The sequence below is a fragment of the Methylobacterium sp. EM32 genome, assembly GCF_040593685.1.
In the GTDB taxonomy this organism is placed as follows: domain Bacteria; phylum Pseudomonadota; class Alphaproteobacteria; order Rhizobiales; family Beijerinckiaceae; genus Methylobacterium.
In genome coordinates this window covers 1-57,671 of record NZ_JBEXZS010000001.1, presented here as the reverse complement: position 1 = coordinate 57,671, position 57,671 = coordinate 1, and the positions used below count along the sequence as shown (strand labels likewise).

General features: G+C 70.9%; 37 protein-coding genes, 1 pseudogene and 2 riboswitches (1 of these 40 running past the window's edge). Of the genes and pseudogenes, 20 read left to right on the top strand and 18 right to left on the bottom strand.

Annotated features, from left to right (window positions below; all coding sequences use genetic code 11):
* From ABZT49_RS00190 to ABZT49_RS00145, 10 genes are all read right to left on the bottom strand, one after another.
* Nucleotides 1-1,867, bottom strand: the 5' portion of a protein-coding gene (locus tag ABZT49_RS00190; protein ID WP_355281439.1) for a hypothetical protein. It extends 8 nt beyond the left edge of the window; 1,867 of the gene's 1,875 nt are visible here — the first part of the coding sequence; its start codon is at nucleotides 1,865-1,867; its stop codon lies off the left edge, out of view.
* Complete coding sequence (locus ABZT49_RS00185; protein ID WP_355281436.1) at nucleotides 1,855-9,339, bottom strand: hypothetical protein; 7,485 nt, start codon at nucleotides 9,337-9,339, stop codon at nucleotides 1,855-1,857. The genes ABZT49_RS00190 and ABZT49_RS00185 overlap by 13 nt, the downstream gene beginning before the upstream one ends.
* Nucleotides 9,340-10,104: 765 nt before the next feature.
* Entirely contained in the window at nucleotides 10,105-11,034 is a 930-nt protein-coding gene (locus ABZT49_RS00180; protein ID WP_355281433.1) for an SDR family NAD(P)-dependent oxidoreductase, read from the bottom strand.
* Nucleotides 11,035-11,161: 127 nt separating this feature from the next.
* Nucleotides 11,162-12,334: a Gfo/Idh/MocA family oxidoreductase gene (locus tag ABZT49_RS00175; RefSeq protein WP_355281431.1), complete on the bottom strand. Its 1,173-nt coding sequence runs from the start codon at nucleotides 12,332-12,334 to the stop codon at nucleotides 11,162-11,164.
* 13 nt (nucleotides 12,335-12,347) lie between these two features.
* The gene (locus tag ABZT49_RS00170) at nucleotides 12,348-13,400 is read right to left on the bottom strand and encodes a sugar phosphate isomerase/epimerase (RefSeq protein WP_355281429.1); all 1,053 of its coding nucleotides are present in this window, start codon (nucleotides 13,398-13,400) and stop codon (nucleotides 12,348-12,350) included.
* A 343-nt stretch (nucleotides 13,401-13,743) separates the two neighbouring features.
* Nucleotides 13,744-14,718 carry a substrate-binding domain-containing protein gene (locus ABZT49_RS00165; RefSeq protein WP_355281426.1) on the bottom strand — a complete coding sequence of 325 codons (975 nt, stop codon included), beginning with the start codon at nucleotides 14,716-14,718 and terminating at the stop codon, nucleotides 13,744-13,746.
* 81 nt (nucleotides 14,719-14,799) lie between these two features.
* Nucleotides 14,800-15,822, bottom strand: a complete 1,023-nt coding sequence (locus ABZT49_RS00160) for an ABC transporter permease (RefSeq protein ID WP_355281424.1) — start codon at nucleotides 15,820-15,822, stop codon at nucleotides 14,800-14,802.
* Nucleotides 15,819-17,354 carry a sugar ABC transporter ATP-binding protein gene (locus ABZT49_RS00155; protein ID WP_355281421.1) on the bottom strand — a complete coding sequence of 512 codons (1,536 nt, stop codon included), beginning with the start codon at nucleotides 17,352-17,354 and terminating at the stop codon, nucleotides 15,819-15,821. Before ABZT49_RS00155 ends, ABZT49_RS00160 begins: the two co-directional genes overlap by 4 nt.
* 788 nt (nucleotides 17,355-18,142) lie before the next feature.
* Nucleotides 18,143-18,982 (bottom strand): SDR family oxidoreductase, encoded by an 840-nt coding sequence (locus ABZT49_RS00150; RefSeq protein WP_355281419.1) that lies wholly within the window; start codon nucleotides 18,980-18,982, stop codon nucleotides 18,143-18,145.
* Nucleotides 18,983-19,138: 156 nt separating this feature from the next.
* The gene (locus ABZT49_RS00145) at nucleotides 19,139-20,203 is read right to left on the bottom strand and encodes a LacI family DNA-binding transcriptional regulator (RefSeq protein WP_355281417.1); all 1,065 of its coding nucleotides are present in this window, start codon (nucleotides 20,201-20,203) and stop codon (nucleotides 19,139-19,141) included.
* A 221-nt stretch (nucleotides 20,204-20,424) separates the two neighbouring features.
* On the opposite strand from ABZT49_RS00145, the gene ABZT49_RS00140 reads away from it, so the two are divergent.
* Entirely contained in the window at nucleotides 20,425-20,574 is a 150-nt protein-coding gene (locus tag ABZT49_RS00140) for a hypothetical protein (protein WP_355281413.1), read from the top strand.
* A gap of 5 nt (nucleotides 20,575-20,579) precedes the next feature.
* Here the strand turns inward: ABZT49_RS00140 and ABZT49_RS00135 are convergent, their stop codons facing one another.
* The 6 genes from ABZT49_RS00135 to ABZT49_RS00110 form a co-directional block, all read right to left on the bottom strand.
* Nucleotides 20,580-21,677: a GSU2403 family nucleotidyltransferase fold protein gene (locus ABZT49_RS00135; protein ID WP_355281410.1), complete on the bottom strand. Its 1,098-nt coding sequence runs from the start codon at nucleotides 21,675-21,677 to the stop codon at nucleotides 20,580-20,582.
* 132 nt (nucleotides 21,678-21,809) lie between these two features.
* Nucleotides 21,810-22,997 carry a 3-hydroxy-D-aspartate aldolase BhcC gene (gene bhcC, locus ABZT49_RS00130; RefSeq protein ID WP_355281407.1) on the bottom strand — a complete coding sequence of 396 codons (1,188 nt, stop codon included), beginning with the start codon at nucleotides 22,995-22,997 and terminating at the stop codon, nucleotides 21,810-21,812.
* A 106-nt stretch (nucleotides 22,998-23,103) separates the two neighbouring features.
* Nucleotides 23,104-24,432, bottom strand: coding sequence for an MFS transporter (locus ABZT49_RS00125; RefSeq protein ID WP_355281404.1), 1,329 nt, complete (start codon nucleotides 24,430-24,432; stop codon nucleotides 23,104-23,106).
* Between the two features lie 492 nt (nucleotides 24,433-24,924).
* On the bottom strand, nucleotides 24,925-26,196 hold the full coding sequence (locus ABZT49_RS00120; RefSeq protein WP_355281401.1) for a D-amino acid dehydrogenase: 1,272 nt from the start codon (nucleotides 26,194-26,196) through the stop codon (nucleotides 24,925-24,927).
* A 59-nt stretch (nucleotides 26,197-26,255) separates the two neighbouring features.
* Nucleotides 26,256-26,348: riboswitch (glycine riboswitch) on the bottom strand.
* A 3-nt stretch (nucleotides 26,349-26,351) separates the two neighbouring features.
* Nucleotides 26,352-26,449: riboswitch (glycine riboswitch) on the bottom strand.
* A 322-nt stretch (nucleotides 26,450-26,771) separates the two neighbouring features.
* Nucleotides 26,772-28,334 (bottom strand): hydantoinase/oxoprolinase family protein, encoded by a 1,563-nt coding sequence (locus tag ABZT49_RS00115; protein ID WP_355281398.1) that lies wholly within the window; start codon nucleotides 28,332-28,334, stop codon nucleotides 26,772-26,774.
* On the bottom strand, nucleotides 28,331-29,410 hold the full coding sequence (locus ABZT49_RS00110) for a DUF917 domain-containing protein (protein WP_355281396.1): 1,080 nt from the start codon (nucleotides 29,408-29,410) through the stop codon (nucleotides 28,331-28,333). Before ABZT49_RS00110 ends, ABZT49_RS00115 begins: the two co-directional genes overlap by 4 nt.
* A gap of 98 nt (nucleotides 29,411-29,508) precedes the next feature.
* On the opposite strand from ABZT49_RS00110, the gene ABZT49_RS00105 reads away from it, so the two are divergent.
* A complete protein-coding gene (locus tag ABZT49_RS00105; RefSeq protein WP_355281393.1) occupies nucleotides 29,509-30,435 on the top strand; it encodes an AroM family protein in 927 nt (308 codons plus the stop codon).
* A gap of 495 nt (nucleotides 30,436-30,930) precedes the next feature.
* Here ABZT49_RS00105 and ABZT49_RS00100 read toward each other — a convergent pair whose 3' ends face one another.
* Nucleotides 30,931-32,421, bottom strand: coding sequence for a PepSY-associated TM helix domain-containing protein (locus ABZT49_RS00100; RefSeq protein WP_355281391.1), 1,491 nt, complete (start codon nucleotides 32,419-32,421; stop codon nucleotides 30,931-30,933).
* A gap of 352 nt (nucleotides 32,422-32,773) precedes the next feature.
* Between ABZT49_RS00100 and ABZT49_RS00095 the strand changes: the two genes are divergently transcribed.
* The 9 genes from ABZT49_RS00095 (at nucleotide 32,774) to ABZT49_RS00055 (ending at nucleotide 44,225) form a co-directional block, all read left to right on the top strand.
* Nucleotides 32,774-34,942: a TonB-dependent siderophore receptor gene (locus ABZT49_RS00095; RefSeq protein ID WP_355281388.1), complete on the top strand. Its 2,169-nt coding sequence runs from the start codon at nucleotides 32,774-32,776 to the stop codon at nucleotides 34,940-34,942.
* A gap of 232 nt (nucleotides 34,943-35,174) precedes the next feature.
* Nucleotides 35,175-35,840: an AroM family protein gene (locus ABZT49_RS00090; protein WP_355281385.1), complete on the top strand. Its 666-nt coding sequence runs from the start codon at nucleotides 35,175-35,177 to the stop codon at nucleotides 35,838-35,840.
* Nucleotides 35,841-35,856: 16 nt separating this feature from the next.
* A complete protein-coding gene (locus tag ABZT49_RS00085; RefSeq protein ID WP_355281382.1) occupies nucleotides 35,857-37,440 on the top strand; it encodes an ABC transporter substrate-binding protein in 1,584 nt (527 codons plus the stop codon).
* Between the two features lie 17 nt (nucleotides 37,441-37,457).
* Entirely contained in the window at nucleotides 37,458-38,465 is a 1,008-nt protein-coding gene (locus ABZT49_RS00080; RefSeq protein ID WP_355281379.1) for an ABC transporter permease, read from the top strand.
* Nucleotides 38,465-39,391 (top strand): ABC transporter permease, encoded by a 927-nt coding sequence (locus tag ABZT49_RS00075; protein ID WP_355281377.1) that lies wholly within the window; start codon nucleotides 38,465-38,467, stop codon nucleotides 39,389-39,391. Before ABZT49_RS00080 ends, ABZT49_RS00075 begins: the two co-directional genes overlap by 1 nt.
* The gene (locus ABZT49_RS00070) at nucleotides 39,388-40,374 is read left to right on the top strand and encodes an ABC transporter ATP-binding protein (protein WP_355281374.1); all 987 of its coding nucleotides are present in this window, start codon (nucleotides 39,388-39,390) and stop codon (nucleotides 40,372-40,374) included. Before ABZT49_RS00075 ends, ABZT49_RS00070 begins: the two co-directional genes overlap by 4 nt.
* Nucleotides 40,358-41,167 (top strand): ATP-binding cassette domain-containing protein, encoded by an 810-nt coding sequence (locus tag ABZT49_RS00065; protein WP_355281371.1) that lies wholly within the window; start codon nucleotides 40,358-40,360, stop codon nucleotides 41,165-41,167. Before ABZT49_RS00070 ends, ABZT49_RS00065 begins: the two co-directional genes overlap by 17 nt.
* 537 nt (nucleotides 41,168-41,704) lie before the next feature.
* Nucleotides 41,705-42,880 carry an MFS transporter gene (locus ABZT49_RS00060; RefSeq protein ID WP_355281369.1) on the top strand — a complete coding sequence of 392 codons (1,176 nt, stop codon included), beginning with the start codon at nucleotides 41,705-41,707 and terminating at the stop codon, nucleotides 42,878-42,880.
* A 157-nt stretch (nucleotides 42,881-43,037) separates the two neighbouring features.
* The gene (locus tag ABZT49_RS00055; RefSeq protein WP_355281366.1) at nucleotides 43,038-44,225 is read left to right on the top strand and encodes an MFS transporter; all 1,188 of its coding nucleotides are present in this window, start codon (nucleotides 43,038-43,040) and stop codon (nucleotides 44,223-44,225) included.
* 40 nt (nucleotides 44,226-44,265) lie between these two features.
* On the opposite strand, the gene ABZT49_RS00050 is transcribed toward ABZT49_RS00055, so the two are convergent.
* Complete coding sequence (locus ABZT49_RS00050; protein ID WP_355281363.1) at nucleotides 44,266-44,961, bottom strand: GntR family transcriptional regulator; 696 nt, start codon at nucleotides 44,959-44,961, stop codon at nucleotides 44,266-44,268.
* 205 nt (nucleotides 44,962-45,166) lie between these two features.
* Here ABZT49_RS00050 and ABZT49_RS00045 point away from each other — a divergent pair, with 205 nt between their 5' ends.
* The 9 genes and pseudogenes from ABZT49_RS00045 to ABZT49_RS00005 form a co-directional block, all read left to right on the top strand.
* Nucleotides 45,167-48,529 carry a molybdopterin-dependent oxidoreductase gene (locus ABZT49_RS00045; protein ID WP_355281360.1) on the top strand — a complete coding sequence of 1,121 codons (3,363 nt, stop codon included), beginning with the start codon at nucleotides 45,167-45,169 and terminating at the stop codon, nucleotides 48,527-48,529.
* A gap of 20 nt (nucleotides 48,530-48,549) precedes the next feature.
* On the top strand, nucleotides 48,550-50,001 hold the full coding sequence (locus ABZT49_RS00040; RefSeq protein ID WP_355281357.1) for a TIGR00366 family protein: 1,452 nt from the start codon (nucleotides 48,550-48,552) through the stop codon (nucleotides 49,999-50,001).
* A 525-nt stretch (nucleotides 50,002-50,526) separates the two neighbouring features.
* The gene (locus ABZT49_RS00035) at nucleotides 50,527-51,549 is read left to right on the top strand and encodes a TRAP transporter substrate-binding protein (protein WP_355281542.1); all 1,023 of its coding nucleotides are present in this window, start codon (nucleotides 50,527-50,529) and stop codon (nucleotides 51,547-51,549) included.
* A gap of 126 nt (nucleotides 51,550-51,675) precedes the next feature.
* Nucleotides 51,676-52,347 carry a GntR family transcriptional regulator gene (locus tag ABZT49_RS00030; protein ID WP_355281354.1) on the top strand — a complete coding sequence of 224 codons (672 nt, stop codon included), beginning with the start codon at nucleotides 51,676-51,678 and terminating at the stop codon, nucleotides 52,345-52,347.
* The gene (locus ABZT49_RS00025; RefSeq protein WP_355281351.1) at nucleotides 52,344-53,552 is read left to right on the top strand and encodes a CoA transferase; all 1,209 of its coding nucleotides are present in this window, start codon (nucleotides 52,344-52,346) and stop codon (nucleotides 53,550-53,552) included. The genes ABZT49_RS00030 and ABZT49_RS00025 overlap by 4 nt, the downstream gene beginning before the upstream one ends.
* Before the next feature lie 48 nt (nucleotides 53,553-53,600).
* Nucleotides 53,601-54,764, top strand: coding sequence for an iron-containing alcohol dehydrogenase (locus tag ABZT49_RS00020; RefSeq protein ID WP_355281349.1), 1,164 nt, complete (start codon nucleotides 53,601-53,603; stop codon nucleotides 54,762-54,764).
* A 2-nt stretch (nucleotides 54,765-54,766) separates the two neighbouring features.
* On the top strand, nucleotides 54,767-55,693 hold the full coding sequence (locus tag ABZT49_RS00015; RefSeq protein WP_355281346.1) for a hydroxymethylglutaryl-CoA lyase: 927 nt from the start codon (nucleotides 54,767-54,769) through the stop codon (nucleotides 55,691-55,693).
* A gap of 37 nt (nucleotides 55,694-55,730) precedes the next feature.
* Nucleotides 55,731-57,224 carry an aldehyde dehydrogenase gene (locus ABZT49_RS00010; RefSeq protein ID WP_355281343.1) on the top strand — a complete coding sequence of 498 codons (1,494 nt, stop codon included), beginning with the start codon at nucleotides 55,731-55,733 and terminating at the stop codon, nucleotides 57,222-57,224.
* A gap of 242 nt (nucleotides 57,225-57,466) precedes the next feature.
* A pseudogene (locus tag ABZT49_RS00005) lies at nucleotides 57,467-57,671 on the top strand (ABC transporter permease); the annotation flags it as partial.

Genomic DNA, 57,671 nt, shown 5'->3' with positions numbered 1-57,671 from the left:
GTGCCTCGCTCGCGGGCGGGTGGCGCAGGTCGACGGTGGCCGGGCGCGCCCCCACCCCGCGCCCGTCGCCGGCGGTGAGCGCGTAGAGCGTCCGGCGCGACCGGAAGGCGGCGGTCCGTAAGCTGCCGTCGCCGGCCGGGGCGGCCGCGACGATCACGACGCCGCCGCCATCCAGGGCGGCGAGGCGCAGGCGGGTCGGCGCCGCGACCGGCCAGTTGTGCAGGCGGATTGCCAGCACGGTCGCGTCCGGGTCGTGGGCCAGGATCTCCGCCGACAGGGCCGGCGGGGGCGGCGGCTCCGGGGCCGCCGCGACCGGCAGCGGCAGGCAGGCGCCGGTGCCGCCGATGCCGGTGGTGGCGACGAGGTCCCAGGCGCCGCCGGAGGGCAGGCGGGCGGTGCTCTCGAAGGTGCCCGGCCCGTGCCGGACGAAGGAGCGCGGGAAGGCCGCGAGCGCCGCGGGCGGCGCGCCCTTGAGCTCCAGCGCCTGCTTGGGCGACGACGTCAGGCCGCCGCCCGCCAGCACCGTGTGCAGCATGGCGCCCCCCGGCCGCACGACGGCGACGGCGGAGAGCGGTTCGAGGGGGACCATCATCGGGCCGAAGCGCGGCCCTGCCCCGGGCCGGCGCGTCTCGTCGAGCCGGACGTCGCGGGTGGCGGCATCGCCGGTGGCGAGGGCCGCGAGATCGATCACCGTGACGACCGGGCGCGTCGGCCAGGTCAGGAACGCGGCCGAGGCGGTGACCAGCACCTCGTCGAAGGCCTCCGGCGCCGCAAAGCCGTGCACGCGCCGCCCGAACGGCAGGTCGATCACGCCCAGCTCGACCCCGCCGGCCGGGGAGCGGGCGGCGGCGACCGCCCAGCGCCCGCTTCCGTCGACCGCGAGCCCGATGACGGGACCCGGCAGGCCGAGATCCTCCGGGCGGTCCGGGGCGTCGGCGTACAGGCGAACGAGGCGGCCGCCGCGCTCGGTGAGCAGCGCGTCGGCCGTCGCCGCCGCGACCGGCCCGACGCTGCCCGGCGGCAGGCGCAGGAGCGTCTCGCCGGTGCCGCGGTCGAGGAGCGCCGCCGACCCGTCGCCGCCGAGCGCCGCGATCCGGGCCGGACCGGCCTCGAGCAGGCGGACCGGCCCCGATCCCTCCGCGCCGGCGAAATCCGCGGTGGCGGCGACGCGCCCGGCCCGGTCGAGGAGCACGGCCCGGCCCGCCTCGGCGATCCAGGCGCCGCCGCGAGGCGCGGCCAGGATCGCGCCGGGCCGCCGCAGGCCCTGCGCCAGGGTCGCGGGCCGCCCCCAGGGCAGCGGCACCGCCACGACGTCGCCTTGCGCCGGGCGCGAGACCAGCATGTCGCCCCGGCCGCGATGGATCAGCAGCCCGCCCGGCCGCTCGCCGAGGGGGACGATGCCCGCGACGATGCGCGCGGCGGCGGGCCGGTGGGGATCGACGATCGCGATCCGGCCCTCGGCGTCGACGGTCGCCACCGACAGGCCCTCCAGCGCCACCGCGTCGGCCGGCGGGCGGTCCGTCGACCAGCGGGAGCGGGTCGCGTCCCGGCAGGAGCCGGTGCCCGGCCCGCGCGGGCTCAGCCACGCCGTTGGGGGCGCGGCCAGGGCCGCCTCGCCGCCCGCGGGATCGGTGAAGGCGATCCGGATGCGGAACGGCGCGTCAACCGGCACGACGTCGATGTCGCGGCCGTCGAGGTCGAGGAGCGTGGCGGACACCGCGAGGCCGGCGGTGTCGAGGGCGATGCGCGGGCCCGCCTCGTCGGAGGGCGGCTCGGCGGCAAAAGGCGTCGGGACCGCCGCCGGGACCGCCAGGACGGCGCTCAAGCCGGCCGCGGCGGCCATCGCCGGAGCTGTCAGCGGGCGCATGCCTGGGCCCCCGACGGCCCGGCATCGACGGTCAGGTGGCCCCAGACCCCCGCCGCCGTGATGTGCTGCGGCCCGTCCCGCCACAGGAAGGTGCCCGGAATCCGGGAGGCGCAGAGCGAGGCGGTCACCCCCTTGCCCGGCGCGAGCAGGGGGGAATGGGCGGAGCCGAAGCCCGGCAGCAGGTCGTCGTAGGGCGCGCCGTGCGCCACGAAGGCCCGCTGGCGCGCCCGCCCGGCCGGGTGGACGACCCGGATCATCACCTCCGCTCCCGGCTTGGCCGCGAGCGCCGGGGTCGGGATCGGCCGGTACTCGGCCGACAGGAAGTTCCGCGGGAAGGGATAGGCGTTCAGGTTGGTCCGGCTGCCGGGATAGTCGGTGCGGCCGAGCCCGGCCGGGACGCCCGGCGCGCCCGCCAGCCGCAGGTCGAAGGGGGCGCTGCGGTAGCTCACCGCCTTCTCGCCGAGGTCGTAGGAATCGTCGCAGACCGGGCAGTCGGGGCGCGGGTGGCCGCTATAGCCCTGCTCCTCGGAGGGCACGGCGTCGTCCCAGGGCTTGTTCTTGGGCGAGGGCTCCTTGGGCGAGGGCGGGTCCTCGTAGCTCCACTTGACCGGCGGCGTGCCCCAGGCGCGGGTCCAGAGATTGAGGCCGTCCTGGTAGAGCAGGGTATGCTCCTGCACGGTCGTCGGGCCGATCCGCACGGGGCAGGCCTTCGGATCGAGGCAGGGGACGACCGTCGGGACGCCGATCTCGGCGCTGCGCCCACCGCTCGGCGCGGACGCGGTCTGGAAGGGGGCGCCGCGCCGCGGCCCGGTCTCCTCGTCGGCCAGGCGGTTGTCCTCGCCGGTCCGCGGCAGAGCGGTCGCCCCGTGCGTGGCGCCGTAAGGCTCGACGACGAGGGTGCCGACGAGCCCGTGCGAGGCGTGCCCGATGAGGTCGCCCGCGACCCGGATCGGCTGCGCGCCGCCGGCATAGGGCTTGGCGGCGAGGAACATCGCCTGCCGGGGACGCAGCCAGGCGGCGATCGCCTCGGCGACGCGCCGCCCCCGCTCGGCTGCGGAGAGCTGCCCGGGCCCGGGCGCGGGCGAGGGATCGGGCCCAAAGCTCAGCCGGTGACCGGCCGGGTCGGCGCAGAACAGCACGGTCAGGACCGCGAACTCGACGTGGTCGGGGGCGCAGCCGGCGGAGGGGCGCTCGAGCACCCGGATGGCGGCCACGGGCGAGGGTGTGCCGTCCTCCCCCGGCGGCGGCGACCAGGGCGGGCCCAGCGCTTCGACGAGCTTCCCCGCATCGACGCTCAGCGAGCCCGCGTAGAAGGTCTGGGTGATCCAGGAGGCGGCCGGCAGGCAGCGCCGGCCCCCGCCGCGGTGGCAGCCCTGCCGGGTGCCGCCCTCCTCCACCTCCGCCTCCGCGCGCAGCGGCGGCGCCTGGTTGACGCCGAAGGGGAAGGGGACGCCGTTGCGCGGCGAGGTCAGCGAGGCCGGCAGGGTGAACGTGACCCGGGTCGTCGACTCGATCCCGCCCCGGCCGCCGGTCTGGCCGGGGTCGGTGTTCAGGGGCACGATGTTCGGCATCAGCGCGTCCCCGGGCGCGTCGCGCACCGCGCGCGGGTTGCGGCGCGCGTTCGGGGTCAGGGCATTGATCATGAGGACGTTGACGCAGTCGCCCGCATTGACCCGCAGGACGTACGGCTCCGGTGTCGCAACCCCGAGGTGCCGGATCTGCAGGAGCCTGCGGATCGTGGCCTGATCGGGGATCAGGCCGCGCTGCAGGATCTCCGCGTTCGACAGGATCTCGGCGCCCGGCTCGATGTCCGATTTCGCCTTGGCGTCCTGCACGATCGCGGAGAGCGGCAGGGAGGCGATCATCAGGGCGTCCGGGTCGAACAGGCCGTCCGCCCGGTCGTAGGGCAGCCCCGGCGTGCGCACCGCGTTGGCATAATCCAGGATCTGCCCCGCCCGGACCGCGACCATGATGGTCTCGACCTGCTTGGCGTCGGGCGGGCAGACCAGGGGCAGGCTGGTCGCGACGGTCGGGGGCGCCGCGGCACTGGCGGGCGGTCCCGCTTCGAGGGCGGCCGCGCCGTCCGCGCCCGGCGGCGGGGCGTCGGCCGCGAGCGGGCGGAAGCGGTCGTCCACCGGCTTCCCGTCGGCGAGGCAGGCGTCGAAGCCGCCGACCGCCTCCGGGTCGAGGAGGCAGCGGGCGACGTCGGAGGCCTTCGGCCGGTCGTAGATGCGCAGGAGGCCCCAGGCGCCGTTCCAGATCGCGTCCGCCGAGCCGTAGCTGTAGAGGTAGTCGAGGGCCTCGCGGCGGTCGCGCAGGTCCCGGACCCGCAATCCGCCCACCACGTCGGCGTTGAGGAGCGGCGCCGTGCCGGTGAGGTTCTGGAGCGGGTTGGCGCTCGCGCTCGCGTCCGGGCGCGGGTCGCGCACCCGCAGCGGCGACAGGGCGTAGCTCGCCGTCGCGGCCGGCGCGGCGAAGCCTGCCGCGAGCCCCGCCACGAGGTCCGAGGTGCCCGGGCTGGTGGCGCTGAAGCGCGCGCCGACCTCGAAATGCTCCGAGAGGCCGATCTCCTGGGCGGAGGTGTAGCCCAGGAGGTTGTCGCACCCGGCCGCGAGGGCGTCGAAGGCGAGCTGGTACGCTTGGTCGGCGGCGCCGGGAGTCGTTCCCGAGACGAGCGCCCGGGGCCGGCCGTCGCGGGCGGCCGGATCGTCGTGGCAGCGCTCGGTGCGGGCGCGCGGCGCGCCGGCGAGCCGCGACAGGTGCGGGCGCGCGGTCGGATAATGCTGGTCGACGTTGCGCCGGAAGGCGAGACCCTCGATCTTGAAGGTGTGCTGCACCTCCTGCGCGCCCTGGACCATGCGCAGCAGGACCCGCTCCCGGGCGAAGGCCTCGACCACCGGCGTGCAGGGGTCGCCGTGCCCCTCGGCGGCGGCCCGCTGGGTGTTCCAGATGCTGCGGAAGACGTTGGACAGGTTGCCGAACTCGTCCTCGCGCTGGTGGCGGACGTCGCGGTGGTTCTGCCGCTCCTTCCGTCCCGCCTCGTCCTCCGCGGCCGGACCGCCGGTCGTGCAGGGGTTGCGCATGAAGGCGAGCGGCGTGCCGCCCGCATCCGTCGCACCGACGCGCAGCGGCACGGGCTCGTTGCGGTAGTTCACGACGTAGGGGTCGTGGTGCTTCTGGCTGAAGGCCTCGGGCCGCGGCGGCGGCGCGACGGGCCGGCCGTTCTCCCCCCGCCAGCGCTCGGCGTGCTCGGACAGAGCGGCGACCCGGCCGGCGAAGGCCGCGGCGGGCGCGCCGCTCTCGCGCCGGACCGCCGGGAGGTCCCTCGGCACCGCGCCGGACGCGGTCGCGCAGAGTCCCGCGCGGCGGGCCGGGACGGCCTCGCCGGGCTCGATATCCGGATCGCGTGCGTCCTCGGGCCCGGACCCGTCGACGGTGCAGGCCGCCTCGCCGACGAGGCGGGCGAGGCCCTTGAGGTGGCCGCCGGGCCGCGCGTCGGCGCCGAAGGCCGCCGCCTCCTGGCGCGCGCCGTCGTAGAGGAGCGCAAAATCCGCGACCGCGAGGGCGAATTCGCGGCTGTTGGCGTGGGCCGGCCCCGGGGAGGCCGGGTCGACCGCCCGCGCCGCGACCTGCTCGACGACGGCGCGGGCGCCGACGAGGCCGCGCGCGTCCGCGGGGGGCGCCAGCGCCGGGGCGACCGGCGCGCCGGCGGCCGGGGGTTCGGGCGGCAGCACCCGGCCCGGCATGTCGGCCCGGGCCTGGCCGGGCCCGGCGAAACGCTCGACGCCGTGGGTGCTCGGCTCGATCAGCAGGGCCGCGTAGTAGCCGTGCTGCTGGATGTTGCTCGGCCCGAAATGGTCGTGGGTAAAGACCGTGCGCAAAGTTCGGTCGGCGGCGCGGCCGTCGCCGGTATTCGAGAGGATCGGGTCGGCGAACCAGCGCTGGACCGTGGTCTGGAAGTACCGGGCCCGGTCGTCCGCGCCCTTGCGCCGCCAGAGCCGGAGCGCGCGCAAGGCCGCCTGCGCCTCGGCGATCCGTGGGCGGTCGCCGGCTTCGATCGCGCCGTCGAGCGCCGTCCGGGCCGTCTCGAGGGCCGCGCATTCCGCGGCGCGGTCCCCGACCTTCGCACCCGCCGTCGTCTCGCCGCTGACGCTGCCGCCCGCGCGCCGCGCCGCGCAGATGCGGTCGAGGATCTCGTCGGGCGCGAAGGTCGCGTCCTCGTAGTTGAAGCCGTTGCCCGAGCCGTCGGCGGAGGTGACGTCGAACTTCACCAGGTGGATGTGCTGGCCGATCGTGTCGGTGGGGACCTTGAGCTGGAAGTCGTCGAGCTCGAGGTCCTTGGGCAGCTCGTTGGTGTGCCGGAGCTCGATGCACTCGCCCGAGAAGGCGCGGAAGAAGAACGGCTCGGCCCGGGCGCTGCGCGCCTCCTTCCAGCGGTCCGCCTCCGTGGTGAGCACCGCGATCCGGGCCTGCGGGTCGTGCCAGCCCGCGCGGTTCACGGTCATGTCGAACTGCACCGCCGAGACGCCGTAGCGGCGGAACGCCAGCAGCCCGGGATCGGGCACGAAGCCGAGGCCGGCGCGGCCGCGCACGGCTTCGAGCGCCGTATCCCCGGCGACCGCCGGGTCCGGCGCGGCCGCGAGCGTGACGTCCTCGAACACGTCGCGCTGCCCCGTGGCCCGCCGCAGGCCGATGTGGCGGCGAAAATCCACGCCGGCCAGCGTCGTCGGCGCGCCGCAGGGGTCGGCATAGGGCGCGCCGGGCGCGGGCGGGGCGCCGTTGACCGCAAAGCCCGTGGGACCCGGTCGCGGCGCGCCCGCGAGCGGCGGCATCCGCATCGTCGGGTAGGCGCCGAATTGCTGCACGGCGCCGGCCCCCGTCGCGGTGCGCAGCGGCATCGGCGTGCCGTCCGGCCGTCGTCCGTCGTGGTGGAAGGCCATCGCCGCGCGTTCGAGGGCCGTGCCGGCATGCGGCAGAATCTCGACGTCGAGCCGCTGGTACTCGCTGGTGAAGTCGCCCAGCGCCAGCATCCGCGGCACCAGGGTCGGCGCGAGCGCGGCCGTCGTCCGGTCGACGTCCTTCACGAGGTCGTCGCGCTCCTGCCGCGAGAGCACGGAGGGCGCCGAGAGGCCGCCGGTCACCCGGTGCCGCGGCAGGCCGCCGTCGAGGAGCGTGCCCGCGGGCGCCCCGCCTTCCTCTCCGGTCGCCCGCGCCATGTCGAGGGGCGGCTGCGGCGCCCGGTGCCCGGGCCGGCCGGCGATGTAGTACGGGTAGCCGGGCATCGCGTCGGCCTGCGCGACGGGCGCGGCCTCCGGGATGGCGGCCGTGGGGAGAGCCTGCGCTGGATCCGGCGCGTAGAGTGGCAGCAGCGGCGCCGCCTCGCCCGGGAGCGGCACCAGCCCGGGGACCGGCGTGCCCCGGGCCTTGCCCGAGCCGAGCCAGCGGCCGGAGGCGAGGTCGACCGAGCCCTGGCGCCGCTCGGCCGGCGCGGGGTTGGGGTCGACGGAGAGGCCGGGCCGGCCCTGGCCGTCGGGCAGCACCCGGCTGCCGTCCTCGAGCACGTCGTGGACCCGCCAGAGCGCCCACATGCCCTGCGCGAAATGCGGGTAGAGGTGGCAGTGGAAGATCGCGTCGCCGACCGTGCGGTTGCGGTTGCCGGAGCCCTTGCCGTCCTCCCACCACCCTTGGGCGGCGGGCGGCGCGGCGTCGCTGCGGTGCCGGTCGTGGCCGCCGTGATAGATGCGGTAGCTGTAGCCCTGCTGCGGCGCGATGGTCTGGCTGTCGAGATAGGCGCCGCGGTTCTCGTCGTTGCCCGCGAACCACTGGTGGGTGTGCAGGTGGAAGATATGGGTCTCCTTGCCCGCGTGCAGGTTGCGGAAGACGACCTTGTCGTTGAGGTAGGAGTGGTGGACGTTCGAGGGATCGTCCGGGAAGGCCTCCAGCAGCGCCGGGTCGCCGTTCGCCCAGCTCTCCAGGAAGAATTCCTCGTAGAGGCATTCGGGGCAGGCGGCGGCCGGGCCGATCCGCTTGCGGTTGGCCAGGATCATCGGGCCGGCGCCGGAGGCGCCGTAATTGATCGCGAAGCCGTCCCGCGCCGCCGAGAGCTGCCCGAACTGCCCGAGTTCCTTGAAATTATCGGCGAAGAAGGTCTTCAGTTCGTCGTGGAAGATCACGGTGAACTCGCGGAACGGCGCGCGCGCTTCGGCGGCGAGCCGCTGGGCCGTGCGCAGGTCCTCGCCCGCGAGCCCCGGGTCGACCGGCGGCAGGGGGCGGTTCGGGTCCGGGACGACGATGGCGTTGAGGTCGCCATGGACGATCTCGGCCCGGCCGTAGGCGACGCCGTCGACCGTCTCCGTACCGGTGCAGGGCCGCGCGACGGCGAGCACCGGGATCGGCGACGGCCCGCAGGGGAACGCTCCCGGGCGCGCGTCCATGGCGACCGGCCGCGCGACGGCGGCTGCGTAATCCGCCTCGCCCGTGCGGCGGTGGGGCAGCCGGTCGTCGGGGGCCGGCCGCCACAGCGCGTCGAAGCCCGCCTGCGTCACCTGGCTGCGCAGGGCGACCGCGCCCTGCGGCTCGACGATGAGCGCCCCGAACAGCCCGTGGATGAGGGAGCCCGCATCGGCCTCGCCGCCGGCCGGCGCCGCCAGGCTCGAGAACAGGTGCGTGCCCTCGCGCTCCAGCCGGAAGCGGCAGGTGAAGGCCTCGCCCGGCCTGGCGGCGTCGAGGCCGAGGCATTTCGGGTCGATGCCTGAGCCGGATGTCGGGAGCGGTTCGAGCCCGGGCATCGCGAGCGACAGCATCCGGGTCGCGGGCCAGTCGCCCTTGCGCTCGACGGTCCCGGCCTCGCGCTCCACCTTCGCGGCCTCGCGGTCCCCGGGCGTGCCGCGCGCCTCGACCTCGGCGAGCAGCTTGCCTGCGGCCGCGGCCTCGTCGCATTGGCGGGCGAAGGCCTTGCGCGCGTCGGCCCGGGTTGGGGGCGTCCCGGCGGCGGATGGCGCGTCCTTGCACCAGGGATCGGAGATGTCGGGCTGCTCGTCCATGAGCATGTTGCTCACGGTGATCTCGACGATGTCGCCGACATTCGCCCGCAGGACGAGCGGCCGCGCGCGCCGGCAATCCTTCAGCCGGACCTTGCCCGGCTCCAGCGTCCCGGTGCCGGCCCTCGTTCCATCCTCCTTCCGGCAGATATCGGCATCCGTGACCGGGCTCTCGCTCAGGTCCGACACGTCGCGCCGGAGGGCGAAGATCATGCCGTAGGGGTTGAACGAGCCGAAGCGGTTGTAGACCAGCAGTTGATCGAGGGCGACGATGTCCGCGTGCACGATCCGCCGAGGCGCCGGCGGCAAGTGCGGCGCGTCCGCCGCCCCGGCGCCACCGGCGCAGAGCCCGGCCCCGATCAGCGCCGCACCGGCATCGCCCGCGCGCCGCAGGCACGCACGAAACAGGCTGTAAAACAGAGCAGATGCCATCGCGTCGACACCCCGTTCGGACGCTGATCATGGCCCTTCGTACAAAATTTGCAAGTCGCCCGGCGCGGAAGACAGCGCATGATCGTCGTCACGACATGGTTGCAGCGTGTTCGATCACGTAAGACATCTTGATGTAACGGCGTATAGAGGGATAAATATTGCGATTTTATTATACAGTGAAATATCATTGGTTATAATTAGATTTTATATTTTTGATTTAAGTCGTGTTATTGCTCGTTGGGTGGATTTTTCGAAGAATATTGAGATAGCATCAAAATATTGTTTCGAAATACGTCGGTGCAGAATGCCAGTCATTCAAACAGATGATAAGACCACGGTGCGGTGTCCCGCCGGGAGCCGGACGGCCTCCATCCGTCGCGGCCGCGATGCCGGACGTGCAGCCGCAACTGGCCATCGCCCGGGGTCGGTCCTGTTCCAGGACGAGGGCGAGGCCCTCGCCGGCCGGGCCGGTTCCGGACGCCTCGGAGGTCGGGCGGGCGTTCACGCGAAGAATGCGCAGAGCCGCCGGGGAAACCCGGCGGCGGCCCGCGATCGTGGTCCCGGGTGCCGAGCGAGGCCGGTCGGCCGCCGGCGGTCGAAACCGTTCACGTCACGCGTCGTACGATGTCCGGATGATCGCTCGGCGATTGCTACGCGATCGCGTTCGTGATGCGAAAAATCGGCTTCGCTCAGGTGTGTGGAGCCGGAGGCTCCACCGCGCCGGCTTGTGAGACGAAATCCGGAAGTGATCGTCCGGATTTCGTCTCACTGCGACGAGTCCGGTCCGGCGGGCACAGTCTTACCGGCGGGGCCCGACGCGGCAGCGACGTATTTTCGCGTTTGCGCGAAGGCGTCGTCCAGCGGCGACAGGTCGTCCCCTCGCGACAGCTCCGTCCAGTGCGCGGCGATGGCTTCCGGCGTGCCCGGGGCGTCGCCGAGGAAGACCGCCGGCGATTCGACGACGCGGGCGACCGCGAAGCTCCCCGCGCCGGCGCCGAGGATCGTGCGGGAGGGAGCGTCCTCGCTGACGAGGAAGAGCAGCCCCGGCGTCACCGATTCGGGCGACAGGAGCGCCGCCTCGTCCGGCGAGAACAGGCCGTCGGTCATCGCCGTCGACGCCGTCGGAGCCAGGGTGTTGACGCGGATGCCGTACTTCGCGCCCTCGAGGTGGAGGACGTTCATGAGGCCGATCATCGCCGCCTTGGCGGCACCGTAATTCGCCTGGCCGAAATTGCCGTAGAGGCCAGAGGACGACGAGGTGAAGACGATCCGTCCGTATTGCCGCTCGCGCATCCCGTCCCACACCGCCTTGGTGCAGTTGGCGGATCCGATCAGGTGGACGTCGACGACGCGCCTGAAGTCCGCCATGTCCATCTTGGCGAAGCTCCTGTCGGCCAGGATGCCGGCGTTGTTGACGAGGATGTCGACCCGGTTCCAGCGGGATTCGGCCTGCGCGACCATCGCCCGGACCTGATCGAGATCGGACACGTCGGCGCCGTTCGCGACGGCCTCGCCGCCGGCCGCCTCGATCTCCGCGACGACACGGAGCGCCCCGTCGGGCGGTTCGCCGCCGCGGCCGAAATCGTTGACGACGACGCGGGCGCCGCGGGCCGCGAGACCGAGCGCGTGCGCCCGTCCGAGCCCCCGGCCGGCGCCGGTGACGATCGCGACGCGTCCATCGAACCTGATGCTCATGCGTTCAACCATTCTTGCTCACGGTGATGCTCTCACCCGGGCGCGGCTCGGTTCGGATGGATCCGGGCCCTTGGTCGGCCGTCGGGTCCGGCTGGCGCGGCCGCACCCGACGGGAGGGGATGCGGGATCAGAGCTTGACCCAGGCCCCGTCGCGCTTCGACGACGCGACGCAGGCCTCGACGAAGGCCACGCCCTTGAGGCCGTCGTCGATCGTCGGATAGACGACCGCCGCGTCGACCGGTGCGCCGCTCTTCCGGGCGTCGATCGCCTGCGCCGCCTCGGAATAGATGTTCGCGAAGGCTTCGAGGTAGCCTTCCGGATGGCCGCACGGAATGCGCGACACGCGGGCGGCGGCGGGACCGGTTCCGGCGCCGGCCCGGGTGAGCAGCCGCTTCGGCTCGCCGAAGGGGGTGAACCAGAGGGTGTTCGGGTCGGCCTGCACCCATTCGATCCCGCCCTTGGTGCCGTAGACGCGGATCTTGAGGCCGTTCTCGTGGCCCGGCGCCACCTGGCTGCACCACAGCATGCCTTTGGCGCCGCCCTTGAAGCGCAGGAGCACGTGGGCGTTGTCGTCGAGCCGCCGGCCCTCGACGAACGAGTCGAGATCGGCCGCGAGGCTGTCGAGCGTCAATCCGGTGACGAAGCAGGCGAGGTTGTAGGCGTGCGTGCCGATATCCCCCGTCGAGCCGCCCGCGCCCGACTGGGCTGGGTCGGTGCGCCACACCGCCTGCTTGGCGCCGGTCTGCTCGATCGCCTCGGTCAGCCAGTCCTGCGGATACTCGACCTGCACGATACGGATCGTGCCGAGATCGCCCTTCGCGACCATCTCGCGCGCCTGCCGCACCATCGGATAGCCCGTGTAGTTGTGCGTCAGGATGAACAGCGCGTCGCTCTCGCCGGCGACCGTCTTGAGCTTCTCCGCGTCGGCGAGCGTGGAGGTCAGCGGCTTGTCGCAGATGACGTGGATGCCGCGCTGCAGGAATTCCTTGGCGGCGTCGTAATGCAGGTGGTTCGGCGTGACGATCGAGACCGCCTCGATCCCGTCCGCGAGGCCCGCCTCGCGGATCGCCATCTCCCGGTAATCGGCATAGGTGCGGTTTGGGTCGAGGCCGAGGTCGCGCCCTGAGGCGATCGCCTTGTCGGGCGTCGACGACAGGGCGCCGGCCACGAGCTCGAACCGGTCGTCCAGCCGCGCGGCCATGCGGTGGACCGCACCGATGAAGGCCCCTGCCCCGCCGCCGACCATGCCGAGCCGGATGCGCGGCGGCCGCGCCTGGTCCTGCTTGCCCTCGATTGCCATCGGACGCTCCCTTTCAGATCCCGAGCATGCGCCGGTTGGCCGCCTCGTCGGTGCCGCCGCTGGCGAAGTCGTCGAAGGCCTTGTCCGTCACGCGGATGATGTGGGCCTTGACGAACTCGGCCCCCTCGCGCGCGCCGTCCTCGGCGTTCTTCAGCGCGCATTCCCACTCGACCACCGCCCAGCCGTCGAAATCGTTGGCCGCCATCTTGGAGAAGACCGCCCCGAAATCGACCTGCCCGTCGCCGAGCGAGCGGAACCGGCCGGCCCGGGCGACCCAGCCCTGGTAGCCGCCATAGACGCCCTGCCGGCCCGTCGGATTGAACTCCGCGTCCTTGACGTGGAACATCCTGATCCGCTCTTTATAAATATCGATGTTGTCGAGATAATCCAGGCATTGCAGTACGTAATGCGACGGATCATAGAGCATGTTAGCGCGGGAATGGTGCTTCACCCGCTCCAGGAACATCTCGAAGGTGACGCCGTCGTGGAGGTCCTCGCCCGGATGGATCTCGTAGCAGACATCAACGCCGCATTCCTCGGCATGGTCCAGGATCGGGGTCCAGCGCCGCGCCAACTCGTCGAACGCGGTCTCGATCAGGCCGGCCGGCCGCTGCGGCCACGGATAGAGGTAGGGCCAGGCGAGCGCGCCCGAGAATGTCGCGTGGGCTCCAATTCCGAGATTTTTCGACGCGCTCAGCGCCATCCTGACCTGATCGACCGCCCATTCCTGGCGCGCCTTCGGGTTGCCGCGCACCTCCGGCGCGGCAAAGCCGTCGAAGCCCTCGTCATAGGCCGGATGCACCGCCACGAGCTGCCCCTGGAGATGGGTCGAGAGTTCCGTGACCTCGACCCCGTTCTGCCGGGCGATGCCGGCGAACTCGTCGCAGTAATCCTTGGACTCGGCGGCTCGCTTCAGGTCGATCAGCTGGCCGGCCCAGGACGGCACCTGCACGCCGACATAGCCCTTCTCCGCCGCCCATTTGGTGATCCCGGCCCAGGTGTCGAACGGCGCGGCGTCGCCAGCGAACTGGCCGAGGAAGATGGCCGGCCCCTTGATCGTCTTCATGGGGAAGTCCTCTTTCAGACATGAGAGCGTCGGTGTTCCGGATTCCTCGACGCCTGTTCAACTTGCTCGACAGTAGAGACATTCTCCGCGTCATTCCGGGGCCGCGCAGCGGAGCCCGGAATCCAGAACCGCGGAAGGTTCAGGACAGAGCGGACAGCGTACCGCTTCACACTGTGTCACCTGCGGTTCTGGATTCCGGGCTCCGCTGCGCGGCCCCGGAATGACCAGGAGGGGTGGAAGCCGATGGAGGCCAATCAAACAGGCTCCAAGCTATCTGCCGTGTCGGACGTAAGGACGAGGGCGAGTGCGACGCCCCTCGACGGACCGATGGACGCCGCACGTGTCAGAACGGCGAATCCGGAAAATAATAGGCCTTGGCGTTGTCCTTGGTCACCAGCGTGGCGTCGAGGATGTAGGTGCCGCTGACCGGGACCTGATCGTAGAAGTTGGCGGCGGTGAGCTGCATCGCGGTCGAGACCATCGCCGGCGGGTAGAGCACGTCGACCGGCACCATCCTGTCGCCGTCCATAACCCGCTTGATCATGTCCTTGGAGCCGGCGCCGCCGATGATGTACTTGATGTCGGTGCGCTTGGCCTGGGTGATCGCCTCCATCACGCCGACCGCCATGTCGTCGTCCTGGCACCACACCACGTCGATCTTGGGATACTTCGTCAGGTAATCCTGCATCACGCGAAACGCGTCGTCGCGGCTCCAGTTGCCGAACTGGCGGGCCAGAACCTTGACCTTCGAGCCGGCGATCCCCTTGTCGAAGCCGTCCTGGCGCTGCTGGTCGATCGGGATCGGCAGGCCGCGGATGACGACGACCTGGGCGTCCGGCGTGGTCTTGGCGATGTACCGGCCGGCGACCTCGCCCAGCGCCGGGTTGTTGCCGGCGACGTAGAGGTCGCGGATGGAATCGTCGTTGGTCGAGGGTGCGCGGTCCACCAGCGCGACGAAGGTGCCCTTGTCCTTGACGTCCTTGATCGCGTTGACGAGCGGGTCCGGATCGGTCGGCAGGATGACGAGCGCGTTCAGGCCCTGCACCGCCAGGTCCTGCACGGCATTGGCCTGCGAGGCCGCGTCCGGCGAGGTCTTGACGATGACCTTGAGGCCCGGATGCTCCTTCATCAGGAGCTTGGCGACGCGCTCGGCGTGGAAGACCACGCCGGCGGTCCAGCCGTGATCCGCCGCCGGAATCGACACGCCGATCGTCACCTTCCTGTCCTGCGCGAGGGCGGCGGCAGGGGCCAGGGCGACCGAGGCGGCCAAGGCGGCGACAAAGGCGGCAGCCGCGAGCCCGAATGGTCTTCTGAACATGGTCTCTCTCCCGGATCGGGTCTTATGGTCGAAGTCCGGGCGCGACCCTCTGAGCCCGGCCGTTGTCGTGATGAACTCGGATTATTTGCGCATCAGCGAGCGCTGCACCAGCATGGCGACGATGATGATGGCGCCCTGCATCGCGCCGATCAGGTATTCGCTGACGACGTTCGACAGGAGCAGGATGTTGCCGACCACCTCCAGGATGACCGCGCCGCAGACCGTGCCCCAGACCCGCCCGACGCCGCCCCGGAGCGCCGTGCCGCCGATCACCACCGCGGTGATCGCCTGCAATTCCCAGAAGCTGCCGGTCGTGGCCGAGGTCGAGCCGAGGCGCGGCACGTAGAGGATCACCGCCACGCCGACGCAGATCCCCTGGATCACGTAGGTGAGGGTGCGGACCCGGTTGATCGCAATGCCGGAATAGCGCGCGACCTCCTCGTTCGAGCCGATCGCGGTGACGTGCCGGCCGTACCGGGTGCGGTAGAGCACGAAGGCGCAGATCGCCGCCACCGCGAGGATGACGACGATCGGCACCGGCACGCCGAGGAAGCTGCCCGAGTAGACCGGCCGGTAGAGCGCCATCAGGTCCCGGTCGCGCACGGTGATCGCGCCGCCCTGGGACAGCCAGTAGGTCAGGCCGCGGAAGATCCCCATCGTGCCGAGCGTCGCGATGAAGGGCTCGATCCGCCCGACCGTGGTGATCAGGCCGTTCACCAAGCCGCAGGCCGCGCCGAGGGCCAGCGCCAGCGCCATCCCGAGCAGGAGTTCCGTCAGCGGGTCGGCGATGCCGGCGGCGTTGAAGAACAGGATCGTCAGGCTCGCCACGAAGGCGAGCATCGACCCGACCGACAGGTCCAGGCCGCCCGCGGTCATCACGTAGGTCGCCCCGAGGGCGATGACGGCGATGAAGGCGCTGCGGGTGACGACGTTGCCGAGATTGGCGAGCGACACGAAGTTCGGGCTGGCGAAGTAGCCGAGCACCAGCAGCAGGGCCAGTGCGACGAACGGGGCGATCGCCGCCATGTCCCAGTCCCGGGACGCTCTAGCCCGGACGGCGGGCGCCGCCTCATCGGGGCCGGAGGGAGCGGAGGTCACGCTCATGCCGCCTCTCCCGCCGTCACGCCCGTCGCCAGCTGGACGATCTCGTTCTCGGTCATGCGCTCCCCCGCGACCTCGCCGACGATCCGGCCGGACCGCATCACCAGGATGCGGTCGCAGATGCCGATCAGTTCCGGCATCTCCGACGAGACGACGACGATCGCGCGTCCCTCGCCGGCCAGCGCGGCGATGAAGTGATAGATCTGTTCCTTGTTGCCGATGTCGATGCCGCGGGTCGGCTCGTCGATGATGACGACCTTCGGATCGAGCAGCATCATCTTGGCGAGCAGGAGCTTCTGCTGGTTGCCGCCGGAGAGCTGGCCGGCCAGGATCGTCCGCGACCCGGTGCGGATGTCGAAATCGCGGATCGCCCGGTCGAGGGCTTCGGCCTCCTTCCGGCGATCGATCCGGAACCGGCCGCCGAACTGCTTCAGCGAGGCCAGCGTCAGGTTGACGACCAGATCCTTGGCGAGGAGCAGACCCTTGCCCTTGCGATCCTCCGACAGGTAGGCGACGCCGGCCTTGAGGCTCGCCTGGACATCGGTGAAGCGCACCGGGCGGCCGAACAGGCGGACCGATCCGCGCCCCGGCCGCAGGCCGACGAGGCCTTCCATCAGTTCCGTCCGGCCGGCGCCGACGAGGCCGGCGAAGCCGAGGATCTCGCCCTTGCCGAGCCGGAAGGACGCCTCCTGCGCGTGGCCCGGCACGGTGAAGCGGTCGACCTCCAGCACCGTCTCGCGGGCTGCGGCCGCATGCCGGTCCGGGTAGAGCTTCGCCACGTCGCGGCCCACCATCAGCCGCGCCATGTCCGCCGGCTGAAGCGCGCTCGCCGGATGGGACGCGACGAGGCTTCCGTCGCGCAACACCGTGACCCGGTCGGCGATGTCCTTCACCTCGGCCAGGCGGTGCGAGATGTAGAGCACGCCGACGCCCTTGCGGCGGATGGCGCGGATCACAGTCAGCAGCGCGTCCGTCTCGTGCGGGGTCAGCGACGCCGTCGGCTCGTCGAAGATCACGATGCGGTGGGGCACGAGCAGCACGCGGGCGATCTGCACGAGCTGGCGCTGTGCGATCGACAGCCGCGAGACGATCGTCCCAGGATCGAGGTCGCCGCCGAGGTCGCGGATCGCCCGGCGGGCGCCCTCGTTCATCCTCCGGTCGTCGAGGATCACGCCCCGGCCGATCTCCCGGCCGAGATAGATGTTCTGCGCGACCGTCAGGTCCGGCGCCAGGAGGATTTCCTGGTGGACCAGCACGATGCCGCGCCTCTCCGCATCCGCCGGCCCGGAGAACGACACGGCCTCGCCGTCGATCCGGATCTCGCCGCGCGACGGCGGCTGGTTGCCGGCCAGGATCTTCATGAGGGTGGACTTGCCGGCGCCGTTCTCGCCGATGATCGCCTGCACCTCGCCGGCGCGGACCGCGAGGTCGATCCTCTTGAGAACCTCCACCGCGCCGAACGACTTCGAGAGGCCGGAGGCTTCGAGGGCGGGGGCGTTCGGTGCGGGGCCGGGAGAGGCGTCGGCCGGGTTCATGTGCGCGCGTCACGGGCGGACGAGATCCGGAGCCGGTGGCGGGCTTCGTGCAGGCTACCCACGGCGGCATGGGCTGAGGGATCATGCCTCGACGCATCGGACATCGGCTTCCTCCTCCCTCAGGGCCGCCCGGACCCTCTGGCGTCTGCCCGGTTTCGCTTCGTCTTTGCCTGTCGGCTTGGTTCCGAGATTTGCATGGCGGTTTTGTTTCAGCAAGTATAAATTCGCATATTTCGCGAGTAATTCTGATATTTTTTCGCAAGACGATTGTATAATCCGCGAAATCCAGCAAATCGGCCTGCGATTGCCGATGCCACAGATCCGTGACCTGGAGCCGTTTGTAGATCATTCCGGAACCGCGCAGCGGAGCCGTATTCCAAAATCTCAGAGCTTAATTCGACCAGCCGATAAGATTGCTCCTTCCCACAACCTCATCCTGAGGTGTCAGTCGATTGAAGATCGACTGACCTCGAAGGAGACCTCCAGATAGCCCCGAGATTTCTGGAGGCCTCCTTCGAGGCTCACTGCGTTCGCACCTCAGGATGAGGTAGCGTGTGGAAAAAGAGTTTCTCGTGGTGCCGTCCTCGCGAGTCAAACAAGCTTCCGGGTCGTCCGGAACGGAGCGGAGAACGTTTCGCATTATCCCGGGCCATCCACGGTTCTGGATTCCGGGCTCCGCTGCGCGGCCCCGGAATGACGAGGGGGGTGTCAAATCCGTCGAGGCTTAATCGAACAGGTTCCGAAACGATCGTCCGCGGAGATCCGATGCCGTTCGCGTCTCCCTCCGCTCAACGCCAGCCCGCATCGACGAAGTAGCTGTGGCCGGTGCACATGCGCGCGTCGTCGGAGGCGAGGAACAGGACCAGGGCGGCGACGTCGGCGGGCTGGATCCGCCCGTCCAGGCACTGGGCCGCAACGATCTCGGCCGCGTCCTCCGGCCGGTACCAGCGCTCCTGCCGGGGGGTCTGGACGTTGCCCGGCACGATCGTGGCGACGCGGATGCCGTCGCGTCCTAGGTCGCGGGCGAGCGCCCGCGTCAGCCCTTCGATCCCGGCCTTGGCCATCTGGTAGAGCGGCAGGTCGCGCAGCCCGAGATGCCAGCTGACCGACCCGAAGTTGAGGATCACCCCGTTGCCGGCCCGCCGCAGGCCCGGCAGGGCGGCCTGGGCGGCGAAGAATACGTGGCGCAGGTTCACCGCCATGCGCTCGTCCCAGTAGGCCGGCGTCACGTCGGCGACCGGGTGGCGGTCGTCGTTGCCGGCATTGTTGACGAGGATGTCGAGCCCGCCGAGCGCCGCCTCGGCCTCGGCCACCATCGCGACGAGCGCGTCGAGATCGGTCAGGTCGCAATGGAGGTAGAGCGGGGGATGCGCCGCGCCGGGCGTCAGCCGCGCCACGAGGGCGGCGGCCGCCGCGTCGGCGATGTCGCAGAACAGCACCCGCGCGCCTTGCGCGACGAAGGCCTCGACCAGGGCCTCGCCGATGCCAGAGGCCCCGCCCGTGACGAGGACCCGCCGGGACCGCAGGCTCGGATAGGTCGCGCCCGCGGAGGATGAGGGGGATACGGCAGCGAATTCCGGCGCACGGCCGTCCCGCCGCGAAGGCGAAGCCTCGTCGGACATCGTCATGCCCCTCCCCTCGCCCGGCCTGAGCGACCGTCATCATGACCGAACGCCGTTTTGATAGCGCTCTCATTTGATAGCGCTACCATACCGCTGCCGGGCCGTGTCCTGTCAAGCGTCCCGGCGTGATCGACCGTGCGGATACGAGGCGGGCCGCCCCGCTCAGCGCGGCGGGCCGTCCGAGGCGCGGCGGATCAGGGCGTGGTCGAGGACGATGTGCGCGCGCTCCGGCTCCTGACCCAGGCGCCACGCCCGCGCGGCCTTCAGGAGCAGGACCATCGCGGCGTGCGACATCTCGCGGATCGGCTGGCGGATGGTGGTGAGCTCGGGCCAGATCGTCGTCGCGATGGCGGTGTCGTCGAAGCCGCACACCGTCAGGTCGTCGGGGACGGCGAGGCCGCGGCGCAGGGCGACCGCGACGGTCGCGGCGGCCATGTCGTCGTTGCTGGCGAAGATCGCGGTCGGCGGCTCAGGCCGGGTGAGAAGCTGCTCGGCCGCCTCCAGCCCCGAGCGGTAGGTGAACAGGCCGGGGGCGACGAGGTCGGGATCGACGGCGAGGCCCGCCTCCCGCATGCCGTCGCGATAGCCGAGGAAGCGGCGCTCGCTCGCGGTCTGGTCCGGGTTGCCCCGGATGAAGCCGATCCGGCGGTGCCCGAGCGCCGCGATGTGGGCGGTCATGGTCCGGGCCGCCGCGTAGCCGTCGATGCTGACGGCACCCGTCGCCGGCTCGGCATCCCAGGTGCCGACGCGCACCGCCGGCAGGCCCGCCTCGACCAGGGCCGCGAGCACGTCCTCCGAGTCGCACAGGGGCGGCGGCAGGAGGAGCCCGTCGATCCCGCCGGCGAGGACGCGCGCGGCGGTCGCGCCCTCCTGCCCGGGCTCGCAGATCTCGACCAGGAGCTGGGCCTGGGCCTCACTCGCCGCGGCGAGGCAGCCGACGAGGAACTCGTTGAGGTAGGCCGCGCTCGGGTTGCTGTAGAGCAGGCCGATGCGCATCTGGCTCATCCCGGCCAGGATCTGCGCGGAGATGTTGGGCCGGTAGTTCAGGGCAGCGATGGCGCGCTCCACCCGCTGGCGGGTGCCCGGCCGGACCTTTCCGTCGGCGTTGATGACCCGGGAGACCGTCATGGGCGAGACGCCGGCCTCGTGCGCCACGTCGCTGAGCGTCGGCGCCCCGGTCTGGCGCCGGGTCGGCGCCTTGCCGGCCTTGCTGTCCGATGCGGCCACGCCTCGTTCCCACTCCCTGGCTTCGCCCGCCGCAGCGGGGGCGTCCGTCACGCGGGGGTCATTCGACCATGGCGGCGTGCCGGGCGGAAGCCTCACGGGCTTCTCGTCCACGGCGGGGTGGGATCTCCGGTCCAACGAGATTTTTTATAACGCCATATTAAATTGCTCACAATTCGTTTACGAAGCCGTGCCGCACCGTTCTCCCCCGTTCGGCGCGGTCGGTGGGCCGGGCCTTCCCCCCGACGGTCCTGGCCCACCGTCACGCACTGACGGTGAGAGCGCCGGTCGAGGCGCTGCTGGATATCCTGAGCCGGCACATCCTGCGCTCGGCGGCGGTCTACCGGGAGGCGATCCGCGCGACCGGCAAGTGATGCGGCTACCCGCTGGAACGCCCGAGCCAGGGAATCAGGGGAGCCGGATCCTGGCCTTCGACCTGCGCCAGCTTGCGTATCCCCTCCTCCAGGGCCGCCCGCCGATCGTCGGTGAGCCGCGCGGCGCCGAGGGCGAGCAACTTGCGCCATTTCGGCCCGCGGCCCTGCGCCTCCGCCCAGGCCAGGCCGAGGTCGATCGTCATGCCGGCGAGCCGCTTGGCATCGATGATCGCGCTGCACTGAGCGATGTCCTTGGCGACCTTGGCCTGGTCGTGGCTCGCGCGCAGGCAGGTCACGATGAGCTTGTGGACGGCGAAGCGCTCCGGCGCCGGGACCATGACGGGGATCCCGGCATCGTACAGGGCCACCGACCGGACCGGATCCTTGACCAGGAATTCCAGGTATTTGAGGGCCTGGGCGCCCATATTCGCCATGACGCGGGACGGGTAGACCGGGCTCGCCCCGCCCTTGGCGGGCACCAGCAGCTCGACCTTGTAGCCCATCCGGTTGCGGAACCCGACCGGCACCGAGGCCTCGGCCGGATGGAAGACCGGCTCGAAGGTCGGGTCGACACTCTGCAGCAGCGCCGGGAGGTCGATCATATCCCGAGCGGCGGGGACGAAGAACTCGGCGAAATCCGCGTCCTGCGTCCGGTACTCGGCCTCACCGAGCAGGACGGCCAAGGGGCCGCTGTAGCTCTGATAGGCCAGCGTGCCGACGAGAACGACCCGGCTCCAGGCATCGACGCTGGCGAAAGCCTCCAGGATCCTGCCCTCGATCGGAGATGGTGCTGGCAGGCCGGAGTGGCGGAGCTTGCCGGCCAGCTCGCGACGAGTCCGGTAGAGATCCTTGTTGCGCCCGAAATTCTCGACGCGCCGTTGCACCTCCGGATCGTCGACGGGGCCGGCATAGATCAGCGTATGCTTGCCGGGCCTGTCATCCGTCGCCCGCTCGTAACCCTTGTGGTAGAAATACTCCCGAGTGCCGCGCTTCTGCCGGACGAAATTGCCGTTCGCGGGAAAGCGCCGGTCGAACTGGGCGTCGAATGCCTTCGAGCACAAGTCGGCGAAGGCGATCTGATCGAGGTGGGAGAGCGCACGCACGGGCCCACAGCCTTGTTACCAAAACGGTGATTTTGGTAACAAGCAACGTCCCTCCCGGCAAGCGTCTTGTTACCAAAATGACGATTTTGGTAACAAGGGATCCTCCCCCCTCCGCCCGGCCGACGCCCTGCCTCAATAGCCCTTGCCGCGGGCCGAGACCGGCCACAGCGTCTCGACCCGGCCGTTGCGCACGCCGACATACCAGTCGTGCAGGTTGCAGGTCGGGTCGCAATGCCCGGGCACGAGGCGGAGCTTCTCGTTGATCGCGAGCACGCCGTCCGGATCGTCAATGACGCCGTGCTCGTCGGAGCACTTGACGTAAGCGACGTCGCTCCTTCCATGGACCAGCGGCAGGCCGGAATCGACCGACTGGGCCTTCAGCCCGGCATCGCAGACCGCCTGACCGGGCTTGGCGTGGCTCATCACGCTGGTGAGGATGAACAGCGCGTTCTCCCACTCGCCCTGGTCGAGGCGCGCGCCGTCGCCGTCGCGGATCCGGCCGTAATCGGCGTCCATGAAGGCGTAGCTGCCGCATTGCAGCTCGGTGTAGACGCCCGAGCCGCTCTCGAACCGGTAGCTGCCGGTGCCGCCGCCGCTGACGATCTCAGGCGGCAGCCCCGCCGCCGTCAGGGCGTCGACCGTCTCCCGCACCTGCGCGATCACGGCGTCGAGGGCGGCGCGCCGCTCCGCGTAGGCTTCGAGGTGCTGCATCGCCCCCTGATAGGCCTGGAGGCCGGCAAAGCGCAGGTGCGGCGCGGCCGCGACCGCCCGGGCGAGCGCCACCGCCTCGGCCGCACTCCCGACGCCGCAGCGGCCCGCGCCGCAATCGATCTCGACGAAGCAATCGAGATCGGTGCCGTGCCGCCCGGCCGCCGCCGAGAGGTCGGCCACGTTGGCGGGGTCGTCGACGCAGACGGTGACCCGGACGCCGTAGCGCGGCAGCCGCGCCAGGCGGTCGATCTTGCCTAAGTCGCGCACCTCGTTCGAGACCAGGATGTCGGCGATCCCGGCGCGGGCGAACACCTCGGCCTCCGACACCTTCTGGCAGCAGACGCCGACGGCGCCGCCGAGTTCCTGCTGCAGGCGCAGCACGTCGACCGACTTGTGCATCTTGCCGTGGGCGCGGTGGCGCATGCCGTGGGCGCGGGCGTAGTCGCCCATCTTGCGGATGTTGCGCTCCAGCGCGTCGAGATCGAGGACCAGGCAGGGCGTCTGGATCTCGTCCTCGCGCATCCCGGGCAGGGCCGGGACGTCGTAGCCGACCTCGAGGCCGGCGAACGGGTCGGCGGCGAGCGGGGCGTTCCTCACGGCGGCGGTCATGGCACTCGGCTCCTTCGGCGCCGACGACTGTTCATCGCCGAAGGCAGGATGTCGAGGGCGAAGACCCCGGGGCGGGCCGGGGGCGGTCGCCACCCGGCCGCCTCACTCAAACCGCGAGCGCTTCGGCCCGCGTCTCGGGCGTGGCGAGCATCGCGGCGACGCCGACGAGGCTCGTGGCGATGACGTAGTAGGCGGGCGCCAGCGGATCGCCGGTGACGCCGATCAGCCAGGTCACCACGAGCTGCGTCGTGCCGCCGAACACCGTGACGACGAAGGCGTAGGCCACTGAGAGGCCGGCGCTGCGCACGCTGCGCGGCAGGAACTCGGGGATCGCCACCAGGCTCGCCGCGCCGCTCATCGCGCCGAGCGTCGCGATCAGGGCCGACATGCCGAGCAGGGTCGCCGGGCCGGGATGCTGCGTCATCAGCAGGAAGGCCGGGTAGGCGGCGGCGAGCAGCAGGACCCGCGGCACGATCATCACCCGGCGCCGGCCGTACCGGTCCGCGAGCACCCCCGCCAGCACCGAGAAGACGAGGACGCAGAGCCCGACCACCGCGGTCGCTGCGATCGACAGGCTCGCCGGCAGCTTCAGCGTCGTGATCGCGTAGGTGGTCATGTAGTTGCTGACATAGGTCGAGACCGTGCCGCAGAGCAGGATCGGCACCATCAGCGCCAGCTTGCCGCCGTGGTCGCGCATCAGCCGCGAGAGCACCGCGCCGGTCGTCGCCTCGGCGTGGCCCGCGCCCTCGCCGGCGGTCTCCGGCATGGCGCGGCGGATGTAGATCCCGACCGGGATGATGAGCAGGCCCAGCAGGAACGGGATCCGCCAGCCCCAGGACTGCATCTGCTCCGCCGTCAGCGCGAGCGACAGGGCGAGGCCGATCGCGCCGGCGGCGAGCGTCGCGAGGCCCTGGCTCGCCAGCTGCCAGCTCGCGTAGAGGCCGCGCTTGCCGGGCGGCGCGCTCTCGATGAGGTAAGCGGTCGAGGGGCCGACCTCGCCGCCGAGCGCGAAGCCTTGGATCAGGCGCCCGACCACGATCAGAACCGGGGCGGCCATGCCGATCGTGGCGTAGCCCGGGGTGAGGGCCAGCATCAGCATGCCGACCGCCATCAGGCCGATGGTCAGCATCATCGCGGGCTTGCGGCCGGCCCGGTCGGCATAGGCGCCGATGAACACGCCGCCGATCGGCCGGGTGACGAAGCCGACCCCGAAGGTCGCCACCGAGGCGAGCAGGCTGATCCAGGCGTCGCCGGAGGGGAAGAAGGTGCGGCCGATCGTGACAGCGAAGAAGGCGTAGGTGGTGAAGTCGTAGAATTCGAGGGTGTTGCCGATGACGGCGGCGACGACGCCGCGCCGGCGCGCGGCGTCGTCCGAGACGGGAGCCGCCGCGTCGGGCAGAGGCGTGAGCAGGGCGGCGTTCGTGGCAGTGTTCACGGGCGTTCCTCCGGCCGCGTCGCGGCGCATTTGTTGTGATTCTTGCGGTGTCGTTGTCGCGCGGATGATCCTGCCCGCGCATGATTCGCGCAGGCATGTTTCGGCTTGATGCCTGGCCCGCGTTGCGCCGTGCAGCAAGCCTCTCGTGACAGGCAGACGGCGCCCCGCACCGGGATGCCGGACGCGCCTCTCCTGGGTGCACAAGGCTGTCCGGGGAAAGAAGTGGCGCGGATATTCTCCTCTCCCCGCGGGCGGGGAGAGGGCCGAACCCTCGTTCAGGGGGTTCGGCAAGCCCGAAGGGCGGGGGTGAGGGGGTGTTTCCGGAGGAGCCTCACTCGTCGAGACCCCCTCACCCTCGCTCCGGCTTAGCCTCCGCTTGCTGCGTTCCCTGAACGGGAACACAGCCCTCTCCCCGCCCGCGGGGAGAGGAGAAGTCCCGCGCTCTTCGCTTTCCCCGGACAGCCCTGCCTGGCGTGGGGCCCGCGAGCGGGCTCAGGCGGCGAGCCGGCGTCCCTCGACCGGCAGGCCGCCCTCGACCGCGTCGGCGGCGATCTGGGCGGTGGCGGCCGACAGCGTCCAGCCGAGATGGCCGTGCCCGGTATTGTAGAAGATGCCCGGCTGCCGGCCCGGTCCGACGCGCGGCAGCATGCCGGGCATCATCGGGCGCAGGCCGGTCCAGGCCACCACCCGGTCGGTCGCCACGCGGGGGAACTGCTCGCGCGTCCAGCGCACCAGCGGCTCGATCCGGTCGTGCCGGATGTCGCGGTTGAACCCGTTGAACTCCGCCGTGCCGGCGACGCGGAACCGGTCCCGCCCGAGGCGGCTCGTCACGATCTTCGTCGCGTCGTCGAGGATGCTCACCTGCGGCGCCGCGTCCTGGCTCTCGGGCGTGTGCAACTGCACGGTGATCGAGTAGCCCTTGACCGGATAGATGTTCAGGCGGTCGCCGAGCCCGGCGGCGAGGTCCCGGCTGGCGCAGCCGGCGCAGATCACCACCCCGTCGACGTCGAGCGGCTCACCCATCGCGACCGGCGCAGCCCCCTCGTCGCGCGAGGCCGGCCGCCAGCGGATGCGCCAGCCCGCGCCCGCCGGCACGATCGCCTCGATCGCGGCATCGTACAGGAAGGCGACGCCGCGCCGGGCGCAGGCCGCGGCGAGGCCGCGGGTGAACTTGTGGATGTCGCCGGTCGAGTCGGAGGGCGTGAAGAAGCCGCCGTGATACTGGCCCTGCAGGGTCGGCTCGATCTGCCGGATCTCCTCGGGCGTGACGGGATCGCGGGCGAGCCCGCCCTTGCGCAGGAGCGCGTTGACGGCGAGCGCCTTCTCGAAGCCGGCCGCGTCCCGGTAGAAGTGCAGGATGCCGCGCTGCTCCAGGTCGAAATCGATGCGCTCCCGCTCGGCCATGGCGAGCATCTGCCGGCGGGCGGCGAGCGCCAGGCGCACGGTCTCGACCGTGTTGGCCTCGTAGTGCCGGATCTGGCCGATGAACTCGGCCATCCAGGAATACTTGTGCCAGCTCGGCTTCGGGTTGACGAGGAGCGGCGCGTCGCGCCGCATCATCCACTTGAGACCCTGGAGGATGGTGGCCGTCTTGTTCCAGACCTCGGCGTTGCTGACCGAGAGCTGGCCGCCATTGGCGAAGGAGGTCTCCATGGCGGCGTAGCGGTGACGGTCGAGGACCGTGACGTTGTAGCCGCGCTCCATGAGCGCATAGGCAGTGGTCACGCCGGTGATGCCGGCGCCGATGACGGCGATGTGGGGCATGGATCTGGATTCCGTGAATGAGCGCGAGTGGCGGCGGGCTGACCCCGCCGATGCGCCCCCTCTGTCACGGTACCTGAGAGCGTCGTCCGCCCGCTGGCGCAGGCAGACATCCCCTTCGGTGGACGGCCTGTTTCAGCCGCCTCTCTCCAGAGCGTCCTGACGATACGGTCCTTTTGCCTGAGAGTTTCCGGGGCGGTTGCTCCGTCGGCGTCGAGGCGGCCTGAAGCCCCTCGATCTCTCCCGCATCGTCGTAATGGACCTTGAAAGCCTTAGCCGTAGCCTGTCCGTTCGTCAAGTCGCTTGTCGACAGCGTCCTGATCAATGGTGGACAAATCCAGGATGTTCGCGGCCTTAGTCAGTCCTAGATCTCGATGGCCGTGCGCCTGTCTAGCGCAAATCCGTCGCCTTCTCGGCAGCCCGGACGTCGGTGGGTCGCATCGCCCGCGCGCGTCCGGCTTCCCGGTCTGGTCTTCTCCTGATCGGTCTCCTCCCGGGCGAAATCTGGCCGGCCTGCCTTCCCCTGTCAAAGACCGATCAGGAACACTATTATTCCTGGCAGGAATGATCCCGTCCCCTCAGGCGACCGCCGCGCGCTCGCGCTCGCGCTCGCGCTCGCGCACGTCGCCGACGACGCGGGCGCGGACGCGGCGGGCGCCGCCGGGCAGGTAGGCGATCGGGATGTCCTCGACCTCGATGACCTTGAGGCTGCCGGGCTCGGCCCCCGCCTCGACCGCCCGGCGCTCGGCGATGCCTTGCGCCTCGGCCAGCGCCGCATCGCGGGAGAGGTCGGAGAAGATCTGGTCGACCTCGCCCGAGATCTGCGCCATCGCGGCGCCGAGGGCGTTGGCGACGCCGGCATGGGCGACGCGCACGACCTCGCTCACGCCGGCGAGGCGGTCCGGGATCAGGAAGGCGCCGCCGCCCACCGCGACGAGGTCGGTCGCGCTGCCCGAGGTCTTCATCCGGTCGACGCCCTCCTCGACCATGCCGGCGATGCGCGCCAGCATCGCGGCGACGAAGGCGGGATCGAGGTGGCGCACGCGGTCCCGGTCGCCGATCTCGACCCGGCCCGCCGCGACCGCGATGTCGGTCGCCGTCAGCGTGTCGCCGCCGAAGACCAGCGCCTTCTCGGTGATGCGGTAGCCGACGGAGCGCGGTCCGATCGTGCCGGTGGCGGGATCGATGATGGTGCCGCCGCCGAGCGCCATCGGCAAAAGGTCGGGCATGCGGAACAGCGTGCGCACGCCCCCGATCGCCACGACGTTGTTGGCCTCGCGCGGGAAGCCGTGGACGAGCGAGCCGACGTCGCTCGTCGTTCCGCCGACATCCACCACCATCGCGCCGTCGCGGCCCGACAGGAAGGCGGCGCCGCGCATCGAGTTGGTGGGGCCCGAGGCGAAGGAGTGGACGGGGTTGGCCGCTGCCACCTCGGCGAGCACGACGGTGCCGTCGTTCTGGGTCAGGAAGAACGGCGCCGCGATGCCGGAGGCGGCGAGCGCCTCCTCGAAGGCGGCGACCGTCCGGACTCCCAAGGATTGCAGCGCGGCGTTGAGCAGCGTAACGTTCTCGCGCTCCAAGAGCCCGATCCGGCCGAGGGTGTGCGAGAGCGTGATCCGCGCCCCCGGGATCACGTCGCGGACGATGTCCGCCGCCTCTTCCTCGCAAGATGCCGTCAGCGGCGAGAACAGGGCGGTGATGCCGACCGAGGTGATGCCCGCGTCGCGGATGCGGGACGCCGCGTCCCGGATCGCCGCGCGGTCGAGGGGGACGAGCTCGCGCCCGTCATATTCGTGGCCGCCCGCCACCATGACCGACAGCGGATCGACCGCTTCGCGAAGATCGTCCGGCCAGTCCACCGTCGGCGGCAGGGAGCGGGCGGCGGGCAGCGCGATGCGGATCGCCCCGACCCGCTCGAGCCGCGCGCGCTCGACCACCGCGTTGGTGAAGTGCGTCGTGCCGATCATCACGGCGTCGATGCCCTGGAGCGGGACCGCCGCGCCGAGGTCGCGGATGGCCGCCCGCACCCCCGACATCACGTCGGCGGTGGTGGGCGTCTTGACGGCGCCGAGGACTTGGGTGCCGTCGATCAGCACGGCATCCGTGTTGGTGCCGCCGACGTCGATGCCGATGCGCTTCATGAGGAAAAGACCGAGGTGAAGTCGATGTCGTAGCCGAAGGCCCGCGGGCCGACATGGGCGAGACCCTTCGGCGACAGGAGGATGTCGGGTGCGGGCAGGGCCACCACCGTCACGCGCTGGCCGTAGCGCGCCGTCTCGGTGCCGATCGCCTCGCCCGAGACCGTGTCGAGGACGCAGATCAGGTCCGGCGTCATCACGACCGGCACCCCGTCCCGGAAGCCGACCGCCCACTCGTTCTGGAACGCCAATTCCATGCGGCTGCCGGCATCGTCGCCGAGCCCGTCGATGCGGGCTGAGCCGCGCAGGAAGCCCCCCGTCGCCGTGCGGTCGATGTCGCCGATCTTGCCGCGGAACAGCACCTTGCCGCCCTCGTGCGCCACCACCGCCGCCACCGGGTCGGTATGGGCGGCCCGCGCTTCCAGCACCGCCCGGCCGAGGCCGGTCGCCTTGGTGACGGTGTCGAGGACGCCCCATTCCTTGACCTCGCGCCCGGTGCGGGGCGCCTTGCAGGTGGCGGCGGTCGAGCCGACCTCGGTGCAGGCCTTGCGGGAGATGCGCTCCATCCAGGTCCAGGACGCGGCGCGGGCCACCACCACCTCGTTGTCGCGGCAATCGACGAGGGTCAGCGGATACATCTGGAGGTCGCCGATGGCGAAGCTCGTCATCTGCGCCTCCGGATAGGCGCGCCCCATCGCGTCGGCATCGACCACCGGGATGTCGAGATGCGCCGCCGCCAGGAAGGGCGAGACGGCGTTGCCGCCGCCGATCTCGACGCTCATCACGGCGCGGAAGCGCTTGCCGGTGACCTCCTCCATCAGCCGGACGGCGCGGGCGAGGTGGGCCGGATCGACGAGGCGCTCCTGGCCGACGAGGGGGGCGCCCATCTTCGAGACGACCGCCACGTGGTCGTCGTCGTCGAGCGCCCGCGGGTCGATCAGCCGGCAGCGTTTGCCCTCGGCGTAGAGGGTCTTGAGGTTGAGCTCGGCGAGATACGGGCTGCCGCCGCCGCCGGTGCCGAGGATCCAGGCGCCGATGCCGAGGGGCGCGATCTCCTCGGGCTCGAATTCGCGGATCATGACCCCTCCTCACTGATGGGCCGCGAGGGTAAGGTCGGGCGCGGGCCTCGCCTATCCGGAGAGGCCCCTACCCGGGATCGGGCGGGAGCGGGTTCTTCGTGGCGGGTCGCCTCAAGCGCGTGGTGTTCATCGAGGCCGGCCAGAGCCCGCGGGACGACATCGTCCCGGAGATCCTGCTGCAGCTGAACGGGCCGGTCGAGCCGGTCGAGCGGGGCGCCCTCGACGGGCTGTCGCCGGCCGGGATCGCCGCCCTCGTGCCGGGGCCCGGCGAGGCGTCGCTCGTCACGCGCCTGCGCAGCGGCGAGGACGTCGTCGTCTCGAAGGCGGCGGTCGGCGAGCGCATGGCGGGGATCCTGGCCTCCTTACGCCCGCGCGAATTCGACCTCGTGGTGATCCTCTCGACCGGGCTGCTCCGCGACTTCGACAGCCCGACCCCGATGGTGAACGCCCAGCGCGCCATCGAATCCGGCATCCGGGCGCTGGCGGCGGAGGAGCAGCGCCTCGGCATCGTGCAGCCGATCGCCCGCCAGATCGAGGAGGTCCAGCTGCCCACCCTCGCCGATTACCCGGTCAGCGTCACCCACGCGATGCCGGGCGACCGCGACGCGCTCGCCCGCGCCATCGTCGATCTCGGCGGCTGCGAGGTGATCGTGCTGAACTCGGTCGCCTTCGACGAGCGCGACCGGGCGATCGTCGCGCGGGCGACCGGTCGCCCGGTGGTGCTCGCCCGCCGCATCGTCGCCGGCGCGATTCGCCTGTTGCTCGACCAGGGCGGCGAGCCCGCGGGCGAGCCGCGCGGCGGGCCCGCCGATTACGGCGAGCGCCTCGCCCGGCTGACCCCGCGCGAGCGCCAGGTCCTGTCGCTGATGGCCGAGGGCCTGACCTCGAAGGCGATCGGCCGCCAGCTCGCGATCAGCCCGAAGACGGTGGAGATCCACCGCTCCAAGGTGATGAGCAAGATGGAGGTGGGTTCGCTGGGTGCGCTGATCCGGCTGGTGATGGCGTCGGAGGCGCCGAACTCCTAGAGCATTTTTCCGACGAAGTGGATACCGGTTCGTCGTAGAAAATGCGGCAAAATCAAAAACCTAGAGAGCTTCGCGATTGCAACGCGATCGTGAAGTGCTCTAGAGCATGATCCGGCGAAGCGGATACCGACTCACCGCAGAAAACAATGAGAGCCTGTTTGACTGCTGGGTGAATTTTATCCCACCCACGACCTCATCCTGAGGTGTCAGTCGATTTTCAATCGACTGACCTCGAAGGAGGCTCCCAGACGTCTCTCTGATCCCTGGAGGCCTCCTTCGAGGCTCACATCGTTCGCACCTCAGGATGAGGCCGTGGGTGGGAGAAGGAAAATGTCTTTTGGTACTGGCTTCGCAAGTCAAACAGGCTCTGAAGCAGTAACGACCTGGGGCGCTTCCCGATTGCACGTGATCGGGTGATGGCCTGGGACGCGGATCCGATGGCCCGGCAGTGCGGAGGGGGCACTGTCGACCGCCAATATCGCCGATCCCCTCACATCACGGATGGGCTGCACGCGCTGACGGGGCAATGCTCCGCATCGCGAGCCAGCAGAGCAAGCCAAGACCGAGCATCGTCCCGTCGAAGACGAGAAACAGACCGTCCGAACGGCCGACCGTGATCGCGTCGAGAACCGGGATCGCCAGATAGAGCGAGCCGGTGGCGCCCAGCGTCGCGCGCCAGGCCGAGGCGGGTGCGAGGAGACAGGGCGCGAGCGCCGTCAAAGCCCAGGCCCCGAAGAAGAGCCGAACCTCCCAGGCCGCACGATCCGCCAGTTCGACCGGCAATCCCCGGTTCGCCAGGAAATAGACGGCGATCCCGGCAGGCAGCCCGACGATCACGCCCAGGTTGAGGCCCCGCACGAGGCGCACGGCCGGCGGCGGCTCCTCGCCGGTGCCGGGCAGGCGTGCGCGGGTCCAGAGCACGAGCCCGGTGGCGATCATCGCTGCACCCATCGCGCCGCAGAGGGCGTAGAGCGCGCGCAGAGCGGCCCCGGCGAAATCGGCCTGATGGAGGCCGCTTACGGTGAAGTAGGTCCGGGCGGCCGACCGCAGCTCACCGGTTGCCGCGACGAACGCGCCGGTCGCGCCGTCGAACGCGATCTGCGGGTGGTGGTGGGCGATCCCGTGCGGCGGCTCCATCAACACCGTGACCGTCGCGGCCGCGTCGCCGGGCTTGTCGATCACCAGGTGCTCCGGCGGCGTGCCGGCGCGCCGCGTCGCGTCGGCGACGATCGGGGCGAGCGGCGCGAGGGCGGCCGGCCGGCCCGTGGCGGGCCGGGGGGTCGTCGCCGTCAGTCCGAATTCCTGTGCGAAACGCAGAGTGTCACCGCGATAGACCGCCGCCACCCCCCACGGCATCAGCGTCAGGGAAAGGAGGACCAGGCCGCTGTAGGAGACCATGATGTGGTAGGGCAGCGCCAGGACGCCTAGGACGTTGTGGGCGTCGAGCCAGGCGCGACGCCCGCCTTTCGCGGGCCGGAAGGTGAAGAAGTCGGCAAAGATCCGTCGATGCGTGACGATGCCCGTCACCATCGCCACCAGCATGATCAGGGTGGCGCTTCCGACGATCCACCGCCCCCAGAGGGGCGGCAGGTGCAGCTCGTAGTGGAAGCGGTACAGGAACTCGCCGCCCAGCGTCTCGCGCACCGTCACGGGGGCACCGGTTACGGGGTCTAGGAGCACGTTCTCCCGGGAGCCGCCCTTGCCGCGCCATTGCAGGCCGATCGAGGGTTCCCCGGCATGGGGCAGGCGCACGAACCATTGCCGCGCATCTGGCGCGCGGGCGGCCAGAGCCGCGGCCGCCATGTCGGCCGCGCGACCCGGATCGACCTCGCTCTCCGCGCCGAGCTCCGGCCGCATCCAGCGGGAGATGTCGGCCCGGTAGTAGCTCGCGGTGCCGGTGACGAACACCGCGAACAGGAGCCAACCGGCGACGAGCCCCGCCCAGGCATGCAGCCAAGCCATTGATCGACGGAAGCTGCCCCTCACGCCACCGCCCCCTGGTCACGGCAACGATCCGACTTCGTCAAGTGCAGGACATGCCAGCAATGGACGGAGCCAGTCGTCACGCCATACTTTTGAATCGTTATGATTATGGTTTGTGTCGTAATTATCACAAGCCGGGCTCCCAACAGCTTAATGTAGAGATCGGTATTGCTGATGTAAGCGCTTCGCGCAAACACGATGCGATCGATGGACTGAGGCTCAAGGGCGGCCCGTCCGGCGCAGCGGAGCGGGAGCGGTGCTGCGCACAGGCCCGGGAGGTTTCCGCATGGACCGCTCAGTTGGAGACGTACGCATCCGGCAGGCCCGAACCGGCCGATACCTCGGAAGCGCGGCCTTGTCCGTCGCCACGCTCTCCGCCCTGGCTTGCGTCGGGCCGGCACCGATCGGCGCCGCGGCCGCGCAATCCCTGAGCGGGGGCGAGACGACCGTCGCCCTCGACGAGATCCAGGTGGCCGGACAAGGGGGGCTCCCGCTCAATCCCGCGACCGGGCCGGTCAACGGCTACGTCCCCAAGGTGAGCGCGTCGGGGACGAAGACGGACACGCCGATCATCGAGACGCCGCAGACGATCAACGTCGTCGGTGCCCGTCAAATCCGCGACGAGGGTGCCTCGACGCTGGCCCAGGCCCTCGCCTACACGTCCGGCATGACCAGCCAGGCCGTGGGTGGCTTCGCCAGGACCTCCGACGGCTTCACGATCCGCGGCTTCACGGTCGAGACCGGCAATTCGGGATTGCTGCGCGACGGGCTGAAGCTGCAATCGGGCGTCTATGACGGGACGCAGGAGCCCTACGGCCTCGAGCGCCTCGAAGTCCTCAAAGGGGCGTCGTCGATCCTGTACGGCCAGCTCTCGCCCGGCGGCGTCGTCAACGCGGTCAGCAAGCGCCCGCTCCAGACGTCGTTCAACGAGATGAACGTCACCTTCGGCCAGTACAACCGTAAGGAAGTGTCAGGAGATTTCACCGGGCCGCTGTCGGACGACGGCGCGTGGTCGTACCGACTGACGGGGCTGATCCGCAACAGCGACAGCTATCTCGACTTCACGCCCGACGACAAGCGCTACATCGCGCCCGCGATCACGTGGCGGCCGTCGGCGGCGACCTCCGTCACGCTGCTCGGCTATTACCAGGAGATTCACACCCGGTTCCAGGCGCCGCTCTCGGCGGTCGGTACGCTGCTGCCCAACGGACCACTTCCCCGGTTCGCCTTCAACCGGTTCTACGGCGAGCCGGCCTTCGACCGCTTCGACGCCCGATCGGGCACGATCGGTTACCAGATCGATCACGCCTTCTCGGATGCGGTGCGCCTGCGCCACGCCCTGCGCTACTACCAGTCCGGGGTCGACTGGGACTACCTGACCCCGACCTCGCTGCTGGCGAACCGGCAGGTCGCAACGCGCGGTCTCAGCATGCGCAACGAGAATGCGACCGGCGTCGCCTCGGACACGTCGCTGGAGACGAAGTTCGTCGTCGGCCCGACCGCCCACACCCTGCTGACCGGCATCGACTATTATCGCAGCTTCCTGAACTCGGAGCGCTACACGAACGGCACCGTCGGCAATCTCAACGTTTATAGCCCTGTATACGGCACGACATATCCGCGGATCAACTATGCCATCAATACCGGGTCGAAGAGCCTGCTCGATCAGGTCGGCATCTACGCGCAGGATCAGATCAAGTTCGATCGCTTCGTCCTGCTCGCCGGTGGTCGCCAGGATTTCGCACGCACACAGATCCTGACCTACCGGACCGGCGGACGCCTCGACCAGAACGACAGCGCCTTCAGCGGCCGGCTCGGCCTGCTCTACCTCGGCGATTACGGGCTGGCGCCGTACGTTTCCTACAGTCAGTCGTTCCAGACGTTCGCGGTCACCGACCGGAACGGCAACCCCTTCCAGCCGTCGTTGGGCGAGCAGTACGAAGGCGGCCTGCGCTGGGAGGTTCCGGGAGCCGACACCCTGCTGAGCGCCGCATTCTACCGCATCGATCAGACGAACGCGCTGGTACCGGACCCGGTCAGCCCGACGTTCAGCACCCAGACCGGGCAGATCCGGTCGCAGGGCTTCGAGGCCGAAGCCCGGACGAATTTCGGGCCGTTGGAGGCGATCGCGTCCTACTCCTACACCGATGCCCGGCAGACGCGGACCACCGTGGCGGCGAACCTGAACCAGCGCATCGATCTCGTGCCCTACAATCAGGCCGCGCTGTTCGGCACCTTCGACATGGGCACGTTCGGCATCCCGGGCCTGCGGCTCGGGGGCGGCGTGCGGTATGTCGGCAGCTCGAACATCTCGGGCGCGACGTTCGACACCCACGCCGCCACGCTCTTCGACCTGATCGCGCTGTACGATTTCGGTGTCGCCGACCCGAGCCTCAAAGGATGGCGGGCGCAGATCAACGCCCGCAACGTTCTCGACCATTCCTACGTGACCTGCGTCACCGTGAATGGCTGCCGATACAGCGAGCCCCGCAACGTGTTCGGCACGCTGTCCTACCGCTGGTAGAGGCGGGCTCGCAGGATCCGGCACGGCGGAGCGGGTCTCGGGCGTCGATGCAGGCCATCGGCCCGACATTCCGTCGGCATCGTCGTGCGGACGTCCGACCCCGACTGCCCACCCGGAGGGCAGAAGCCCACGCCGTCATCACCCCCACCCTAAGGGCCCTCCCCTATAGCGGGCCTGTCCGGCACGGGACTAGCTTCGGCCCGACCAACAACGCCGGGGCGGAGGTGGCAGCATGGGACGGACGAGCCGGCTCGCTTTCGTGACGATCGGGCAGTCGCCGCGGATCGACATGGTGCCGGAGATGCTGGCCGAGATCGGCGGGGCGGTCGAGGCGCGGGAATACGGCGTGCTCGACGACGCCTCGGAGGCCGAGATCGCCGCCCTCCATCCGGGCGCGGGCGAGGCTTCCTTCGCGAGCCGCCTGCGCGACGGGCGCGAGGCGGTTTTGTCGAAGGCTCGCATCGAGGAGCGCCTGTCGGATCTCCTCCGGGCCGTCGACCGCCACGGCCACGACGCGGTCGTCCTCTTGTGCACGGGCACGCAGGTCGAGCCGCTGGAGCGCACGCTCCTCGTCGAGGCCCAGCGCATCGTCGATTCCACCGTCGAGGCGCTCGCCGCCTCCTGCCCGAAGCTCGGCGTGATGGTGCCGCTCGCCCGCCAGGTCGAGGAATTTCCGGCGCGGCACGTCTTTCGCGGGGAGCCCAAGGTGGTGGCGGCCTCGCCCTACGCCGGCGACGCCATGGCGGAGCGCGCCGCTTCGCTCGCCGACCGCGACCTGATCGTCATGCACTGCATGGGCTACACCGAGGCGATGCGCCGCGAGGTCCGCGCCACTGTCGATGCTCCCGTCCTCCTGTCGCGCCGGATCGTCGCCGGCGCCGTCCGCCAGCTTCTCTGATCAAAGGAATCGCCCGATGCGCACATTCGGCCTCGGATTGCTCGCGGCGGCCCTGCTCGCGAGTGCCGTTGGTCCAGCCGGGGCCTTCGAGCGCGTCGGCGACCGCAAGGTGATCGTGTTCGGCGGGCGCCAGCAGGTGCCGGTGCTCGATCCGCACGTGCGCTACGACTGGTCGACCCGCATGCTGCAGCAGGCGGTCTACGACGCCCTCGTCAAGTACGAGGGCAACCCGGCCGAGGTGAAGCCCTGGCTGGCGGAGCGTTGGGAGACGAGCCCCGACGGCAAGACCTGGACCTTCCACCTCACCGGCACGGCGAAGTTCCACACCGGCGACCCGGTCGATGCCGAGGCCGTGCGCTACTCCTTCGTCCGGGGCTTGAAGCTCAACAAGGGCGTCGCCTGGATGCTGAAGGACTTCCTCGGGCCGGAGGGCATCGAGGCGGTCGACGCGAAGACGGTCCGCTTCACGTTGAAGAAGCCCTACGCGGCGTTCCTGTCCTTCCTGCCCTGGTGGTACGTCGTCGATAAAAAGCAGGTCGAGGCGCATGCCGTCGACGGCGACGACGGGCAGAAGTGGCTCACCGACCACGAGGCCGGCTCCGGCCCGTTCACGATCAAGCGCTGGGAGCCGAACGTGCTCCACGAGCTCGCCTCCGTGCCGGATTATTGGAAGGGCTGGCCGCAGGGTAAGGCGCACCGCCCGGCCGGCGTGATCTACCGCATCGTCCGCGAGCCGGCCGCCCAGAAGGCCTCGCTGCTCCGGGGCGAATCCGACATCGTCGAGGGCCTGACGCCGGACGACTACGTCCAGGTCGCGCGCCAGAAGGGCGTGGCGATCGAGGACCATGCCGGCATGACGACCTTCGGCATCAAGATGAACAACAAGGTCGGACCGACCGCCGACCCGAACCTGCGCAAGGCGATCGCCCACGCCATCGACTATGACGGTCTGGTCCAGATCTACAACGGCGCCGCCAAGCTCCAGACCAGCGTGTTTCCGGCCGGCATGAAGGGCCATATCGACGTGCCGGGCATGCCGCGGCGCGACCTCGCCAAGGCGAAGGAGTACCTGGCGAAGTCGGCGACCCCGAATGGCGGGATCACGCTCGAATACTATCACATCGCCGGGCTCGAGGAGGCGCGCCGCATCGGCCTCCTCCTCCTCGACAACTTGGCCGCCCTCAACATCAAGGTCGACATGCGGCCCGAGCAGTGGCCGAACATGGTCGCCAAGGGCTCGAAGCCGGAGACCTCGCCCAACCTGACCTCGGTCTTCGTGACGCCGATCTCGACCGATCCCGACGCCGTCGCCTACCAGTACCACCCGAATTCCTGGGGCCAGTACTTCGCGATGTCGTTCTACGACAACCCGGAGGTCGCCCGGATGATCGACGAGGCGCGCTCCACGCCCGACTGGGACAAGCGCGCCCCGCTCTACGCCGAGATCCAGAAGCGGATCGTCGCCGATCAGCCCGAGGTGTTCGGCATGGTGCAGAACCGCCGCTGGGCCCGCCGCGACGCGCTCAAGGGTTTCAGCTTCAGCCCGGTCCGGTTCACCGGCGAGGTCGATCTCTACCCGCTCTGGATCGACGCCAGATAGGTCCGGGAGGGACGGCCGTGCTGCGCTTCGCGCTCAAGAAGCTCCTGACCGTCGCCGGCACGATGCTCGGCCTCGCCGTGCTGACCTTCCTCATCACCAACGTGGCGCCGGGCGACCCCGCCCGGCTCGTCGCCGGCCCCGAGGCGACCGCCGACATGGTCGAGACCGTCCGCCGGGAATACGGTCTCGACAAGCCGCTGCCGGTGCAGCTCGGCATCTACCTGCGCGACCTCGCGACGGGCGACCTCGGCACCTCGATCGTCACGACGCGGCCGGTCCTGTCCGAACTCGGGCGCTACTTCCCGGCGACGCTCGAACTGGTTCTCGTTGCCATGACGATCGGCGTCGGGCTCGGGCTGCCGCTCGGCATCCTGTCGGCGCTGAAGCGCGACGGCGCCATCGACCACCTCACCCGCATCCTGTCGATCTCAGGCGTCGCGCTACCGGCCTTCTGGTTCGGCATCCTGCTCCAGCTCTGTTTCGCCGTGCACCTCGAATGGCTGCCGGTCTCCGGCCGACTGCCGCTCTCGGAGGCGCCGCCCGAGACGATCACCGGCCTCATCCTCGTCGATTCGCTGCTGCGCGGTCAGTTCGAGACGTTTCGCGAGGCGCTCGGCCATATCCTGCTGCCGGCGATCGTGCTCTCCTTCCCGTGCCTCGCCTCGATACTCCGGGTGAACCGCGCCGAGATGATCGAGGCGCTGCACTCCGACCACGTCGTGGCGGCGCGCGCCCACGGCATCGCGCCGTTGCGCATCGTCGCGGTCTACGCGCTCCGCAACGCGCTCATCCCGACCCTCGCCATCATCGGCCTGCGCTTCGGCTGGATGCTGGGCTCGACCGTGCTCGTCGAGACGGTGTTCGACTGGCCCGGCATCGGCCTCTACGCGGTGTCCTCGGCGCTCGCCTCGGACTTCAAGCCGGTGGTCGGGGTGACGCTGGCGATCGGCTTCTGCTTCATGACCGTCAACATCCTGGTCGACCTCGCCTATGCGTGGATCGACCCGCGCCTGAGGGCCGCGTGATGGCGCTCCCCGACGCCTCCCCGGCGCTCGCCGACGCGCCGCCGACCTTCCGGGTGCGCCACGCGACCACGATCCGCCAGTGGCGGCTCTACGCCCATCTCTTCTCCCGCTCGTTCTCCTCGATGCTGGGCCTCGCCCTCGTCGTCCTGTTCCTGGTGCTCGCCGCCTTCGGCCCCTGGCTCGCGCCCTATCCGGGCGACACGATGGGCGCGGTGAAGCTGTCGCAGCGGCTGCTGCCGCCGTCCTTCGCCCATCCGTTCGGTACGGACGAGATGGGCGCCGACCTCCTGTCCCGGGTCATCGTCGGCACCCGTATCTCGCTGTGGATCGGCCTCATCATCACGGTGGTGGGGGCCGGTATCGGCGTGCCGCTCGGGATCATCGCCGGCTACACGCGGAGCCGGTTGCTGCGCGGCGCCATCATGCGCCTCACCGACCTCTTCCTCGCCGTGCCGGGCCTCGCGCTGGCCCTCGCGATCGTGGCGGCGCTCGGCCCCGGCATCGGGAACTGCATCGCGGCGCTCGCCCTCGTCTGGTGGCCGGGCTGCGTCCGCCTCGTCGAGGCCAAGACCCTATCGGTCAAGGAGGAGCTGTTCGTCGAGGCGAGCCGGGCCGCGGGCGCCCGCACGCCCTGGATCCTCTGGCACCACATCCTGCCGAACTGCCTGTCGCCGATCATCGTCAAGCTGTCGATGGATATGGGCCTCGCCGTGCTCTCGGCCGCGAGCCTCGGCTTCATCGGGCTCGGCGCCAAGCCGCCGGATCCGGAATGGGGCGCGATGATCTCGGTCGCCCGCTCCTACATGCCCGACTGGTGGTGGTACTCGGCCTGCCCGGGCCTCGCGATCTTCCTCACCGTGCTCGGCTTCAATCTGCTCGGCGACGGCCTGCGCGACATCCTCGATCCCAAGAGTGCCGGACGATGAGTCCGCTGCTCGCAATCGAGGATTACCACCTCGCGATCCCGACCTTCGACGGGCCGGCGCGGGTGCTGAACGGCATCGACCTCGCGCTCGACGAGGGCGAGACGCTCGGCATCGTCGGCGAATCCGGCTGCGGCAAGACCCTGCTCGCCCGCTCGATCCTCGGCATCGGCCCGGGCCGGGCGCAGCGCACCGGCGGTCGCATCCTGTTCGAGGGGCGCGACGTCGGGGCGCTCAGCGAGCGCGACTGGCGCGGCATCCGCGGCGTGAAGATCTCGATGATCTTCCAGGACCCGATGACCTACCTGAACCCGCTCTTCACGATCGGGCGCCAGCTCGGCGACGCGATCGCCGCCCATGCGCGGGCGCAAGGTTCGGTCAAGCCGGGACGGGCCGAGCGCCGGGCCCGCGCGGCCGAACTGCTGGCGCAGGTGGCCCTGCGCGAGCCGGAGCGGGTGCTCGATTCGTGTCCGCACCAGCTCTCGGGCGGCATGCGCCAGCGCGTGCTGATCGCGCTGGCCCTCTCGGGGAAGCCGCGCCTCCTCATCGCCGACGAGCCGACGACCGCCCTCGACGTGACGGTGCAGGCCCAGGTGCTGCGGCTCCTGCGCGACCTCGTCGAGACGTTGCGGCTGACGGTGGTGATGATCAGCCACGATGTCGGGGCGATCGCGGCGCTGACGACGCGCGTCGCCGTCATGTATGCGGGCAACGTCGTCGAGGAGGGCGCGACGGCGCGCGTCCTGGCGCATCCGCTCCACCCCTACACGCGGGGCCTGCTCGCCGCCCTGCCGGAGATCGACGGCGAGATCCGGCGCCTCCAGGGCGTGCCCGGCACGATCCCGAGCCTGATCGATCCGCCCTCCGGCTGCCGCTTCCACCCGCGCTGCCCCCGCGCCACGGCGATCTGCACGACCGAGCGGCCCGCGATGCGCCGCGCCGACCCCGCCCATAGAGTCGCGTGCCACCATGCCGACCTCGCCTGACGTGAAGCCGCTCGACCCTTCGCCGCTCCTGCGCGCCACCGGCCTCGCCAAGGTCTTCCCCGCGAGCGGCGGGCGCGCGGTCCGGGCGGTCGACGGCGTCGATTTCTCGATTCGGACCGGCGAGGTCTTGGGGATCGTCGGCGAGTCCGGCTCCGGCAAGTCGACGATCGCCCGCATGGTCCTGCGCCTGATCGAGCCGAGCGCCGGCACGATCACGTTCGACGGCCGGGACATCACGGCGCTCGGCGGCGAGGCGATGCGGCGCCTGCGCCGCGACATGCAGATCGTGTTCCAGAACCCGCATTCGGCCCTCAACGGCCGGCGCACGATCGGCGAGGCGATCGGTGAGCCGCTGCGCGTGCAGGGCGTCGCCCGGGGCGCGGCGCTCGACGCCCGGGTCGACCGGCTGCTCGATCTCGTCAGCCTGCCGCGCGCCTTCCGGCACCGTTACCCGCACGAACTCTCGGGCGGGCAGAAGCAGCGCGTCTGCATCGCCCGCGCACTCGCGCTCGAGCCCCGCTTCCTCGTCCTCGACGAACCGACCTCGGCGCTCGACGTGTCGGTGCAGGCGCAGATCCTGGAGGTTCTCGGCGAATTGCGCCGCGAGCTTTCGCTCACCTACCTGTTCATCTCCCACAACCTCGCCGTCGTGCGCACCCTCTGCGACCGGGTGCTGGTGATGAGCCAGGGGCGCGTGGTCGAGGAGGGCCCGGTCGCGGCGGTCTTCGCCAACCCGTCGCAGGCTTATACGCGCACCCTTCTCGACAGCGTGCCCCGGCTGCCGCGGATTTAGCGTCATCCGATCACGTTCAGCACGTCTCATCCGCGACCTCGCGCGGAGGTGTCGGAGCCTGTCGACGGATCGGCAAGACGTGTCCCACCCACGCCCTCGTCCTGAGGTCGCGGAGGGAGATGAGTCTGCGGTCTCTACCCCATTCGTCGCGTCGCAGTTCAATCCCGCGAGAGGCCTGCGACCACGTGCGCGGCGCCATCCATGCGATCGTCCAGGAACCGCCCCACACTGTTATCGCTTGCCCCGCGACTGTCCTTCGCATCGAACGCGAAGGCTATTCCCGACGCGGTCGGTCCGTTTCGCGCCGGGTTGACGACGACAACCGACGAACGGCCGGGGTGATGCCCAGTCACCGCCGAAATTCGGGGCAGCCGATGTGAGGTCCGACATCAAGGATGTCTCCGGTCCGTCGCGTCGCGACCGTCCGTGACCCGGAATTCACCTGACGGAGACTCCCCCGCCAGGAATTTGCTTGGAAGACCGTCGTACCCGGATCGCCGGCTGCGACCCCTCTCTGACCGTCGGAGACCCTGCGCGATGCAGCCAGCCGCGAGCCTCGGTGCCCTGAACTTCGCCCTGGCAGGCGCGCGCGAAGGTTTCGGCCCCTTCCTCGGCGTGTACCTGCAGCAGCGCGGCTTCGATCCGGCCGCGACGGGCTTCGCCATGGGTCTCGCCGGCCTGGCGGGCCTGCTCGCCACGACGCCGGTCGGCGCCCTGATCGACCGGACCGAGTACAAGCGGGCGGGGCTGGGCCTCGCCGTTCTCGCCATCGCGGCCGGCGCCATCGCGCTGGTCTCCACCGACAACCTGTGGCTGATCGGCCTGTCGCAGCTCGTCATCGGGGTCGCCGATACCAGCATCGCCCCGCTCGTCGCGGCCCTGACCCTCGGCATCGTCGGGCAGCGGGCCTACGGCCACAGGGTCTCGCGCAACGAGGCCTTCAACCACGCGGGCAACGCCGCGAACGCCGCCCTCTCGGGCGTGCTCGGCTACACGCTCGGGCTCGGCTTCGTCTCCATCGCCATCGTGGTCATGGCGGTCGCCACCTGCGGCGTCCTGCTCACCCTCGACGCGGGCAGCATCGATCACGGCACCGCCCGCGGCGGCGAGCAGGACGACCGCTCGACGCTGCGCGTCCTGGTCGAGACCAGGCCGCTCCTGATCCTGGCGGCGGTCGTGTTCGCCTACCAGACCGCGAACGGCGCCATGCTGCCGTTCCTGGCGCAGGCGCGCACGGCGGCCGGCGCCGATCCGAGCCTGACGACTGGGGTGATGACCGTCGTCGCGCAGGTCACGATGGTCGGGGCCGCGCTGCTCGCCGCCCGCGTCGCGAGGGGGCGCGGGCATGCCGGGGTGCTCTCCCTGGCCCTCGGCCTGGTCGTGGTCCGCGGCCTCCTCGCGGCCTTCGCGACGTCATGGTGGCTGGTCATCCCGGTCCAGGTGCTCGAAGGCCTGGCGATGGGTCTCGGCGGCGTCGCCATCCCGGCGCTCGTGGCCGAGATCATGAGGGGCTCGGGCCATGCCGGTGCGGGGCTCGGCGGCGTCATGACGGCCTACGGGGCGGGCGCGGCGTTGAGCCCGCTCCTGGCCGGCCTCGTCGCCCAGTCTCTCGGCTTTCCGGCGACGTTCTTCACCCTCGCGGCCGTCGCCGCCGTCGGGCTGGGCGCGTGGATGGTGGACCGCCGGGTCTCGGGCGGGGGCGCCCCGGGCTGAGCATCATTCGCCGAAGTGGTCACCGGTTCGGCGACGACAATGATGCAAAAATAAAAAGCTTATCAGAGTTGCATGGGGCGACTCTGATGAGCACCCGACGGGGGAGCGGAGCGGCCGCACCTCGGCCGACCCGGCGTGACGGCCAGGAGCGAGCGAGATGGACACGCGGACCCGCACGGGCAAGGCCGCTTCCGGCATACTGGCGGGTTCGTTCCCCGCCTTCGTGCTGCTCCAGGGTTCGCTCTACGCCGCCTACGGCACCGAATCGCCCTTTCTTCCGAGCTTCCTCGGCGAGCGCGGCCTGACGCCGGGCGAGATCGGGATCGCCCTCGCCGTGGGCACGCTGATGCGCCTCGCCGCGGGGCCCGTCGCCGGCCACCTCGCCGACCGCTACGACGCAACCCGCGGCGTCCTCGGCATCGCCGCCGCGGCGGCCGGGCTGATCTCCTTCGCCTACCTGGCCGGATCCGGCTTCTGGCCGCTGCTGGCGGTGAGCGTGCTGCACGCGGGCGCCATCGCGGCCCTGGCGCCGCTTGCCGACGCGCTCGCGCTCGCCGCGGCGGAGCGGGAGGGCACCTTCTCGTATGGCTGGGTCCGGGGCGCGGGCTCGGCGGCTTTCGTGCTCGGGACTCTCGCCTCCGGACTGCTCGTCGCGCGGGCCGGCCTCGCGAGCATCATCGTGTCGAGCGGGGTCCTGTTCCTGGTCATGGCGGTCGCGGCGGCGCGCGTCCCGCCCGCCCCGGCGCGGGAGCGGCTCCCGCGTCCCGGACTCGGCGGCATCCGCGAACTCCTGGCCCTGCGGCCGTTCCGGCAGATGCTCCTCGTGGCCGCCCTCGTCATCGGCAGTCACGCCCTGAACGACGGCTTCGCGGTGATCCGCTGGCGCGAGGCCGGCATCGGTCCGGGGGCGATCAGCCTGCTCTGGTCCGAGGCGGTCGCCGCGGAGGTGCTCGTCTTCGTGTTCGCCGGCCCCTGGCTGCTGGCCCGCCTCGGCACCGCCCGGGCGGCGATGCTCGCCGCTGGCGTCGGCGCGCTGCGCTGGTCGGTCATGGCCTCGACGGCTTCGGTCCCGGCGCTGGCCGCCATCCAGCCGCTGCACGGCCTGACCTTCGCGCTCCTGCACCTCGCGGCGATGCGCCTGATCGCCCGGCAGGTTCCGGAGCGCGTGGCCGCGACCGCGCAAACCCTCTACGGCACCCTCGGGCTCGGCGTGGCCTCCGCGCTTCTCACTGCCATCGGCGGCGTGCTCTACGGCCGCCTCGGTCCAGGCGCGTTCTGGGCCATGGCGGTCCTGTGCCTCGTGGCCTTGCCCGTGGCGGCGGGCCTGCGGCCGGACCGGGGGTGAAACCCCGGCGTCTCGCCGGTGTCGTAGACCTTGTCCCGGATCACGCCGGGATCGCCGCGCCACCCGGAGATCCCAAATACTCCGAAAAGATCGGCTCCCAATCCATGATGTGCTTGTGCATGAGCGCCGCCGCCTCGGCCTCACCGCCCTGCTGCAGGAGCGCGACGATGCGGTAATGCTCGGGGACCGATTCCTCCTGGCGCGCCAGCCCGGCCGGTGAGTTGATGCCGTAGAGCCGCATCGTGTCCCGCAGCCGCATGACGATGCCGGTCAGGACCGCGTTGCCGGCACGGGACAGGAGCTCCCGGTGGAAAGCGCGGTCGGCGGCGAGGTAGAGCGGCACGTCGCGCGTGTGCACCGCCCGGGCAATCGCGTCGGCCTGCCGTGTGAGCTCCGCGACGTCGGCCAGCCCGGACCGCACCAGCTTCACGAAGGCGGAGGTCTCGAGCTGGAGCCGGACCTCGAACAGGTTGCGCAGATCCTCCAGCGTCGGCTGGACGACGCAGAAGCCGCGGTTGCGCAGGGGCTGCAGCAGGCCGTCGCCGGAGAGCTGGAGCAGCGCCTCGCGCACCGGCGTCGTCGAGATGCCGAGCGTCCGCGCGAGGCCCGGCACCGACAGGATGGTGCCCGGCCCGATCTCCCCCGACACGATGTCGAGGCGCAGGCGCTGCTGCACCTGCTCGCGCAGGTTGGCCTCGCTGGTCATCGGTGCGGCGTCCGTCTGCTGGCTGACCATTCTTCACCCTCCGGTTGCCTCTTATACGCGCCGCGATCCCGCTTGCGGTAGCGCGTCACGCGTTCCACACTAGCGCGTGACGCGCTACCTGAAGTGCCTTGCGATCGCGCCGCGTCGCGAAGCGCTTCAGGTCTTTGATTCTGCAGTATTTTCTACGACGACCGGCATCCGGCTCGTCGGAAAATGCTCTACCGGGGAGGTCGGGATGTCCGAGGTCAAGGCCGGCTACTGCACGCTCTGCCGCTCGCGCTGCGGCTCCCTCAACGTGGTCGAGGACAACCGCCTCGTCGCGGTGCGGCCGAACCCGGCTCATCCGACCGGCAGCGCGCTCTGCGCCAAGGGACGGGCCGCCCCCGAGATGGTCGGCAGCCCGCGGCGCCTGACCGTCCCGCTCCGGCGCACGCGGCCGCGCCACGATCCCGATCCGGGCTTCGTGCCGATCTCCTGGGACGAGGCCATGGCCGAGATCGCTGGTCGCCTCGGCGAGATCCGGGCGCGGCGGGGCGCCGAGGCGGTCGCCTTCGCGGTGACGACGCCGAGCGGCACGCCGATGGTCGACAGCTTCGAGTGGGTCGAGCGCTTCATCCGGGTCTTCGGCAGCCCGAACCTGATCTACGCGGTCGAGGTCTGCGGCTGGCACAAGGACTACGCCCAGGCACTGACCTTCGGGCGCGGCATCGGCGTGCCCGATTACGACCGCGCGGAGGCGATCGTGCTCTGGGGACACAACCCCGCCCGGACCTGGCTCGCCCAGGCGACCCGGGTCGCGGCCGCGCGCCGCCGCGGCGCGACGGTGGCGGTGGTCGATCCCAAGCGCGGGGGCTCGGGCGAGGATGCGGATCTGTGGCTGCGCATCCGCCCCGGGACCGATGCCGCCCTCGCCCTCGGGGCGATCCGGCACCTGATCGCGACCGGCCGCTACGACAGGCCCTTCGTGCGACGCTGGACCAACGCGCCGTTCCTGGTGAACCGCGACACCGGCCGCTTCGTCCGGGCGGGCGAGCTGTGGCCCGGCGGCGCGGAGGACTCGTACGTGGTGCTCGGCCCCGACGGGCCGCGCCCGGCGAAGGCCGATCCCGACGATCCGGCGATCCTGCTGCGCGGCGAGGACGTCCTGCGCACGCGAGACGGGCGCACCCTCTCCTGCGCGACCGCGCTGACGCTCCTGGAGCGCGAGGCGGCTTCCTACACGCCCGACCACGTCGCGGCGCTCACCGGCCTTCGGCCCGACGACCTCGCCCGGTTCAATGCGCTGTTCGAGGGCTCGTCCCGCCTCGCCTACCATTCCTGGACCGGGGTCGGGCAGCACACCAACGCGACCCAGACCGAGCGGGCGATCGCCTCCCTCTACGCGCTGACCGGCGCCAGCGACCGGGCGGGCGGCAACCTGTGGACCGTGCCGCCGCCCTCCCGCAGCGTGAACGATTACGGGCTCCTGGCGCCGCACCAGCGCGCCAAGGCCCTCGGGATCGAGGCGCTGCCCCTCGGCCCGCCGTCAAGGGGCTGGATCACCGCGCGCGACTTCGCCCGCGCGGTGACCGAGGGCGAGCCCTACCGGGTCGAGGCGCTGATGAGCTTCGGCTCCAACATCGTGGTCTCGCAAGGGGCGTCGTCGCGCAACCGGGACGCCCTGCGGGCCCTCGGCTTCCACGTCCACGTCGACATGTTCCTGAACCCGACGGCGGAGAACGCCGACATCGTGCTCCCGGCCAGCATGCCCTGGGAGCGCGAGGCGTTGCGGGTCGGCTTCGAGATCACCCAGGAGGCCGTGGAGCTGGTGCAGCTGCGCCAGGCCATGGTCCCGCCGCTCGCCGAGGCGCGGGCGGATTACGACATCGTGTTCGATCTGGCCTGCCGGCTCGGCCACGCGGAGGCGTTCTTCGGCGGCTCGGTCGAGGCGGGCTGGAACCACCAGCTCGCGCCGCTCGGGCTCACCGTGGCGGACCTGCGCGCCCGCCCGGAGGGCATTCGCGTCCCGCAAGTCCTCTCGGAGCGCAAGTATGCCGCGCCGGGCGAGGACGGCCGGCCGCGGGGCTTTGCCACGCCGACGGGCCGGGCCGAGCTCTATTCCGAGCTCCTGCTGGCGCATGGCCAGCCGCCCCTGCCCACCTACGTCCCGCCCGCCGGCGGCGGCGACCCGGCGCTCCCGCTCTGGCTCTCGACCGCGAAGTCGGGCTGGTACGTGCACAGCTCGCACCGGCACGTCGCCTCGTTGCGCCGCAAGGCCCCCGATCCTGCAGCCGAGCTCAGCCCCGCCGCCGCCGCGTCGCGCTCCATCCGCAACGGCGACTGGATCGTCTTGCGCACGGCGCACGGGACGGCACGGCTGCGCGCCCGGATCGACCCGGCGCTCGCGGACGACGTCGTCATCGCGGAATTCGGCTGGTGGGAGGATTGCCCAGCCCTCGGCCGGCCGCGCAGCCCGATCACCGGCGAGGGCACCCTGAACGTCAACGACGCGCTCTCCGACGCGGACCGGGATCCGGTGAGCGGCTCGGTCCCGCTGCGCGCGGTCGCCTGCGAGGTCGTCCGGGACGAGGAGCGGAGCCGCGGCTGGTGGAGCGGCGGGCGCGCCTTCACGGTCGCGGCGGTCCGGCGCGAGGCGGCCGATATCGTCGCCCTGTCGCTCACCCCCGCGGATGGCTTTCCCCTGGCGGAGTTCCGGCCCGGCCAGCACGTGCGGGTGGCGACGGATGACGGGCTGGCGCGGTCCTACTCCCTCACCGGGCCGCCTACGCGCCCCGCGCACTACGAGATCGCCGTGAAGCGTGTCGATCCGGGGAATGCGGCGCCGGGGCGGATGTCGACGCATCTCCACGGGCTCCGGGAGGGCGCGCGCCTGGTGCTGGAGCCGCCGCAGGGCACCTTCAACCCGCCCCTCGACGGGGAACGGCCCGTCATCCTGTTCGCCGCCGGCATCGGCATCACCCCCTTCGTGAGCTATCTCGAGGCACTGGCGGAGGCGGGCACCGGCCCCGCCGCGATCCATCTCGCCTCCATCTGCCGCGACGGGCGCACCCATCCGTTCGGGGCCCGGCTACGGGCGCTCGCCCCCCGCCTGCCGGGCTTCACCGCCACGCAGGTCTTCACGCGGCCGGCGCCCGAGGACGTCCCCGGCCGGGACTACGACCGGGCCGGCCGCTTCGCCCTGCGCGAGCTTCCCCCACCGTTCCCGGGCCGCCGCCCCCTCGCCTACATCTGCGGCCCGGAGGCCTTCGTGGCGGACGCGACCGCGCTCCTCCTCGCCTGGGGGCTGCCGCATTACGACATCGCCAGCGAGCTGTTCACCACCCGGACGGAGGTCCCGGCGGACCTCGCGCCGCGCACCATCGCGCTCGCCCGCAGCGAAAAGACCTTCCGCTGGTCGCCCGGGGCGGGGACGCTGCTCGACGCGGCGGAGGCCGCCGGGCTCCGCCTGCCGAGCGGCTGCCGCACCGGCCAGTGCGAGAGCTGCCAGGTCCGGGTCGCGGCCGGGGCGGTCGCGCATCTCGCCGCCTATGACGGCCCCCCCGACCATTGCCTGACCTGCCGCGCCGTCCCGCTCGCCGATTGCGTGCTCGACGCCTGATTCTCGAGAAGGAGCCCGTGATGAACATTGTCCACGCCCCCAAAGCCGCGGCGGCGCCGCCGCCGCGCGAGAACGTACTGGTGCGCCTGTCGCAGGTGATGGTGGCCTTCGCCGAGCGATGGTTTCCCGACGCCTACGTCTTCGTGCTGCTGGCCGCCATCCTGGTCGCCGCCGGCGCGCTCCTGCATGGCGGCGAGGCGGTGAGCGTCAGCCGGGCTTTCGGCGACGGGTTCTGGAGCCTGATTCCGTTCACCATGCAGATGGCCCTCGTGGCGGTCGGCGGCTACGTCGTGGCGGTGTCGCCGCCGGTGGCCCGGCTGATGCGCCGCGCGGCGTCCCTGCCGCGGACCGGCCGGAGCGCCGTCGTCTTCGTCGGCGTGGTCAGCATCCTCCTATCCCTGGTGAACTGGGGCGTGAGCCTGATCTTCTCAGGCCTGCTGGTGCGCGAGATCGCCCGCCGCACCGACATCCGGCTCGATTACCGCGCCGCGGGCGCTGCGGGCTATCTCGGCCTCGGCTTCGGTTTCACGCTCGGGATCAGCTCGTCGGCCGCTCAGCTCCAGGCAACCCCCGCCAGCATCCCGGCCTCGCTGATGCCGATCACCGGCGTGATCAGCTTCTACGAGACGATCCTGACCTGGCAGAACCTCGTGGTGATCGCCGTCGGCACCCTGCTCTCGGCGGCGATCTGCCATTTTACCACGCCGTCCGACGCCAACGCCGTCACCGCGTCCGATCTCGGCGTGAGCCTGGCGGAATCGCGGGTCGCGGACCAGCGCCCGACCCGGCCCGGCGACTTCCTCGAATTCAGCCCGATCCTGACGATCCTGACGGTCGTCCTGGCGGCGGGGTGGCTCTACGAGACCTTCCGGGCCGGCAACCCGCTCATCACGCTGTCGGGCCTCAACACCTACAACTTCGTCTTCCTGCTCCTTGGCGCCCTGCTGCACTGGCGGCCGCGGAGCTTCCTGACGAGCTTCTCGCACGCGATGCCGAGCGTCGCCGGCGTCCTGCTGCAGTTCCCGTTCTACGGCGGGATCGCCTACATGCTGACCCGGGTGAAGAACGCCTCCGGGACCACCCTGTCGGACACGATCGCCCACTGGTTCGTCAGCCTGGCGCACGATACCGGCACGTTCTCGGCCATCGTCGGCCTGTACTCGGCGACGCTCGGTTTCTTCATTCCCTCGGCCGGGGGCAAGTGGGTGATCGAGGCGCCCTACGTCATGAAGGCGGCCAACGAGGTCGGCGCTCATCTCGGCTGGACCGTGATGGTGTACAACATCGCCGAGACGCTGCCGAACTTCATCAATCCGTTCTGGATGCTGCCGCTGCTCGGCGTGCTCGGGCTGAAGTCGAAGGACCTGATCGGCTACACGTCGATGCAGTTCTTCATCCACTTCCCGATCGTGATGATCCTGGCTTCGTACCTGATGACGACCTTCGCCTATGCCCCGCCGGTGATGCCGTAAGGCGCCCGCGAGCCCGGTTCGGTCCACCGCCGCACCGGGCCGGCGGCTGAGACACAGCGGACATGGCGGCCGCGCGGTCGCCGGTCCCGAGCCGGGCACGGCGCCGTCGGACCAGGCATCGGCGGCCTCCTCGCGCAGGGACGGGGCTTCCCCGCCGTCCGCCGCATCCATTCCGCGTCGTCGCCGCCCTCGCGGCGCGCCCTCGGACCGCGCGGCGCAGACCGAGCCGGCGGGCAGGCAAAGTTCAGGACGTTCGCGACGTCGGCCGGCATGCCGGCCGGTCCCTTCCGAGCCTCGCGCGTGACGTCGATGTTAGGTCTTGACGAACCTCACCCCGAAGGGATACCAATTGGTATCCCAAGCCGGATATCGCGATCGAGGCGTGCAACGCGCTCCGGGACGCGAGTGCGGTCGAAGCGTTCGAGCTCGAGACCATCTGCCGGATGACGACGGGTGCGCTCGGCGTCGCAGCGGTCGATCTCGTGCGCCGTCGATCGAACAATAAAATCATCGGGAGGAACCATCGTGACGAAAGAGGCAACGAAGACGTCGTCCAGGCGACGGGTGCTGTCCGGGCTCGCGGCGCTTCCGCTGGTCTCGATCGTCTCGTCGCGCGCCAGAGGTGCCGAGTTCGTCTGGAAATACGCGACCGGTCAGGACCCGACCCATCCGGTCAACCTGCGCGCCGCCGAGGCTATCGCCCGGATCCGTGAGGCGACGGGCGGCCGTGTCGAGATCAACCTGTTTCCGGCCAATCAACTCGGCTCGGATACCGATCTCATCTCGCAGGCGCGCAGCGGCGGGGTCGAGATCCTCAACATCTCGTCGTCCATCCTCGCGACGCTGGTGCCGTCCTGCGGGATGCTGAACACGGGCTTCGCCTTTCCCGATTACGACCACGTCTGGCGGGCGATGGACGGCGCCTTCGGCGACCACGTCCGGGCGCAGATCGTCAAATCCGGCTTGTTCGTCACCGACAAGATCTGGAACAACGGCTTCAGACAGGTCAGCTCCTCCACGCGGAAGATCACGACGCCGGACAGCATCAAGGGCTTCAAGATCCGCGTGCCGGTCGCGCCGATGCTGACCTCCCTGTTCCAGTCTCTCGGCGCCAGTCCCACGCCGATCAACTTCAACGAGGTCTATTCCGCCCTGCAGACGAAGATCGTCGAGGGGCAGGAAAACGCCCTCCCCCTGATCTACACGACGAAGCTCTACGAGGTTCAGACCAGCATCGCGATGACCGATCACGTCTGGGACGGATTCTGGGTGGTCGGCAATCGCCGCGCCTTCGCGGGCCTGCCCGCGGACCTGCGCGCCATCGTCGCGAAGGAGATCGACCGGTCGGCGATCGAGCAGCGGCAGGACGTCGTCAAGCTCAGCGACACCCTGCGCGCGGACCTGCAGGCCAAGGGGATCACGTTCGTGGATGTCGACCGCGCGGCGTTCCGCGACACGCTCGGCAAGAGCGGCTTCTACAAGAACTGGCAGGCCAAGTTCGGCGACGAGCTGTGGAACAAGCTGCAGGACGTCGTCGGTCCCTTGTAGACCTTCGCCTCCGTAGGCCTCCGCCTTCGTCGCATTCGGCCGCTTCGAGATCGCGGCCAGGTCGGCGCCCGCAAGGGGCGCTGCGGCGGCGCGAGCGTGCGGCCGCAGGTCCAGGGAGATGCAATCATGTCGCAGATGACGGCGATCTATGAACAGCTGCGGGATTCCATCCTGTCGCTGAAGATGGCGCCCGGCGAGCGGTTCAGCGAACGGTCCCTGGAGAGCCGATTCTCCGGCTCGCGGACCCCGATCCGCGCCGCCCTGGCGCGGCTCGAGACCGACGGGCTCGTCGCCCGGGAGGACCGGAGCTGGATCGTGACGCCGATCTCGCTCGACGAGCTCGAACAGGCCATCGAGTTCCGGCGCGTCATCGAGGTGGAGGTGGTGAAGCTCGCCTGCGAGCGCGCGCGCGCGGCCGACATCGCGGTCATCGAGGAGATCCTCGCCTCCTGCCGGGAGGACGATTCCCGCGCGGCCTGGCATCGGGTCGGCTCCGACTTCCACGTCGAACTGGCGCGGCTGACGAATAACGGCTTCTACATCCGCGCCGTCGAGGACCTGATGGTCCGCCTGTCGCGGGCGCGGTGGCTGGAAGTCTGGACGGTGGAGGGCCGCGACCGGTCCTGGGACGAGCATCACGCCATCCTGACCTTCATCCGCGAGTCCCGCGTCGACGAGGCCGTCGCGGCGATCGGGGGCCATATCGACGGCGTCCGCTCCCGCAACATCGGCAGCCGGCTCACCGACGTGCCCTCGCATCTGGTCCGCGGCTTCTCCGTCGTGGGAAAGGCATCATGACCCACATTCCGAATTCCGGCGCCCTCGCGGGGATCCGCGTCATCGAGATGGGCTCGTTCATCGCCGGCCCGTTCTGCGGCCAGCTGCTCGCCGATCTGGGGGCCGACGTCGTCAAGATCGAGCCGCCGGATTCCGGTGACGTGATGCGGCAATGGGGGGCCGTCCAGCTCGACGGCAAGTCGCTGTGGTGGCCGGTCATCGCCCGCAACAAGCGCAGCCTCACCCTCGACCTGCGCACCGGCCGGGGGCAGGAGATCGCGCGCGCCCTGCTCCTCGAGGCCGACATCCTGGTCGAGAACTTCCGCCCGGGCACGCTGGAGAAGTGGGGCCTCGGCCCGGACGACCTGTGGGCGACCAATCCCGGCCTGATCGTCGCCCGGGTCTCGGGCTTCGGGCAGACGGGCCCCTACAGCCGCGACGTCGGCTTCGGGGCGATCGCCGAGGCGATGGGGGGCTTGCGCGCGCTGGCCGGCTTCCCGGACCGGCCCCCGCCGCGCGCCGGCCTGTCGATCGGCGATTCGCTCGCCGGAACCTTCGCCGCCCTCGGCACGGTGGCCGCCCTCGAGGCCCGTCGGCGGACCGGCAAGGGGCAGGTGGTGGATGTCGGCATCACCGACGCCGTGCTGGCGGTCCAGGAGAGCGTCCTGTCGGAGTACGGCGCGACCGGCTCGCTGCGCCAGCGGACCGGGACGCGGCTGCCCGGCATCGCACCGTCCAACCTCTACCCGACGCGCGACGGGCAATGGGTGATCATCGGCGGCAACGGAGACGCGATCTTCAAGCGCTTGGCAGAGGCGATGGGCCGGCCCGACCTCGCCGCCGACCCGCGCTACGCGACGCATCGCGCCCGCGGCGCCCATCAGGAGGAGCTGGACGACCTCGTGGCGGCCTGGACGCAAACGCTGCCGCTCGACGAGCTCCTCCCCCTCCTCAAGCGGGCCGCCGTGCCGGCCGGCCCGCTCAACGACGCCGCCGGCATCGTTGAGGACCCGCATTTCCGCGAGCGCGGCGCGGTCGTGGAGGTCGAGAGCGAGGAATACGGCCGCCTCACGATGCAGGGCGTGACGCCGCGTCTCTCCGAGACCCCCGGTGCGGTGCGCTGGGCCGGTCCCTCCCTCGGGGGCCACACCCGCGAGGTCCTGTCCGAACGGCTCGGCCTGAGCCCGGCCGAGATCGACCAGCTTCAGGACGACGGCGTGATCTGATCCCGCCGCGACGCCACCGCCCGCCTCACCTCAACGGAAGCACGCCCCTTGTCGAACATCGCGATCTTCACCGCCATCCAGCGACTGGTGCATGGACGCGGCGCCCTGAACCAGCTGCCGGACGAGGTCGACCGCTTCGGCCGGCGCCGGATCCTGCTCGTCACCGATCCCGGCCTCGTGAAGGCCGGCATCGCCGGACGCGCGCGCGACCTGCTGGCGGGGCGCGAGGTCGAGGTCTTCTCGGAGGTCGAGCCGGATCCGAGCATCGAGACGGTGATCGCCTGCGCCGATCGCGTGAGAGCGCGCGACTGCGACCTGATCGTCGGTCTAGGGGGCGGCAGCGCCATCGACACCGCGAAATGCGCCTCGGTCATGGCCACGAATCCCGGCAACGTCGAGGACTATCTCGGCATCGACAAGGTCGCGGTCCCGGGCGTTCCGAAGATCATCGTCCCGACGACCGCCGGCACGGGCAGCGAGGTGACGAACGTCGCCGTCCTGAGCCTGAAGGCCCAGCACACCAAGAAGGGCATCGTCAGCCGGTACCTGCTCGCCGATACGGCGATCCTCGATCCCGAACTGACGCTCGGCCTCCCGGCCCCGGTGACGGCCGCGACCGGCATGGATGCCCTGACCCACGCGATCGAGGCCTACGTCTCGCGCTTCGCCCAGCCGATGACCGACGACTTCGCCCTCAAGGCGATCCGCCTGATCGGCGAGAACCTGCGCACCGCCGTCCATCACGGCCAGGACCTCGGGGCGCGCGAGGCGATGCTGACGGCGAGCCTCTATGCCGGCTACGCCTTCGGCAGCGCCGCGACCGGGATGGTGCACGGCCTGGCGATGCCGCTCGGCGGCCAGTTCAACATCCCGCACGGCATCGCCAACGCCGTCCTGCTGCCCCACGTGATGCGCTGGAACCTCGTCGCCGCCCTGCCGCGCTACCGCGACGTCGCGGCGGCGCTCGGCGAGACGGTGGCCCACCTCTCCGTCCGCGACGGCGCCGAGCGGGCGGTGCCGGCGGTCGAGGCCCTGTCGCGCGACGTCGGCATCCCGGTGCATCTCGACGACCTCGCGGTGCCGCGCGAGGCGATGGACGCGCTCGCCCGCGACGGCCTGACGAATGTCCGCCAAGTGCGGCCCAACCCGCGCGACGTCACCTACGAGGGCCTGATGGACATCCTCGGGCGCGCCTTCCGGCCGGAGGCCTGACGATGCAGCTGCCCGCTCTCGCCCACATCACCGAGGTCGGTCCCCGCGACGGCCTCCAGAACGAAACCCGCTTCATGCCGACGGAGGAGAAGGTCGGGATGATCGAGCAGCTGGCGGCGTCCGGCCTGCGCGAGATCGAGGTGACCTCCTTCACCCATCCGACCTGGATCCCGAACCTCGCCGATGCCGAGGAGGTCGTGCGGGCGACCCGCCACCTGCCGGTGAGCGCCTACGCCCTCATCCCCAACAAGCGCGGCATGGAGCGGGCGCAGCGCGCCGGCATCGAGGGCATGACCTTCGTCTTCTCGGCGACGGACGGCCACAACCGGCGCAACCTCAACCGCTCGACGGAGGACTCGCTCTCGGAGATCCTCGACCTGCACGCGGCGGCGGGGGCGGACGGCCTGAGGCGGCGGATCTCGCTGTCGACGGTGTTCGGCTGCCCCTTCGAGGGGGCGGTGCCGGAGGCGCGCATCCAGGCCATCGTGGCCCGGCTGGTCGAGGGCGGGTGCGAGCGGATCGGCCTGTGCGACACGATCGGCGTCGCCGACCCGGTCCAGGTCCACCGCCTGGCGCGGGCGCTGATCGCGCGCTTTCCCGGCGTCGTGTTCGAGCTTCACCTGCATGACACGCGCGGCTGTGCGCTCGCCAACACCCTGGCCGGGCTTCAGGCCGGCATCGTCCACTTCGACACCGCCATCGGCGGGCTGGGCGGCTGCCCCTACGCGCCCGGCGCCACCGGCAACGTCGCCACGGAGGACGTCGTGTCGATGCTGGAGGCGATGGGCGTGCGCACCGGAATCGACCAGGCGCTCCTCCTGGAAAGCGACCGCCGCCTCGCGCAGTGGCGCGGCACGCCCCTCGACAGCGCGGTCTGGCGCGTCGCCCAGCGTTGCGCCCCGCCCGCGAGCCCCTCTCCGGGCGCCTGACGCCCGGCCATCGATCCTGCCGAAGCGGAGTGATCCCATGACCGTCCCGTTTGCCCGCAACGCCTACGCGAACTTCATCGCCGGCCGCGATGCCCCGGCCGCGGAGGGGCGCACGTTCCAGTCGTACAATCCGACGACCGGCCAGGTCTGGGGCACCTTCGCCGATTCCTCCGCCGCCGACGTCGATGCCGCCGTCGAGGCGGCGGCCTCTGCCCTCGACGGCCCGTGGGGGCGCCTGTCGCCCACCCGTCGCGGGCGCCTGATGATGCGGTGGGGCGACACGATCGCGGAGCATGCCGACCGCATCGCCGCCCTCGAGACGGCCCAGAACGGCAAGCTCTACGCCGAGATGCACACCCAGGCCCGCCTCGTGCAGGATTGGCTGTATTATTTCGGCGGCCTGGCGGACAAGGTCGAGGGCACCGTCATCCCGCTCGATCGCACCAGCGTGTTCAACTACACGCTGCGGGAGCCGCTCGGGGTCGTGGCCGTCATCGTGCCCTGGAACTCTCCGACCTTCCTGACGATCATGGCCCTCTCGCCGGTCCTCGCGGCGGGTAACACGGTCGTCATCAAGCCCTCCGAGGTCACCTCGGCCTCCGCCATCGAGCTCGCGCGCCTGGCCGAGGAGGCCGGCATCCCCCCGGGCGTGATCAACGTGGTGACGGGCCTGCGGGGCGCGGGCGAGGCCCTGGTCGACCATCCCAAGGTGGCGAAGATCAACTTCACCGGCGGAGACGCGGGCGGGCGGGCCATCGCGGCGGCGGCCGGCAAGCGGCTGGTCAGCACCGTGCTCGAACTGGGCGGCAAGAGCCCGAACATCGTCTTCGCGGATGCCGACCTCGACCGGGCCGAGGCCGGCGTGCTCGCGGGCATCTTCGCGGCGGCGGGGCAGACCTGCGTCGCGGGTTCGCGGGCCTATATCCAGCGTCCGGTCTACGAGCGCTTCGTCGACAGGCTCGTCGCCCGCGCCGGCCGCATCGTCCTGGGCGACCCGATGAACCCAGCCACCCAGATGGGGCCGGTCGCGACCGCGGCCCAGCTCGCGAAGGACGAGGCGATGGTGCGGCGCGCCCTCGCCGACGGCGCCGAGATCCTGGTCGGCGGCAAGCGTGCGTCCGTGCCCGATTTTCCCGAGGGCTACTTCTTCTCGCCCACCATCCTGCACAACCTGTCGGCCGGAAACTGCCTCATGCGGGAGGAGGTCTTCGGCCCGGTCCTCGGCGTGATTCCGTTCGACGACGAGAGCGAGGTGGTGACGGCGGCCAACGACACGCCGTTCGGCCTCGCGGCCGGCGTCTGGACGCGGGATCTCACCCGCGCCCACACGATGGCCCGCAGCCTCCAGGCCGGCACGGTCTGGATCAACACCTACCGGGCCATGGCCTTCAACTCCCCGTTCGGCGGCTACAAGGATAGCGGCCTCGGCCGGCAGAACGGCCTCCACGCCATCGACCAGTACCTGCAGACCAAGAGCGTGTGGTGCGAGCTGAGCGGCGAGATCCAGGATCCTTTCGTCATCAAGGTCTGATACGCTTTCCGGAAGATTTCTTCCGGAAAGCGTATCACGAGCCCGCGCGGCGACTGAGCGAAGCCAATTTCCGCATCGCGAAAGCGATTGCGCAGCAATCGCCGAGCGATCAATCGGAAATTGTATGAACCGGCCGCCGGCTCCGCTTTCCGCTTCGACCACGAACGACACGTCCCGACCGTCCTGACCGGCTCCGGATCCCCGGATGCCGCGCCGGAGACGGCGGCGTCAGGGAGGACGACATGCAGCTCGAACTCGCGGAGGGGACGCCGTCCCTGCCGGCGCCCGCTCGCCGCCACGCCGGATTGCGGTGGCTCGACGGCACCATCGGCTTCGTCGTGGAGGCGGTCGCCGCCCTCCTGGTGGTGGCCGAGGTGGTGGTGCTGCTCGCCGGCGTGGTCAGCCGCTACGTCTTCCACGCCCCCATCGTCTGGTCGGACGAGCTCG

Bases quoted from the DNA above. Each gene is read 5' to 3' on its own strand.
- ABZT49_RS00030 (WP_355281354.1), top strand. From the start codon at position 51,676: ATGTCGCAGATGACGGCGATCTATGAACAGCTGCGGGATTCCATCCTG.
- ABZT49_RS00055 (WP_355281366.1), top strand. From the start codon at position 43,038: ATGGACACGCGGACCCGCACGGGCAAGGCCGCTTCCGGCATACTGGCG.
- ABZT49_RS00075 (WP_355281377.1), top strand. From the start codon at position 38,465: ATGGCGCTCCCCGACGCCTCCCCGGCGCTCGCCGACGCGCCGCCGACC.
- ABZT49_RS00015 (WP_355281346.1), top strand. From the start codon at position 54,767: ATGCAGCTGCCCGCTCTCGCCCACATCACCGAGGTCGGTCCCCGCGAC.
- ABZT49_RS00115 (WP_355281398.1), bottom strand. From the start codon at position 28,334: ATGAAGCGCATCGGCATCGACGTCGGCGGCACCAACACGGATGCCGTG.
- ABZT49_RS00165 (WP_355281426.1), bottom strand. From the start codon at position 14,718: ATGTTCAGAAGACCATTCGGGCTCGCGGCTGCCGCCTTTGTCGCCGCC.
- ABZT49_RS00180 (WP_355281433.1), bottom strand. From the start codon at position 11,034: ATGAGCATCAGGTTCGATGGACGCGTCGCGATCGTCACCGGCGCCGGC.
- ABZT49_RS00185 (WP_355281436.1), bottom strand. From the start codon at position 9,339: ATGGCATCTGCTCTGTTTTACAGCCTGTTTCGTGCGTGCCTGCGGCGC.
- ABZT49_RS00025 (WP_355281351.1), top strand. From the start codon at position 52,344: ATGACCCACATTCCGAATTCCGGCGCCCTCGCGGGGATCCGCGTCATC.
- ABZT49_RS00010 (WP_355281343.1), top strand. From the start codon at position 55,731: ATGACCGTCCCGTTTGCCCGCAACGCCTACGCGAACTTCATCGCCGGC.
- ABZT49_RS00160 (WP_355281424.1), bottom strand. From the start codon at position 15,822: ATGAGCGTGACCTCCGCTCCCTCCGGCCCCGATGAGGCGGCGCCCGCC.
- ABZT49_RS00150 (WP_355281419.1), bottom strand. From the start codon at position 18,982: ATGACGATGTCCGACGAGGCTTCGCCTTCGCGGCGGGACGGCCGTGCG.
- ABZT49_RS00040 (WP_355281357.1), top strand. From the start codon at position 48,550: ATGAACATTGTCCACGCCCCCAAAGCCGCGGCGGCGCCGCCGCCGCGC.
- ABZT49_RS00065 (WP_355281371.1), top strand. From the start codon at position 40,358: ATGCCGACCTCGCCTGACGTGAAGCCGCTCGACCCTTCGCCGCTCCTG.
- ABZT49_RS00085 (WP_355281382.1), top strand. From the start codon at position 35,857: ATGCGCACATTCGGCCTCGGATTGCTCGCGGCGGCCCTGCTCGCGAGT.
- ABZT49_RS00155 (WP_355281421.1), bottom strand. From the start codon at position 17,354: ATGAACCCGGCCGACGCCTCTCCCGGCCCCGCACCGAACGCCCCCGCC.
- ABZT49_RS00045 (WP_355281360.1), top strand. From the start codon at position 45,167: ATGTCCGAGGTCAAGGCCGGCTACTGCACGCTCTGCCGCTCGCGCTGC.
- ABZT49_RS00175 (WP_355281431.1), bottom strand. From the start codon at position 12,334: ATGGCAATCGAGGGCAAGCAGGACCAGGCGCGGCCGCCGCGCATCCGG.
- ABZT49_RS00090 (WP_355281385.1), top strand. From the start codon at position 35,175: ATGGGACGGACGAGCCGGCTCGCTTTCGTGACGATCGGGCAGTCGCCG.
- ABZT49_RS00070 (WP_355281374.1), top strand. From the start codon at position 39,388: ATGAGTCCGCTGCTCGCAATCGAGGATTACCACCTCGCGATCCCGACC.
- bhcC (WP_355281407.1), bottom strand. From the start codon at position 22,997: ATGACCGCCGCCGTGAGGAACGCCCCGCTCGCCGCCGACCCGTTCGCC.
- ABZT49_RS00060 (WP_355281369.1), top strand. From the start codon at position 41,705: ATGCAGCCAGCCGCGAGCCTCGGTGCCCTGAACTTCGCCCTGGCAGGC.
- ABZT49_RS00120 (WP_355281401.1), bottom strand. From the start codon at position 26,196: ATGCCCCACATCGCCGTCATCGGCGCCGGCATCACCGGCGTGACCACT.
- ABZT49_RS00050 (WP_355281363.1), bottom strand. From the start codon at position 44,961: ATGGTCAGCCAGCAGACGGACGCCGCACCGATGACCAGCGAGGCCAAC.
- ABZT49_RS00110 (WP_355281396.1), bottom strand. From the start codon at position 29,410: ATGATCCGCGAATTCGAGCCCGAGGAGATCGCGCCCCTCGGCATCGGC.
- ABZT49_RS00170 (WP_355281429.1), bottom strand. From the start codon at position 13,400: ATGAAGACGATCAAGGGGCCGGCCATCTTCCTCGGCCAGTTCGCTGGC.